General features: G+C 63.7%; 40 protein-coding genes. 19 read left to right on the top strand and 21 right to left on the bottom strand.

The window, feature by feature from the left end:
- Positions 1-274 precede the first annotated feature (274 nt).
- Positions 275-1051 (bottom strand): type I methionyl aminopeptidase, encoded by a 777-nt coding sequence (map, locus tag ACGLHT_RS25815; RefSeq protein ID WP_137163198.1) that lies wholly within the window; start codon positions 1049-1051, stop codon positions 275-277.
- A 337-nt stretch (positions 1052-1388) separates the two neighbouring features.
- Between map and ACGLHT_RS25810 the strand changes: the two genes are divergently transcribed.
- From ACGLHT_RS25810 to ACGLHT_RS25770, 9 genes are all read left to right on the top strand, one after another.
- Positions 1389-5414: a bifunctional nitrate reductase/sulfite reductase flavoprotein subunit alpha gene (locus tag ACGLHT_RS25810; RefSeq protein ID WP_274120158.1), complete on the top strand. Its 4026-nt coding sequence runs from the start codon at positions 1389-1391 to the stop codon at positions 5412-5414.
- Between the two features lie 304 nt (positions 5415-5718).
- The gene (nirB, locus tag ACGLHT_RS25805) at positions 5719-8271 is read left to right on the top strand and encodes a nitrite reductase large subunit NirB (protein WP_025338051.1); all 2553 of its coding nucleotides are present in this window, start codon (positions 5719-5721) and stop codon (positions 8269-8271) included.
- Positions 8271-8633, top strand: coding sequence for a nitrite reductase small subunit NirD (nirD, locus tag ACGLHT_RS25800; protein WP_137163201.1), 363 nt, complete (start codon positions 8271-8273; stop codon positions 8631-8633). The genes nirB and nirD overlap by 1 nt, the downstream gene beginning before the upstream one ends.
- 287 nt (positions 8634-8920) lie before the next feature.
- Positions 8921-9862, top strand: a complete 942-nt coding sequence (locus ACGLHT_RS25795) for an RHS repeat-associated core domain-containing protein (protein ID WP_212734916.1) — start codon at positions 8921-8923, stop codon at positions 9860-9862.
- Positions 9863-9910: 48 nt separating this feature from the next.
- Positions 9911-10843 (top strand): pca operon transcription factor PcaQ, encoded by a 933-nt coding sequence (gene pcaQ / locus ACGLHT_RS25790; protein WP_274120159.1) that lies wholly within the window; start codon positions 9911-9913, stop codon positions 10841-10843.
- Between the two features lie 549 nt (positions 10844-11392).
- Entirely contained in the window at positions 11393-12157 is a 765-nt protein-coding gene (locus ACGLHT_RS25785; RefSeq protein WP_003257347.1) for an FKBP-type peptidyl-prolyl cis-trans isomerase, read from the top strand.
- A 293-nt stretch (positions 12158-12450) separates the two neighbouring features.
- Positions 12451-12891, top strand: coding sequence for a YkvA family protein (locus ACGLHT_RS25780; RefSeq protein ID WP_015269270.1), 441 nt, complete (start codon positions 12451-12453; stop codon positions 12889-12891).
- Between the two features lie 111 nt (positions 12892-13002).
- The gene (locus ACGLHT_RS25775; protein WP_039614580.1) at positions 13003-13341 is read left to right on the top strand and encodes a helix-turn-helix transcriptional regulator; all 339 of its coding nucleotides are present in this window, start codon (positions 13003-13005) and stop codon (positions 13339-13341) included.
- Positions 13338-13706, top strand: a complete 369-nt coding sequence (locus ACGLHT_RS25770) for a hypothetical protein (protein WP_013971408.1) — start codon at positions 13338-13340, stop codon at positions 13704-13706. The genes ACGLHT_RS25775 and ACGLHT_RS25770 overlap by 4 nt, the downstream gene beginning before the upstream one ends.
- Before the next feature lie 150 nt (positions 13707-13856).
- Here ACGLHT_RS25770 and ACGLHT_RS25765 read toward each other — a convergent pair whose 3' ends face one another.
- Entirely contained in the window at positions 13857-14825 is a 969-nt protein-coding gene (locus ACGLHT_RS25765; protein WP_274120160.1) for an EAL domain-containing protein, read from the bottom strand.
- Positions 14826-14943: 118 nt separating this feature from the next.
- Positions 14944-17025, bottom strand: a complete 2082-nt coding sequence (locus ACGLHT_RS25760; RefSeq protein WP_170978816.1) for a carboxy terminal-processing peptidase — start codon at positions 17023-17025, stop codon at positions 14944-14946.
- A 143-nt stretch (positions 17026-17168) separates the two neighbouring features.
- Between ACGLHT_RS25760 and ACGLHT_RS25755 the strand changes: the two genes are divergently transcribed.
- A complete protein-coding gene (locus ACGLHT_RS25755; RefSeq protein ID WP_274120161.1) occupies positions 17169-18131 on the top strand; it encodes an NAD(P)H-quinone oxidoreductase in 963 nt (320 codons plus the stop codon).
- A gap of 117 nt (positions 18132-18248) precedes the next feature.
- On the opposite strand, the gene ACGLHT_RS25750 is transcribed toward ACGLHT_RS25755, so the two are convergent.
- The 6 genes from ACGLHT_RS25750 to ACGLHT_RS25725 form a co-directional block, all read right to left on the bottom strand.
- The gene (locus ACGLHT_RS25750; RefSeq protein ID WP_274120162.1) at positions 18249-18902 is read right to left on the bottom strand and encodes an HAD family phosphatase; all 654 of its coding nucleotides are present in this window, start codon (positions 18900-18902) and stop codon (positions 18249-18251) included.
- Positions 18903-18916: 14 nt separating this feature from the next.
- Entirely contained in the window at positions 18917-19906 is a 990-nt protein-coding gene (locus ACGLHT_RS25745) for an ABC transporter ATP-binding protein (RefSeq protein ID WP_025338060.1), read from the bottom strand.
- Position 19907: 1 nt separating this feature from the next.
- Entirely contained in the window at positions 19908-20702 is a 795-nt protein-coding gene (locus ACGLHT_RS25740; protein ID WP_013971414.1) for an ABC transporter permease, read from the bottom strand.
- On the bottom strand, positions 20692-21543 hold the full coding sequence (locus ACGLHT_RS25735; RefSeq protein ID WP_046616725.1) for an ABC transporter permease subunit: 852 nt from the start codon (positions 21541-21543) through the stop codon (positions 20692-20694). Before ACGLHT_RS25735 ends, ACGLHT_RS25740 begins: the two co-directional genes overlap by 11 nt.
- Positions 21540-22346, bottom strand: a complete 807-nt coding sequence (locus ACGLHT_RS25730; RefSeq protein ID WP_075044040.1) for an alkaline phosphatase family protein — start codon at positions 22344-22346, stop codon at positions 21540-21542. The genes ACGLHT_RS25735 and ACGLHT_RS25730 overlap by 4 nt, the downstream gene beginning before the upstream one ends.
- Before the next feature lie 157 nt (positions 22347-22503).
- Positions 22504-23568, bottom strand: coding sequence for an ABC transporter substrate-binding protein (locus ACGLHT_RS25725; protein WP_085617658.1), 1065 nt, complete (start codon positions 23566-23568; stop codon positions 22504-22506).
- A gap of 316 nt (positions 23569-23884) precedes the next feature.
- On the opposite strand from ACGLHT_RS25725, the gene phnR reads away from it, so the two are divergent.
- The gene (gene phnR / locus ACGLHT_RS25720; protein ID WP_025338064.1) at positions 23885-24598 is read left to right on the top strand and encodes a phosphonate utilization transcriptional regulator PhnR; all 714 of its coding nucleotides are present in this window, start codon (positions 23885-23887) and stop codon (positions 24596-24598) included.
- A 111-nt stretch (positions 24599-24709) separates the two neighbouring features.
- On the opposite strand, the gene ACGLHT_RS25715 is transcribed toward phnR, so the two are convergent.
- The 7 genes from ACGLHT_RS25715 to minC all read right to left on the bottom strand — a co-directional run bounded on the left by ACGLHT_RS25715 (position 24710) and on the right by minC (position 31475).
- Entirely contained in the window at positions 24710-26866 is a 2157-nt protein-coding gene (locus ACGLHT_RS25715; protein WP_274120163.1) for a mechanosensitive ion channel family protein, read from the bottom strand.
- A gap of 44 nt (positions 26867-26910) precedes the next feature.
- Entirely contained in the window at positions 26911-27078 is a 168-nt protein-coding gene (locus tag ACGLHT_RS25710) for a hypothetical protein (protein WP_170929313.1), read from the bottom strand.
- Positions 27079-27295: 217 nt separating this feature from the next.
- Entirely contained in the window at positions 27296-28585 is a 1290-nt protein-coding gene (locus tag ACGLHT_RS25705) for a M18 family aminopeptidase (protein ID WP_137163210.1), read from the bottom strand.
- A 169-nt stretch (positions 28586-28754) separates the two neighbouring features.
- On the bottom strand, positions 28755-29390 hold the full coding sequence (locus ACGLHT_RS25700) for an RluA family pseudouridine synthase (protein ID WP_025338067.1): 636 nt from the start codon (positions 29388-29390) through the stop codon (positions 28755-28757).
- A 154-nt stretch (positions 29391-29544) separates the two neighbouring features.
- Entirely contained in the window at positions 29545-29799 is a 255-nt protein-coding gene (gene minE, locus ACGLHT_RS25695; RefSeq protein WP_025338068.1) for a cell division topological specificity factor MinE, read from the bottom strand.
- Between the two features lie 3 nt (positions 29800-29802).
- A complete protein-coding gene (minD, locus tag ACGLHT_RS25690; protein ID WP_013971423.1) occupies positions 29803-30615 on the bottom strand; it encodes a septum site-determining protein MinD in 813 nt (270 codons plus the stop codon).
- A 101-nt stretch (positions 30616-30716) separates the two neighbouring features.
- Positions 30717-31475 carry a septum site-determining protein MinC gene (gene minC / locus ACGLHT_RS25685; RefSeq protein WP_025338069.1) on the bottom strand — a complete coding sequence of 253 codons (759 nt, stop codon included), beginning with the start codon at positions 31473-31475 and terminating at the stop codon, positions 30717-30719.
- 111 nt (positions 31476-31586) lie between these two features.
- On the opposite strand from minC, the gene ACGLHT_RS25680 reads away from it, so the two are divergent.
- Together ACGLHT_RS25680 and ACGLHT_RS25675 are read left to right on the top strand one after the other, a co-directional pair.
- Complete coding sequence (locus ACGLHT_RS25680) at positions 31587-32522, top strand: lipid A biosynthesis lauroyl acyltransferase (protein WP_274120164.1); 936 nt, start codon at positions 31587-31589, stop codon at positions 32520-32522.
- 149 nt (positions 32523-32671) lie between these two features.
- Entirely contained in the window at positions 32672-33820 is a 1149-nt protein-coding gene (locus ACGLHT_RS25675; protein WP_013971426.1) for a patatin-like phospholipase family protein, read from the top strand.
- A gap of 99 nt (positions 33821-33919) precedes the next feature.
- Here ACGLHT_RS25675 and ACGLHT_RS25670 read toward each other — a convergent pair whose 3' ends face one another.
- Together ACGLHT_RS25670 and ACGLHT_RS25665 are read right to left on the bottom strand one after the other, a co-directional pair.
- Complete coding sequence (locus ACGLHT_RS25670) at positions 33920-34744, bottom strand: VacJ family lipoprotein (RefSeq protein WP_274120165.1); 825 nt, start codon at positions 34742-34744, stop codon at positions 33920-33922.
- Positions 34737-36035 carry a serine/threonine protein kinase gene (locus tag ACGLHT_RS25665; RefSeq protein WP_025338072.1) on the bottom strand — a complete coding sequence of 433 codons (1299 nt, stop codon included), beginning with the start codon at positions 36033-36035 and terminating at the stop codon, positions 34737-34739. The genes ACGLHT_RS25670 and ACGLHT_RS25665 overlap by 8 nt, the downstream gene beginning before the upstream one ends.
- 190 nt (positions 36036-36225) lie before the next feature.
- Between ACGLHT_RS25665 and ACGLHT_RS25660 the strand changes: the two genes are divergently transcribed.
- Entirely contained in the window at positions 36226-36603 is a 378-nt protein-coding gene (locus ACGLHT_RS25660; protein WP_025338073.1) for a hypothetical protein, read from the top strand.
- Positions 36604-36724: 121 nt separating this feature from the next.
- Here the strand turns inward: ACGLHT_RS25660 and ACGLHT_RS25655 are convergent, their stop codons facing one another.
- Positions 36725-38293 (bottom strand): beta (1-6) glucans synthase, encoded by a 1569-nt coding sequence (locus tag ACGLHT_RS25655; protein ID WP_274120166.1) that lies wholly within the window; start codon positions 38291-38293, stop codon positions 36725-36727.
- A 197-nt stretch (positions 38294-38490) separates the two neighbouring features.
- Here ACGLHT_RS25655 and ACGLHT_RS25650 point away from each other — a divergent pair, with 197 nt between their 5' ends.
- The 3 genes from ACGLHT_RS25650 to ACGLHT_RS25640 all read left to right on the top strand — a co-directional run bounded on the left by ACGLHT_RS25650 (position 38491) and on the right by ACGLHT_RS25640 (position 41574).
- Entirely contained in the window at positions 38491-39351 is an 861-nt protein-coding gene (locus ACGLHT_RS25650; RefSeq protein ID WP_025338075.1) for a glycine betaine ABC transporter substrate-binding protein, read from the top strand.
- Between the two features lie 250 nt (positions 39352-39601).
- Positions 39602-39913 carry a DUF485 domain-containing protein gene (locus ACGLHT_RS25645; RefSeq protein WP_003260090.1) on the top strand — a complete coding sequence of 104 codons (312 nt, stop codon included), beginning with the start codon at positions 39602-39604 and terminating at the stop codon, positions 39911-39913.
- Entirely contained in the window at positions 39910-41574 is a 1665-nt protein-coding gene (locus tag ACGLHT_RS25640; RefSeq protein ID WP_013971432.1) for a cation acetate symporter, read from the top strand. The genes ACGLHT_RS25645 and ACGLHT_RS25640 overlap by 4 nt, the downstream gene beginning before the upstream one ends.
- A gap of 54 nt (positions 41575-41628) precedes the next feature.
- Here the strand turns inward: ACGLHT_RS25640 and ACGLHT_RS25635 are convergent, their stop codons facing one another.
- Entirely contained in the window at positions 41629-41781 is a 153-nt protein-coding gene (locus ACGLHT_RS25635; protein WP_013971433.1) for a DUF3309 family protein, read from the bottom strand.
- 299 nt (positions 41782-42080) lie between these two features.
- On the opposite strand from ACGLHT_RS25635, the gene ACGLHT_RS25630 reads away from it, so the two are divergent.
- Positions 42081-42890 carry an SDR family oxidoreductase gene (locus ACGLHT_RS25630; RefSeq protein WP_075044048.1) on the top strand — a complete coding sequence of 270 codons (810 nt, stop codon included), beginning with the start codon at positions 42081-42083 and terminating at the stop codon, positions 42888-42890.
- A 120-nt stretch (positions 42891-43010) separates the two neighbouring features.
- On the top strand, positions 43011-43199 hold the full coding sequence (csrA, locus tag ACGLHT_RS25625) for a carbon storage regulator CsrA (RefSeq protein WP_137163216.1): 189 nt from the start codon (positions 43011-43013) through the stop codon (positions 43197-43199).
- A 114-nt stretch (positions 43200-43313) separates the two neighbouring features.
- Here csrA and ACGLHT_RS25620 read toward each other — a convergent pair whose 3' ends face one another.
- Complete coding sequence (locus tag ACGLHT_RS25620; protein ID WP_137163217.1) at positions 43314-43541, bottom strand: YheU family protein; 228 nt, start codon at positions 43539-43541, stop codon at positions 43314-43316.
- Between the last annotated feature and the right edge of the window lie 165 nt (positions 43542-43706).

The following is a 43706-nucleotide window of genomic DNA, read 5'->3' as shown; positions in this document are numbered from 1 at the left end:
CCGGGGGTCGCGGGTTCGAGTCCCGTCCGCTGCGCCATATTCCACTTCCAGGGCCTACTGAACACCCGGAAGTAACAAAAAAAGCGACCTTAGGGTCGCTTTTTTTGTTTCTGCATCCTGAGCGATTTCATCGTTCATGAAATCCTGGGGCCGCTTTGCGGCCCATCGCGACACAAGGCCGCTCCTACAGGGGTATGCGCAGTCAGCGAGTGACGCGATCTCCTGTAGGAGCGGCCTTGTGTCGCGAAAGGGGCGCAAAGCGCCCCCGGCAATTTCAGCTAGGACGCTCTTCTTCCCGCAAAGTCAGCACTTCAAACCCATCCTCGGTCACCGCCACGGTATGCTCCCACTGCGCCGACAAGCTGTGGTCGCGGGTAATCACCGTCCAGCCATCCTTCAGCGTGCGCGTCCCGCGTCCGCCCTGGTTGATCATCGGTTCGATGGTAAACACCATCCCCGGCTTCAACTTCAGGCCCATCCCGCGCTGGCCAATGTGCAGCACCTCGGGCCCTTCATGCATCTGTTGGCCAATGCCATGCCCGCAATACTCACGTACGACGCTGTAGCCCGCCGCTTCGGCATGGGTCTGGATGGCATGGCCGATATCACCCAGCGTAGCCCCGGGGCGTACCTGTTCGATGCCTTTCCATAGCGCGTCATAGGTGGTGTCGACCAGGCGCTGCGCCTCATCGCTGATCGGCCCGATGCTGTACATCTTTGACGAGTCGGCGATATAGCCGCCTTGTTCCAGAGTGATGTCGACGTTGATGATCGAGCCTTCCTTCAGCACTTCATCGACCTTGGGCATGCCATGGCACACCACATGGTCCACCGAGGTGTTGAGCGAATAGGGGAATCCATACTGGCCCTTGCTCGCCGGGCGGGCCTTGAGCGTGCCGACGATGAACGCCTCGGCGCGGTCGTTGATCTGCATGGTGGTCACGCCGGGGCGGATGAAGCTGTCGAGGTCGGCGAACACCTGGGCAAGCAGTTGGCCGGCGCGGCGCATCAGGTCGAGTTGGGCGGGGGTCTTGATAATCACCTGGGACATGGAGGAGTGCAGTGGCTCGTGCTGGAATGTGCCCCAGCATAGCGCCATGGGGTGTGGGGGTGCCATCGCATGGTGCATAGCCTGTACCGGCCTCTTCGCGGGCACGCCCGCTCCCACAGGTACAGCACCGCCCTCAGGCCTTGTGATATCCCTGTGGGAGCGGGCATGCCCGCGAAAGGGTCGGCACAGCTGGCCCATAAATTGCTGTTTCACCTCCATCCAGGGCTATCAACGTCGACAGCCCACAAAACTTCACGACAAAGGCGCCGTGTTGCCCCGCTTGCCCAGCAAGCAGGGGCAGCCGGCGCCTTTTTGCGTTCCCTACAGGAGCCCGCCCATGGCCAACAGCGAAGTGCGCAGCGTCTGCCCCTACTGCGGCGTCGGTTGCGGCATCGTCATGAGCGTCGCCGATGGCAAGGTCGGCAAGGTCAGCGGCGACAAGCAGCACCCCAGCAACTTCGGCCGCCTGTGCACCAAAGGCCTCACCGCACACCTGCCGCTGACCGCCGCCGGGCGCATGGAGGATGCCTATGTGCGCCAGCAGCGCAGCCAGCAGCCAGCGCGTACCGGCATCGACCAGGCCATCGCCGCCGCCGCTGCGCGCCTGCGTGGCATCATCGACCAGCACGGCCCCGACGCCGTGGCGCTGTACGTGTCCGGGCAGATGTCGCTGGAGGCCCAGTACCTGGCCAACAAGCTGGCCAAGGGCTTTATCCGCACCCGCCACATCGAGTCCAACTCGCGCCTGTGCATGGCCAGTGCCGGCAGCGGCTACAAGCTGTCGCTCGGTGCCGATGGCCCGCCCGGCAGCTATCAGGACTTCGAGCACGCCGACGTATTCCTGGTGATCGGCGCCAACATGGCCGACTGTCACCCGATCCTGTTCCTGCGCCTGCTCGACCGGGTCAAGGCGGGGGCCAAGCTGATCGTCGTCGACCCGCGGCGCAGCGCCACCGCCGACAAGGCCGACCTGTTCCTGCAGGTGCGCCCCGGCAGCGACATGGCCTTGCTCAATGGCCTGCTGCACCTGCTGCTGCGTAACGGCCACACCGACCCCGGCTTCATCGCCCGCCACACCGAAGGCTGGGACGAACTGCCGTCCTTTCTCGATGACTACACCCCTGACCGGGTGGCCGCCATCACCGGGCTGGCCGAGGCCGACATCATCAAGGCCGCCGAATGGATCGGCGGCGCCAGCAACTGGATGAGCTGCTGGACCATGGGCCTGAACCAGAGCATCCACGGCACCTGGCACACCAATGCGATCTGCAACCTGCACCTGGCCACGGGCGCCATCTGCCGCCCCGGCAGTGGGCCGTTCTCGCTGACCGGCCAACCCAATGCCATGGGCGGCCGTGAGATGGGCTACATGGGCCCCGGCCTGCCAGGCCAGCGCTCGGCGCTGGTAGCGCAAGACCGCGCCTTCGTCGAGCAGCAGTGGCAACTGGCCCCGGGCAGCCTGCGCAGCGAAGGCGGCGAGGGCACGGTGGCGCTGTTCGAGCAGATGAAAAGCGGCGTGGTAAAAGCCTGCTGGATCATCTGCAGCAACCCGGTGGCCAGTGTCGCCAACCGCCAGCAGGTGATCGACGGCCTGCGCCAGGCCGAACTGGTGATTACCCAGGATGCCTTCCTCGACACCGAGACCAACCGCTACGCCGACATCCTGCTACCGGCTGCGCTGTGGGCCGAAGGCGAGGGCGTGATGATCAACAGCGAGCGCAACCTCACCCTCATGCCACGTGCCGTCGAACCGCCCGGGCAGAGCCTGCCAGACTGGCAGATCATCGCCCGGGTCGCCTGCGCCATGGGCTATGCCGACGCCTTCGACTACCCCGATGCCGAGGCGGTGTACGAGGAGATCCGCCGCTTTCACAACCCAACCACCGGCTACGACCTGCGGGGCATCGGCTATGCCGAACTACGCGAACAGCCGCACCAGTGGCCCTGCGCCCCAGGCCGCAACAACCCGCGCAGCCCGCTGCGCTACCACAACGACGGCAGCAGCCAGACGCTGTTGCACGATGCCCAGGGCGAGTGCCCGGTGTTGGCCTTCCCGACCGCCAGCGGCAAGGCCCGCTTCTTCGCCCGGCCCTGGTTGCCGGCGGCGGAGCTGCCGGATGCCGATTACCCCATGGTGCTGAATACCGGCCGCGTGCAGCACCAGTGGCACACCCTGACCAAGACCGGCAAGGTACCGGCGCTGAACAAGCTGGAGCCCGGCCCCTTCGTGGAAATCCACCGCGACGATGCTGCCCGGCTGGGCATTGCCGAAAAGGATCAGGTGGCCATTCGCTCGCGCCGCGGGCAGGCCGTGCTGCCCGCGCGAATCAGCGACCGGGTCATGCCTGGCAACTGCTTTGCCCCGTTCCACTGGAATGACCTGATCGGCGAACAACTGGCGATCAACGCCGTGACCTGCGATGCGGTCGACCCGCTGTCGCTGCAGCCGGCGTTCAAGCATTGTGCCGTGACCCTGGAGCGGGTTGCAGGTGAGCGCATCGAAGCCCTTGATCTGAACACTGCCAATCCGGAGCCTGCCCGCATGCCGACCGCCACCCTGTCCCGTCTGCTTGGCCTGGACACCCTGCCAGCTCCGGTGCTGGCCGAGGAAGAGCGTCATTACCTGCAAGGCTTCCTGCTGGGCCTGGACCAGGCCCGCGCCGAGGGCGTGCCCTGCCTGCCGGCCAGTGCGCCGCTGGCCGCCACACGCCGGCTGTTCGTCGATGGCTTGCTGGCCGGGCTGTTCGCCCAGCCGGCGGTGCTGCCCGATGCGGCGTTGATAGCACCACGGCATCAGGTGCTGTGGGCTTCGCAAACCGGCAACGGCGAGCTGTTGGCCGAACGCTGTGCCGAGCGCCTGCGCGGTGCCGGCCTCGACGTGCAGCTCAGTTGCATGGAAGCGGTCAGCCCGCGCCAGCTGCAGGGCGCCGCCAGCGTGGTGCTGATCGCCAGCACCTTTGGCGATGGTGACGCACCCGACAGTGCAGCGGCATTCTGGCAAGCCTTGCAAGGCGAGGAGGGCGCCCACTGCGCCGAACTGCCTTTTGCCGTGCTGGCCCTGGGCGACTCCAGTTACGACCAGTTCTGCGGCTTTGGCCGCAAGCTCGACCAACGCCTGGCCGAGCTGGGTGGGCGGCGCCTGCTGCAGCGGGTGGACTGCGAGCCGGACTTCGACGACGCCTTCGCCGCCTGGCTGGATGCGCTGCTGCCCACGCTTGGCAGCGCTGCTGCACCGCAACCGGTCACCGAGCCTGCGCCCGTGGCGGCCTATGGCAAGCAGCAACCCTGGGCTGCCACCTTGCTGGAAAACCGCCTGCTCAACGGCCCGGGTGCCAGCAAGGAAACCCGTCAACTGGTGTTCGACCTGAGCGGCAGCGGTTTCACCTATGCCGCCGGTGATGCCTTGGGCGTGTGGCCGCGCAACTGTCCGGCCCTGGTCGACGAGCTGCTGGTGCTGATGCAGCTCGATGGCCAGACCATGGTTCAGCTGAAAGGCCAGCCCGCCATGCCGCTGACCGAAGCCCTGCAAGCGCACCTGGAGATCGCCAAGGTCACCACGCAGCAGCTGCAGGCCTTCGCCGGCAATGCCCCGGACCTGCAGCGCCTGCTGCAGCCCGAGTGCAAGGCCGAGCTGCAGGACTGGTTGTGGGGGCGGCAACTGGTCGATGTGCTGCGCACCTTCCCCCAGCAGCTGCCGCTGGCCAGCTGGCTGGAGCTGCTCAAACCGTTGCAGCCGCGCCTGTATTCGATCAGCTCCAGCCCGCTGGCGCACCCGCAGCAAGTGCACCTGACCGTTTCCACGGTGCGCTATGGCGCGCGCAAAGGGGTGTGTTCAAGCTTCCTTGCCGACCGTGCGCAGGCGCTGAAGGTAGCCATCTTCCCGCAAGTGTCGAAGCACTTTCGCCTGCCCGAGGACGACAGCGTGCCGGTGATCATGGTCGGCCCCGGCACCGGCATTGCGCCGTTCAGGGCCTTCCTCGAAGAGCGAGAGGCACGTGGGGCGAAAGGGGCCAACTGGCTGTTCTTCGGCGAGCAGTACGCGGCCACCGATTTCTATTACCAGGAGCAGCTGCAGGCCTGGCAGGCTGCAGGGCACTTGCGCCTGGACACAGCGTTCTCGCGCGACCAGGCCGAGAAGGTTTACGTGCAGCAGCGCATGCTCGAACAGGGCGCGCAGTTGTGGCAGTGGCTGGAGGCGGGGGCGTACTTCTATGTGTGTGGCGATGCGCAGCGCATGGCCAAGGATGTGGATGCGGCGTTGCGGGCGATCGTCGCCGAGCATGGCGGCATGGATGCAGCGGCGGCTGCGGCTTATGTCGAAGCGCTGGGCAGGGCCAAGCGGTATCGGCGGGATGTGTATTGATGTGCACCGGGATGGGGTGTTGTGCACTGTGAATGTGCATGACCTGTGCCGGCCTCTTCGCGGGTAAACCCGCTCCCACAGGTACTGCACAGGTCTGAAAATTGTGGAGATCCCTGTGGGAGCGGGTTTACCCGCGAAGAGGCCGGCACAGGCAACCCAGTTGGCACACTCCCTGCTTTACCCTGGTTACAACAAAGCCCACTGATCAACGGCGATCAACCCGGGCCCCCTACCGTGATGAATACAGGCAAAGGCGCCTGGAGCTTCGGCTCCAGGCGCTTTTTTTTTGATCGAGGATCGGCTTATGAAGGCAACAGCGAGCAGCGGGCAACGAGAGCGACTGGTCATCGTCGGCAACGGCATGGTCGGCCACCATTGCGTCGAACAACTGGTCAGCCGCGGCGCCCTGCAGCGCTTCGAAGTGCATGTGTTCGGCGAAGAGCGCCAACGCGCCTACGACCGCGTTCACCTGTCCGAGTACTTCGGCGGCAGCTGTGCCGAAACCCTGGCCCTGTGCGAGCAGGACTTCTACGGTACCAACGGTGTGCACCTGCACCTCGGCGAAGCGGTGTTGGAAATCGACCGTGAGCGCGGCGAAGTGGTCACCGCCGAGGGCCGCTATGGCTACGACCAGCTGGTGCTGGCCACAGGTTCCTACCCGTTCGTGCCGCCGATCGAAGGTTCCAGCGGCAATGCCCGCCTGGTCTACCGCACCCTTGACGACCTCGACGGCATCCGCGCTGCCGCAGCCAGTGCCCGCCGTGGCGTGGTAGTGGGCGGTGGCCTGCTTGGCCTGGAAGCAGCCAACGCCCTCAAGTCGCTGGGCCTGGAAGCCCACGTGGTGGAATTCGCCCCACGGCTGATGCCGGTGCAGCTGGACGGCGAGGGCGGTGCCGCGCTCAAGGCACAGATCGAAGCGCTGGGCGTTGGCGTGCATCTGTCGCGCGCCACCCAGTCGATCAGTGCGGGTGAAGACTACCGCTACCGCATGAACTTCGATGGCGGCGAGCACCTGGAAACCGACCTGATCGTGTTCTCTGCGGGTATCCGCCCGCAGGATGCCCTGGGCCGTGCCTGTGGCCTGGACATCGCCGCGCGTGGCGGCGTGGTCATCGACAACCATTGCCGCAGCAGCGACCCACGCATCTTTGCCATCGGCGAGTGCGCCTCGTGGAACGGCAGCGTGTTCGGCCTGGTCGCCCCGGGCTACAGCATGGCGCGCAACCTGGCGGCATTGCTGATGGGTGAAGCCGCTGGCGAATTCACCGGTGCCGACATGTCGACCAAGCTCAAGTTGCTGGGCGTGGATGTCGGTTCCATCGGCGATGCCCATGGCGCCACCCCGGGCGCACGCAGCTACCGCTTCATCGACGAAGCCAACAGCGCCTACCGCCGGCTGGTGGTGGATGCCAGCGGCAAGCACGTGCTCGGTGCGGTGCTGGTGGGCGACAACAGCTACTACGACACCCTGCTGCAGTACGCCCAGAACGGCATCGCCCTGCCAGCCGACCCCGCGGCATTGATCCTGCCGCAAGGCGGCGGCGCACCGGCCCTGGGCGCCGATGCACTGCCCGATAGCGCGACCATCTGCTCCTGCCACAACGTCAGCAAGGGCGCGGTCTGCGCCGCCATCGACAGCGGCTGCGGCGACCTTGCCGCAGTCAAGGGCTGCACCAAGGCCGCCACCGGTTGTGGTGGTTGCGCGGCACTGCTCAAGCAGGTGTTCGAGCATGAGCTGACCGCCCGCGGCGTGGCGGTGGACAAGAGCCTGTGCGAGCACTTCGCCTACACCCGTCAGGAGCTGTACGGGCTGGTGCGGGTAGAGGGTATCCGCACCTTCAACGAACTGCTCGAACGCCACGGCAAGGGCCACGTTGGCTGCGACATCTGCAAGCCGGCGGTGGGCAGTATCCTCGCCTCGTGCTGGAACCAGCCGATCATGGACCCGGCGCTGGTGCCGCTGCAGGACACCAACGACACCTTCATGGCCAACATGCAGAAGAACGGCACCTACTCGGTGGTGCCGCGCATCCCCGGTGGTGAGATCACCCCCGACAAGCTCATCGTGATCGGCCAGGTGGCGAAAAAGTACGACCTGTACACCAAGATCACCGGCGGCCAGCGCATCGACCTGTTCGGCGCCCAGTTGCACGAGCTGCCGCTGATCTGGGGCGAGCTGATCGAGGCCGGCTTCGAAACCGGCCATGCCTACGGCAAGTCGACCCGCACGGTGAAATCGTGCGTTGGCAGCACCTGGTGCCGTTACGGCGTGCAGGACAGCGTCGGCATGGCCCTGCGTCTGGAAGACCGCTACAAAGGCCTGCGCAGCCCGCACAAGCTCAAGTTCGCGGTGTCCGGTTGCACTCGCGAATGCGCCGAGGCACAGAGCAAGGACATCGGCGTGATCGCCACCGACAAGGGCTGGAACCTGTATGTGTGCGGCAATGGCGGCATGCGCCCGCGGCATGCCGAACTGTTTGCCACCGACCTCGACGACGAAACCCTGGTGCGCCTGATCGACCGCGTGCTGATGTTCTACATCCGCACCGCCGACAAACTGCAGCGCACCTCGGTGTGGCGCGAGAACCTGGAAGGTGGGCTGGACTACCTGAAGCAGGTGATCATCGACGACAGCCTGGGCCTGGCCAGCGAGCTGGAGGCGCAGATGCAGCATGTGGTCGACCAGTATGAATGCGAGTGGGCCAACGCCCTCAACGACCCCGAGAAGCTCAAGCGCTTCCGTACTTTCGTCAACGACCGCCGCGCCGACCCGGACGTGCACTTCGTGCGCGAACGCGAACAGCGCCGGCCTGCTGCGCCACTGCACCTGATCCCAACCGTCGAGGAGGCTGTCTGATGAACCTGTCCAATGCTGCTGTGAAAACCCACGAGAACTGGCAGGCGGTGTGCCAGGCGGATGACCTGGTGGCCGATTCCGGGGTGGTGGTCTGGCTCGACGGGGCCCAGGTGGCGCTGTTCTACCTGCCGGGGCAGGCGCAGCCGCTGTACGCGGTGGACAACCGCGACCCGCGGTCCGGCGCCAACATCATCGGCCGCGGGCTGGTTGGCAGTGTGCAGGGCGAGCTGGTGGTGGCCGCGCCGTTGTACAAGCAGCACTTCAGCCTGCAAAGCGGGGAGTGCCTGGAAGATGCCGGGCAGCGTTTGCGGGTGTGGCCGGTGCGCTTGAATGGTGAGGCGGTGGAGTTGGCAGTGGTCTGATCCCCCATCCGCTGCCTTCGCCAACAAACCCGCTCTCAAGACGTGCACAGGACCTGTGGGAGAAGCCTTGTGTAGCGAAAGGTCTGCACAGCAGCCCCGGCAACTGTTGCCATGATGCTGATATCCCAGGGCCGCTTCGCGGCCCATCGCAGGCAAGTCAGCTCCTGCAGGTTGCAGGCCTTATCGCAACTGGTATATCTGCCAGTACATTTGTCTTGATGGTGCGTTCATGATAGCCGGTAGCGCAGGGGATAGAGGTAACTGGCACTATGTCCATAATGAGGTCCATGATCCGAAAGTATTTCTATGGGCGCAATGGTGTTTCAACGCTTGTCGGCGGGGATGAGTTTCTCTCCTGCATGCGCTTTGATGTGGGGCTATCAGCCATTCGCTCATCAGTTGGTTTAACTAGAATTATCGGCAGCGATTCACAAGGTTCGGTGCTATCTGAAATTGAAAGTGCGACGTGCGCTCATCGATGTTTCGCTGTTCATGGTGTCGCTGCACATCGGCCGGTAAAGGATATCGGCTTCAAAGGTGAACGCTGCGATATGCTGACGCAGTGCTACCCTCTGGGAAATGGCTACCGTACCTACAGCCCAGTGTTGATGCGCTTTCAAAGCGCCGATAACCAATCACCGTTTGGCAAGGGTGGGTTGAATGCATATGCCTTTGTAAAAGGGGACCCTGTCAACTTGAGCGACCCCAGCGGTCATTCACCAATAAATGCCGAGGTTTTTTACTACAGGGGCCCCATCAAAGTGATTGATGGGATGCGGGTTTTCTACTCGCAGAATGTTTCTGGAGTGCAGGTTCTGAATATCGGGGCTCATGGTGTGGCCGGCAGAATTGGAACTCAGCGGGTCAACCATCCCGCACGTGCAGTTGTGCAGACTTTGCAAAAACATGGTTACTCTATGAACGGGCAAGAGACGCATATCCTGGCATGCAATTCCGCTAACGGCCAATCCTCATTTATCCAGGACATGGCGAACATTACTCAGGCGCCTTCGACAGGCTATCAGGGCAGTTTGTGGACGGATGATAATCGGCCGGCCATGATCAATGGCAGCATGGACAATTACTGGGTCAAGCTGATCAAAACGATGGCTTCCGACGACCCCGATTTTGCGCGGTTCGCCTATGCACCTGTCACGGTAAAGCCGGCAATTGCACCACGTGAAGTATCGAACGAACCGAAAGACTTGGCTCTCAAGTTGAGGCAATGACCACCTGAAGGCGTAAAGTGGTAGCTCGTTTTTACAGATCGCCCCGCCATGAACCTCGACACCCGCATCAAGTACCGCCACCTGCTGTGCTTCCTGGAGATTGCCCGGCAGGGCAGCCTGGCCAGGGCTGCCGACATCCTGGCAATCAGCCAGCCAGCCATCTCCAAGACCCTCAAGGAACTCGAAGACCTGCTGGAAACGCGCCTGTTCGTGCGCAGCCGCCAGGGCGTCGAGCTGACCCCGGCCGGTACGCGTTTCATGCGCTATGCCGGGCCCAGCGTGCAGGCCCTGCGCGATGGCGTCAGCAGCCTGCGTGGCGAGGCGCGGGCACCGTCGCAAGTGCGCATCGGCGTGTTGTCCACGGTCGAAGGCCTGCTCATGCCCGAAGTGCTGTGCCGCCTGCATCAGCGGCATGAGGCGCTGGTGATCAGTGTGGTCACCGGGGTCAGCGCGCAGCTGCTCGGCCAGTTGCGCCTGGGCGAACTGGAACTGGTGGTCGGGCGCATGACCGACAGCCCGCAGATCCAGGGCCTGTCGTTCGAGCACCTGTACAGCGAGTCGATGAGCCTGGTGGTGCGGCCCGGCCACCCGTTGCTGGCCGGCACGCCGGTGGAGCGGGCGCAGGTGGGCCGTTACCCGTTGGTATTGCCGCCCGCAGGCACCACCATCCGCCAGCATGCCGACAGCCTGTTCGTGCAATGTGGCATCCAGATGCCCGCCCAGCGCCTGGAAACCCTGTCGCTGGCGCTGAGCCGGCGCTACCTGCTGGGCAGCGATGCCGTGTGGGTGGCGCCGCGCGATGCGGTGCTGCTCGACCTGCGCCGGGGCGAGCTGGTCGAGCTCGACCTGGGTGTGCGCGAGCCAGGCGGCTCGGTCGGCATCTGTCGCAATGCCGCCTTGCCGCAGAGCCTGCCTGGGCAGTGGGTATGCGAGGTGTTGCGCGAGGTGGCGGAGCAGTATCGCGAGGGGCGGTATCCTTGAGGGGGTGGTGGGGCTGGTAGTGTTCGCCGGTAGATGGTCGGCGCCTGTGAGATCGAGCGCCGCCCGCGCGGCGCTTCGCAGCACAAGGCTGCTCCTACATCTGTTTCGGGCCAGTAACGCCTGTACCAATGCGCGCGACCGCCTTGTTGGTCCGTCACGATATCGAGGTGAACACCAAGGGACGCGCGCCTCTGCTTCAGGAATAACTGGCCCGAAACAGATGTAGGAGCAGCCTTGTGCTGCGAAGCGCCGCGCGGGCGGCGCTCGATCTCACAGGCGCTGCAAACCTCCCGACATACACCCGCGGCATTCACCTCCCTCCCAACCAATCTCGGACTTCGCACAAATAAATCCCCCGCAAAACCGGGCAAAGGCGCCGCAACCGGTCAATACTGGCCAGTGGCTGCACATCCTTTGATGAATAAGCGTTTAACTACTGAACTTCCTTACCAAAACCCGCTCCTATGCCGGTAGCCATTGGTCATGGCCGCCTGCTAAGCTCGCGGCTTTACCCTGATTGCCCTTTTGGCGCATGAACAAGGAAATAGCATGAAACAGCATCGTTTGGCGGCTGCGGTTGCCCTGGTAGGCCTGGTACTGGCTGGCTGTGATCAACAGACCAGCAGCCCCGAGCTGAAGACTCCGGCACAGAAAGCCTCCTACGGTATCGGCCTGAACATGGGCAAGAGCCTGGCTCAGGAAGGCATGGAAGACCTTGATTCGAAAGCAGTCGCCCTCGGCATCGAAGACGCCGTTGGCAAGAAGGAACAGCGCATCAAGGACGAAGAGCTGGTAGAGGCCTTCACCGCGCTGCAGAAGCGTGCCGAAGAGCGCCTGGCCAAGGCCAGCGAAGAAGCCGCCTCCGCCGGCAAGAAGTTCCTCGAGGAAAACGCCAAGAAACCAGGCGTGGTCACCACTGCCTCGGGCCTGCAGTACGAAGTGGTTAAGAAGGCCGACGGCCCGCAGCCCAAGGCGACTGACGTGGTCACCGTCCACTACGAAGGCAAGCTGATCGATGGCAAGGTGTTCGACAGCTCCGTCGAGCGCGGCAGCCCGATCGACCTGCCGGTCAGCGGCGTGATCCCGGGTTGGGTCGAAGGCTTGCAGCTGATGCACGTCGGCGAGAAGTACAAGCTGTTCATCCCGGCTGAACTGGCCTACGGTGCGCAGAGCCCAAGCCCGCTGATCCCGGCCAACTCGGTACTGGTATTCGACCTGGAACTGATCGCCATCAAGGATCCGGCCCAACTGCAAGGCGCCGAGCCGGAAGCGGAAGCTCCTGCCGAGGCCCCGGCCGAAGCGCCTGCCAAGTAACACTGGCTGGCCCACGCAAAACGCCCCGTCCTGACGGGGCGTTTTCGTTTGTGTCGGGTAGTTGGACGAACCTGCAACTGCTGATACTGTCCGAGGAAATGCAGCGTGAAGAAGCAGAATGCTTCTGACGCAAACCGTTTGCGGCGTACGCACCCAAGGTGTGAAACGACTGTGTAAAAAACGCCCGATCTGACCGGGGCCCTTGCCCGGCAGGCACCTGGGGTCGGAAACGTCGCCCTGTTCACAAGGTTATCCACAATAAATGTGGATAACCTTTTCCTCTTGGAGGCTCCATGAGCGCACCCTGGAATTTCGCCCGTTTCCTGCCCTTGGCCGAGCGCCTGCTCAGCCGTGGCCGGTTGCCGGCCTTGCTGTTTGCGGTAGCCCGCAAAGGCCCGCGCATCGGCCAGTTGCGTGAAGATGTGAAGCTGCTGCAGTCGCTGTGCCTGGCCTGGTGGCGCGGCGAGTACCGCGCCATCAGCCCCAAGGCGCTGGTCACCATCGTCGCCGGGCTGCTGTATTTCGTCAGCCCCATCGACGCCATCCCCGACTGGCTGCTGGGCGTGGGTTTCCTCGACGACATCGCGGTACTGGGTTGGGTGCTTAAGACCGTGGCTGACGAACTGGCGCGCTTCAAGGCCTGGCGCGACAGCCAGGCGCCCGAGCGGCTGCGCGTGGTCGAGCGCCTGCCGGCCACCCCCGAAGCGCTGCGGTTGGAACGCAACACGCAGTGAAACTGGCCGCAACCGCAGCGCAACTGCACAGACCCCAGAGTTGGTAATATAATTGGCATAAGGGTTATGCCTACGGATTACATGCTGTAATCCTTTTTAAAGGGGTTTGTAATGGGTATTCAGGTCATCAGCCGGGACGGTCAACCCGAGTACGCCGTCGTTCCCTGGGAACAGTACCAGGCACTACTCAAGGCCGCAGGGCAGGCACCTGCCGAGGTGGTTGCCAGTGAAGCGCAGGGCGATGCAGCCAGTGCGCCATTGCCGGCCTTCAGCGAAGTGGCACAGATTCGCCAGGCCAAGGGCATTGCCCCTGAGCAACTGGCGCGCAATGTCGGGGTAAGCCCGGCTTACCTGGCCATGATCGAATCGGGCGAACGCCAGCCGGATGCTGCCATCCGCCGAGCCCTGGCCTGGCATCTGGGGGTGGCTGGCTGGAGCGAGCCATCATGAGCCAGGTCAGGATCAGCCGTCAGCACTGGGATAACCTGCTGGGCGAGCTTGACCTGGCCCGTCGTCAACGTCACTTGCTGACGTATCGAGCGCTCATCGAGCGCTTGCAGTTGCCCAGCCCGGCCATGCAGACGCTGACAGCCGCGCTGGAGTACCTGGCGGTGCTGGATGCCCGCGCCGAGCAGCCATTGCGCAGCTCGCTGGTGATCAGCCAGGGTGCCAGCCGTTTGCCGCGTACCGGTTTTTTTGAGTGCGTGGAGCGCCTGGGGCGTTTCTCCGGGCCGGTGGATGGCATGGAGGCGGCGTCGTGGCATGCCTCCGAGGTAGTTCGGGTGTTCGAGTACAGCTACCCCGAAACAGCCTGATTCGTTGCCTGTTCCGGCCTCTTCGCGGGTAAACCCGCTCCCACAGGGATAGCGCCGACCTGTAGGAGCAGCCTTGTGCTGCGAAAGGGCCGGTATGTGTAATGCCCTCTTCGCAGCACAAGGCTGCTCCTACAAGGTAATGCACAAGGTTCAAGATGTGTGGTGAACCTGTGGGAGCGGGTTTACCCGCGAAGAGGCCGGAACAGGCAAAGCATCTCTGTGGATCAGCCCACAAGCCCTGCCATCGGCATCCACCACCTCCAATACCTCCAGGTGCCGGTGCCGGCCAAACAACTCCAGCAACTGCCCAATCGTCGCATTGAGCCGCACCGTCGGCTGTTCGGCCAGCGGAACGTTCATCAGCGCCGGTAGCGGCCGGCTTTCGCGCACCCCCAGCTCTTGCGGCCGCCCCAGCAGGTAGCCCTGCACCAGGTCCACGCCCATCTCCACCAGCACCGCCAGCTCTTCCGCCAGCTCGATGCCTTCGGCAATTACCTGCGCCTTCGACGCCCGGGCAATCTGCAGTATCGAACCGACGAACTCACGCTTGAGCGGGTCGCGGTGGATGCCGTCGATGAAATGGCGGTCAATCTTCACGTATTCGGGGCGCAGCTCCGACCACAGGCGCAGGCTCGAGTAACCCGCCCCCAGATCGTCGATGGCAATCGAGAAGCCCATGTCCCGGTAGTGGTGCAGGGCATTGGACAGCAGCTGGAAGTCGTCGGTCGGGGTGTGTTCGGTCAGTTCGATCACCACCCGGCTGGGTGGCAGGCCGACCTGTTCGAGCAGTTTCAGGGTCTGGCCGGACGGGTAGTGCGGCTCCAGCAGCGATTCCGGCGAGATGTTGAGAAACAGCTTGCCCTGCAACTGCTGTTCGCTGAAACGCCGGCAGGCGCTTTCCCGGCAGGCAGCCTCCAGCTCGGTCAGGCGGCCGGCCTGGCGTGCGATGGTAAACAGGTTCAGCGGTGCGTGCAGCGGGCTGTTGGACGGCCCTCGACTCAATGCTTCATGGCCGAAAACCCGTTGCTCGCTCAGGCACATGATCGGCTGGAACAGACTGTGAATGCTGCGTTGAGCCAGGATGGCACTCAAGGCACTGAGCTGTTCGGCGACGGTCATGACGTATTCCTGAAAATGAAAGGGCCGGGCGTTTCCACGCCCGGCCCCTCTATTTCACGACAGCGCGATGACTGTTTGATGACAAGTGAAGCTAATTTGCCATCATTGCCGCAGTGCCTTACTTCTTGGCCACCTTGGTGCTCGCACTCAGGTAGTCGATCAGGATGCGACCGGTTTCCGACAGGTAGGCATCGTCTTCCGGCTTGGTGTTTTCATCCTCGGTCGGCAGCGCGTCCTCGTCCTCTTTCTTCAGCTCCTTCAGCGGCTCTTCACCCTTGGCCTTGCGGCGGATGTTCTCCAGCGCCAGCTGCTTGGCCTCGATTTCGTCGTGGCGTGCACGGCGGTCCTGCTCGTTGAGGCTGACGGTCTTCTCGTTCATCAGCTTCTGGGTCAGGGCCAGGCGGTCGCGGATGTAGGTGAACTCCGCGTCCTTGTCGCTGCGCGCTTCATGCTGCGCCTTGAGCTGGGCCAGGAACGGCTTGAACGGGTCGGCCGCCGGCTTGACCACCGGGCGAATGGTGTCCCATGGCATGGCCTCGGGCAGGGCGCTCTCGCCGATTTCCTTGGTGTCGATGATCGACGGGTAGTCGATGTCCGGCAGCACGCCCTGGTGTTGGGTGCTCTGCCCGGAAACCCGGTAGAACTTGGCCAGGGTTAGCTTCAGCTCGCCATGGTTGAGTGGCTGGATGGTCTGCACGGTGCCTTTGCCGAAGGTCTGGCCACCGATGATCAGCGCACGGTGGTAGTCCTGCATGGCACCGGCGAAGATCTCCGAAGCCGAGGCCGACAGGCGGTTGACCAGCAGCGCCAGCGGGCCCTTGTAGAAGGCACCGGGGTTTTCGTCTTCCAGCACGTCAACACGGCCGTCGCTGTTGCGCACCAGCACGGTCGGGCCTTTCTCGATGAACAGGCTGGTCAGCTCGGTGGCTTCCTGCAGCGAGCCGCCGCCGTTGTTGCGCAGGTCGATGACCACGCCGTCGACTTTTTCTTTCTGCAGTTCGGTGAGCAGCTTCTTCACGTCCCGCGTGGTGCTCTTGTACTCCGGGTCACCGGCGCGGTAGGCCTTGAAGTCGAGGTAGAAGGCCGGGATCTCGATGATGCCCAGCTTGTAGTCACGCCCGTCCTGCTTGAGCTTGAGCACCGACTTCTTCGCTGCCTGCTCTTCGAGCTTCACCGCCTCGCGGGTGATCGACACGATCTTGCTGGTCTGGTCGCTAGGCGCGTTGCTGGCCGGGATGATCTCCAGGCGCACCACCGAGCCTTTCGGGCCGCGGATCAGCTTGACCACTTCGTCCAGGCGCCAGCCGACCACGTCGACCATTTCCTTGTTGCCCTGGGCCACGCCGATGATCTTGTCGGCCGGTGCCACCTGCTTGGTCTTGGCCGCCGGGCCAGCCGGCACCAGGCGCACGATCTTGACCTGGTCGTTGTCGCTTTGCAGCACTGCGCCGATGCCTTCCAGCGACAGGCTCATGTTGATGTCGAAGTTTTCCGCGTTGTCCGGCGACAGGTAGTTGGTGTGCGGGTCGTAGGACTGGGCGAAGGTGTTGATGTAGGCCTGGAAGATGTCCTCGGCACGGGTCTGGTCCAGGCGCGACAGCTGGTTCTTGTAGCGCTTGGTCAGGGTTTCCTGGATTTGCTTGGGTTCCTTGCCGGCGATCTTCTGGCGCAGCACTTCGTCCTTGACGCGTTTGCGCCACAAATCGTCGAGCTCGGCCTGGTCCTTCATCCATGGGGCGTCCTTGCGGTCGATCAGCAAGGTTTCCTTGGCGTTGAAGTCGATCTTGTCCACGCCCTTGTTCAGCTCGGCCAGGGCGAAGTCCAGGCGTTGCTTGACGCGGTCCAGGTAGCGTTTGTAGATGGTGAAGCCCGGGTCCAGGTTACCGCTCTTGAGGAAATCGTCGAATTGCGTTTTCCATTTGTCGAATTCGGCGATGTCGGCAGCGGTGAAGTAGCTGCGCGCCGGGTCCAGCAGCTTGATGTAGCTGTCATAGATGATGACCGAACGGGCGTCGTCCAGCGGCGGCTTGCTGTAGTGGTGGCGCTTGAGCAATTCCACCACGTTGAGGCTGGCGACGATCTCGTCGCGGTCCGGCTGCAGGCTGTCCCATTTGTTGGCGGCCGCCGCATTGCCGCCGAGCGTGAGGCCGCCCAGGCCGATCATCAGCGCCAGGGCGGTGCTTGGGAGGAAATGCTTCATGCTGATTCGACGTGGAGACAATTGATCACGCATAGTAGGCCGTCTTATCCGTTCGCCGGTTCCATGGGAGCCGGGCGCATACTGCAAAAAGCCTGGGACATGCTCACCCAGGCTCGGTCATATGATTCAACTATGGAGGCACTGTGAAGGCATTGCAAGGCGTTGACGGACATGTGGCTTGGGTCGAGGCGCAGCGCCCGACCTGTGACGCTGGCCAGGTGCGTATTCGCGTGGCCGCAGCGGGGCTGAACCGCGCCGATCTGCTGCAGATGAAAGGTTTGTATCCACCACCGCCAGGCGCCAGCCCTTACATGGGCCTGGAGTGCGCCGGGGTGATCGAGGAAGTGGGTGCCGGTGCCGACTGGCGGGTGGGTGACCGGGTGTGCGCGCTGCTGGCCAGCGGCGCCATGGCCGAGGAAGTGGTGGTGGATGCCCGCCACGTGCTGCCTGTGCCCGAAGGCCTGAGCCTGCACGAGGCGGCGGCGTTGCCGGAGGTGTATGCCACTGCCTGGCTGAACATCTTCCAGCTGGGTGGCGTTAAAGCTGGCGAGAAAGTGCTGGTGCACGCTGGCGCCAGCGGCGTTGGCTCGGCCGCCATCCAGCTGTGCAAGGCATTCGGCAGCCCGGTGTGGGTCAGCGTCGGTTCGCAGGACCGCCTGGCCTACTGCGAGGCGCTGGGCGCCGCCGGCGGTGTGGTACGCAACGAGAACCTGGAGGCGCTGGAAGGTTTCGGCCCGTTCGATGTGATTCTCGACCCGGTGGGCGCCAGCTACGGCGAGCTCAACCTCAAGCTGCTGGCGCGTGACGGGCGCTGGGTGATCATCGGCCTGATGGGCGGGCGCAAGTTCGAGCTGGACCTGGCACAGGTACTGGGCAAGCGCCTGGAGATTACCGGCTCCACGCTGCGCAACCGCGATGACGGCTTCAAGGCCGAGTTGCTGCGCGATTTGCAGCAGCAGGTTTGGCCGCTGTTTGCCGAAGGGCGCCTGTCGCCGCAGCTGGTGGATACCTACCCGGTGGAGTTTGCCCAGGCGGCGTATGCCGAGCTTGAGACCAATCAGGTGTCGGGCAAGCTGGTGATGGTGATCGACCCAGGCCTGGCTTGAGATTGCCGGGGCTGCTTTGCAGCCCATCGCGACACAAGGCCGCTCCTACAAGGGAATGCAATCTCCTGTAGGAGCGGCCTTGTGTCGCGAAAGGGGCGCAAAGCGCCCCCATGGCCCTCAAGTCCAGCTTAGAACCGGCCAGCCATTGATCTCGGCATGCTCCCGCAACACCGCATCCGGGTTCACCACATGCGGATGATCTACCCTCAGCAACAACGGCAAATCGTTCCGCGAGTCGGAATAGAAACTCGCCCCCTCCAGGTTCTCCTGCTCCTGGTCCAGCCACTCCAGCAACCGCGTGATCTTCCCTTCGCGATAGGTCAGCACCCCATGGGTCTTGCCGGTATAAACCCCGTTCACCGCCTCCAGTTCGATCGCCAGGTATTCGTCCACCCCAAGCCGCGCCGCAATCGGCCCGACCAGGTGCGTACCCGACGCCGAAATGATCAGGATGCGATCCCCACGCTTGCGGTGCTCGGCAATGCAGCGGCAGGCGTCGCCGTAGATGATCGGCTCGATCACCTCTTCGACCCACGGCGCCACCAGGTGCTCGACCTCTTCCAGGGTGCGCCCGGCAATCGGCTCCAGGCTGAAGGCCATGTACTCCTCCATCCGCAGGTGGCCCCTGCCGTAGGCTTCCATCAACTCATGGTCGCGGCGCAGGAAGTCCTTGCCGTCGACCCAGCCCAGCCGGGCCATCTGCTCGCTCCACAGCGACGCGCAGTCGCCGTGGATCAGGGTTTCGTCCAGATCGAAAATTGCCAGTGCCATGGTGTTGATTCTCCTTAGGCCACTTCTCGTAGCGCCGTGGGGTCGATCGACAAGCTTACCCGTTGCCCGTCCGCGTGCAGGTCGGACGGTGAGCGGTTGAGCACGTCGACCACCAGTTCCACCTCGCGTACCCGCACCCGGTAGCGGATCACGTTGCCCAGCAGGCTGTGGCTGCGCACTTCGGCGTCCAGTTCGCCGTTGATGCCCAGGGTGATCGACTCGGGGCGGATCGCCAGGCGGCTGGCCACCGGGCGCTGCAGCAGGCGGCTGGCGCTGTCGGCGTCGAGCAGGTTGTAGTTGCCGATGAAGCCGGCGGCAAACAGGTCCACCGGCGCGGTGTAGAGGGTTTCGGCATCGCCGCTCTGGACGATGCGCCCCTGGTTCATCAGGAAGATGCGGTCGGACATGGTCAGCGCCTCTTCCTGGTCGTGGGTGACGAAAATGGTGGTCAGCCCCAGCTCGCGCTGGATGGCGCGGATCTGCTCGCGCAGGTGCTTGCGGATGCGCGCATCCAGCGCCGACAGCGGCTCGTCGAGCAGCAGCAGGCGCGGGCGGGTGACCAGCGAACGGGCCAGGGCCACGCGCTGGCACTGGCCGCCGGACAACTGGTGCGGGTAGCGCCCGGCGAAGTTGCCCAGCTCCACCAGCTCCAGCGCCTCGCGTACCCGGGCCTGGCTTTCTTCGGCCTTGACCTTCTGCATGCGCAGGCCGAAGGCGACGTTCTGCTCCACGGTCATGTTGGGGAACAGCGCATAGCTCTGGAACACCATGCCGATACCGCGCTTTTGCGGGCTCAGCGGCACGATGTCATGGCCGTCGAGCAGGATCTGCCCGCTGTCCACCGGGGTGAGCCCGGCGATGCAGCGCAGCAGCGTGGACTTGCCGCAACCGGACGGGCCAAGCAGGGTAACGAACTCGCCGCGTTCGATACGGCAGTCGATGTTCTCGAACACCGGGCTGCCGGCGTAGCTTTTTTGCAGTTTCTGTACGCTGACGAAGCTCATGTCAGGTCTTGTCCTTGTTCAGGCGGTTGGCGACCCAGGTCAGTACCAGCACGAAGGCGAAGTACGAGATCACCAGCGCGCTGTTGAAGTGGCCGCTGCTGTTGCGCATGTTGTTCAGGTACACCTGCAGGGTCTCGTAGCGGGTGCCGACCAGCAGGTTGGCGAACACGAACTCACCGAACAGGAACGAGAACGACAGCAGCAGTGCCACCATCAGGCCCTTGCGCAGGTTCGGCAGCACCACCAGCAGCGCCGCCTGCCAGGTGCTGGCGCCCAGCAGCTGGGCGGCATCCATCAGGTCGCGCAGGTTGATCGCCTGCAGGTTGTTGGTAATGGCGCGGTACATGAACGGCAGGGCAATGGTGAAGTAGCAGCCGATCAGGATCCACGGCGTGCCGACCATGGCCATGGGCCCGCTGCCATACAGCTGCAGCAGCCCCACCGACGACACCACCGGCGGCACCGCGAACGGCAGCAGGATGAGGATGTTCATCAGTGCGTCGAGCCTGGGGAAGTGGTAGTGCACCACGAACAGCAGCGGCAGGATCAGCACCACCGACAGCAGCAGCGCGCCCACGCACACCAGCAGCGACTGGCCGAAGGCAGCCAGGAAGCGCGGCTCGCTCCACAGCGCGATGTACCACTTGAAGGTCAGGCCGCTGGGCAGCAGGCTGGCCGACCAGCTGGTGGCCAGCGAGTAGAGCAGGGTGCCGGCCAGCGGCAGCAGCAGGATGAGGAACAGCAGGTAGACCACGGCGCGGTGGTACCAGCCGCCGGAACGGGCGTCAGCGCGCATGGTAGCTCCTTTTCAGCAGCCATTGATGCACCACCGTGACCAGCGTCATCAGCCCCACCAGGACCATCGCCAGGGCGCTGGCCAGGTTGGGATCGAGGCTGATGTCACCGGCCACCAGGCCGGCGATGCGGATCGGCAGTACGTTGAAGTTGCCGGTGGTCAGCGCGTACACGGTGGCATAGGCACCGAGCGCGTTGGCCAACAGGATGACGAAGGTGCCCAGCAGTGCCGGGGTCAGCACCGGCAGGCCGATGTGCCGCCAGAATTGCCAGTGGTTGGCGCCCAGCAGCGCGGCCGACTCGCGCCAGTCTTCACGCAGGGCGTCGAACGCGGGGTACAGCAGCAACACGCCAAGCGGGATCTGGAAGTAGGTGTACACCAGGATCAGCCCGCTCTTGGAATAGATGCTGAAGTCCTCCAGCAGGCCGACCTGCTTCAGCAGCAGGGTCAGCGCGCCGTTGAAACCGAGCAGGATGATGAAGGCGAAGGCCAGCGGCACCCCGGCGAAGTTGCTGGTCATGTTGGCGAAGGCGCTGACGAAGTCGCGCAGCTTCGAGTCCACCTGGCGCAGCGAATAGGCGCCGAGGGTGGCGATGACGATGCCGAAAAGGCTTGACCAGAAGCTGATCTCCAGGCTGCGTTGCAGGGCCTGCAGGTAGAACTTCGAGGCGAATACCTTGCTGAAGTTGTCCACGCCCCAACCTGCTTCCGATTGCAGGCTGTTGATCGCCACCCAGGCCAGCGGGGCGATCTGGAAGATGACGAAGAACACGGCGAACGGTAGCAGGCAGAGCAGGGCCAGGTAGCGGCCACGGGCGCTGCTGCTCTTGGGTGTGGTCACTTCAGCAGCTCCCGGCAGACGCTCTTATCATGCGGTGCGCCGAGCAGCTCGCAGATGGTCCCGCACAGCTCGGTCTGCAGCGGTTTGGCCGCTGGGTCGAGGCTGAAGGCATCGCCGAATACGAACAGTGGCACTTCGCGCTCCTCGGTCAGCAGGCCATTGTGCGAGCGGTCGTTGTTCATGCCGTGGTCGGCGGTGACCAGTACCTGGTAGCCCTCTTCGAGCCAGCCTGGCAGGTAGTCGGCCAGCAGGATGTCGGCGCTGCGCGCGGCGTTGCGGTACTGGCTGCTGTCCAGGCCGTGGTGGTGGCCGACATCGTCGATGCTCATCGGGTGCACCAGCAGGAAGTTGGGGGCGTGGCGGCGGCGCAGGTATTCGCCATCGGCCAGCAGGTGCGAATCGGGGTAACGGTCGTCCCAGTAGAACAGCCCGTGCTGGATCGGCAGTTTCGGTGCGTGGGTATGGCGGTCGCGCTGCGGGTCGAAGGGCGAGCGGTTGTACAGCTCGCTCATCCAGTGATAGGCCGCCGCCGCAGTGCCCAGGTTGGCCTCGCGGGCGTAGTGGAACACGCTGCGCTGGTTGGACAGGCGGTTGACGTTGTTGTGCACGATGCCGCTGTCGATCGGCGGCACACCGGTGAGGATGCACTCGTACAGCGGCCGCGACAGCGACGGCAGTTCGCATTCCACGCGGTACAGCGCGGCACGGTCGGCCTCGACGTAGGCGTGCAGGTGGCCCATGGCGTGATGGGCGACCTGGTAGTTGAGGCCGTCGAGCAGGACCAGGATGACGTTGTGGCTCATTCAATACTCCGCAAAGGAACCGGGGAGGGCTTCGCCCTCCTTTCGCGACACAAGGCCGCTCCCACAGGGACAGCGAAAACCTCTGGGGCGACGCAGGCCCTGTGGGAGCGGCCTTGCGTCGCGATGGGCTGCGCAGCAGCCCCAGGATGGTCCTGCCTTACTCCATCTCGATGATCACTTGCTCCTGCCACATCTGCGGCAGTTTCTTCGAGCTCGCTTCCCAGGCCTCGGCATTCTTGATCGGCTGCGCGGCCTTGTACTGTTCGTTGGGCAGCAGCTTGGCCTGTACATCGTCCGGCAGCTTCAGGTGCTCGGCACGGATCGGCCGCGCATGTCCCTTGGCCAGGTTGATCTGCCCGGCGTCGCTGAAGATGTATTCACGCGTCAGTTTGGCCGCGTTCGGGTGCTTGGCGTACTTGTTGATGACGGTGGTATAGCCGGAGATCACCGAGCCATCCGACGGGATCAGCACTTCGAAACGCTTGGGGTCGATCTGTTCACGGTAGCTTAGGCCGTTGAAGTCCCACACCACGCCCACTTCCACCTCGCCCTTCTCCAGGGTCTGGATGGTCGGGTTGGCCAGCGACAGGCGCTTCTGCTGGGCCAGCTTGGTGAACAGCTGCAGCCCCGGTGCCAGGTTGGTCTCGTCACCCTTGTAGGCGATCGCCGCAGCCAGCACGCCGTTGGCGGCCTGGGCAGCGGTGCCGACGTCACCGATGGCGACCTTGTACTTGCCTTTTTCCAGGTCGTGCCAGGAGGTTGGCCGCTCGCCTTCCTTGACCAGGTCCTTGTTGATGATGAAGGCGATGGTGCCGGTATAGGCCAGCGCCCAGTGGCCGTCCTTGTCCTTGGCCCAGGTCGGCACCTGGTCCCAGGTGCTCGGCTTGTACGCCTGGCTCACGCCCTTGCTCACGGCGATCGGGCCGAAGGCGGCACCCACGTCGCCGATGTCGGCGCTGGCGTTGTCCTTCTCGGCTTCGAACTTGGCGATTTCCTGGGCCGAGCTCATGTCGGTGTCGCTGTGCTTGAGGCCGTACTTGCTGGCCAGGTCTTCCCAGGTGCCTTTCCAGTTGGCCCAGGCATCGGGCATGCCCACGCTGTTGACGTTGCCTTCCTTGCGGGCGGCGTCTTCCAGGGCCTTGAGGTCGGTATCGGCGGCCATGGCCGTGGTACACAGGGCGATGGCCGAACCGAGCAGTGACGCCATGAACAACTTTTTCATCCGAAGCTCCTTGGGTGGGTGCCTTTAGCGATGGTTGTTATGAGTGAAGCCGTTGTCTGGTGACCGTTGGTCTAGGTCAGCAAACCTTGAGCCAAGGTAGGCTGCTTGCGTGACAGTTTGATGTAGGGAAGGGCCGGTGAAGGCCCTGAAGCTACAGCGTAGACCACGGAACCGCCCCGGTTCTGCTGGGTTGGCGCGTTTCTGGCAGTGCCTGGCCAAAGCCTTGTCACAGGATGTTCATCAGCCCTGCCTAGGCTTGCACTATTCTCCAAGTGCCCTGTTCTGGGGCTGGACTAGTCCAGATAGGTAACCTTTGATGCAGTCGATGCCACCGCGTGCGGTAACAGCCATCTGTCACGCCCTGCAGGAGCAGATCGAGCACGGCCTGCTGGCGCCGGGCGGCAAGCTGCCGGCCGAGCGCAAGCTCAGCGAGGTGTTCGATACCACGCGCATTACCCTGCGTGAGGCGCTGGTGCAGCTGGAAGCCCAGGGGCTGATCTACCGCGAAGAGCGCCGCGGCTGGTTCGTCGCGCCCGAGCGGCTGACCTACGACCTGATCGAGCGCAGCCACTTCCATGCCATGGTCCGCGACCAGGGGCGGGTGCCCAGTACCGAACTCTTGTCGGCGCGGCTGCAGCCGGCCTCGGCGGCCATCTGTGCGCGCTTGCAGCTGCCGGCGTTGTCCAGCGTGGTACGTATCTGCCGGTTACGGCGGATCGATGGGCGGGCGGTGCTGTATGCCGAGCACTACCTCAACCCCCGGTACTTCCCGGAGATTCTCGAACAGGACCTGGCCCAGTCGCTGACCGAGATTTATGGGCGGGTGTATGGCATCCAGTATGGGCAGGTGTGCTTCGAGATCTTGCCGACGGCGTTACCGGTGGAGGCGGCCAGTGCCTTGAAGGTGTCGGCGGGAAGCCCTGGGCTGCATATCACCCGGGTCAACAGTGACCAGCATGGGCACCTGATCGACTGTGACCTGGAGTATTGGCGGCATGATGCCATCCGCATCCGCGCCCAGGCGGGTTGACCATGGTTTTTGGGGCTGCTTTGCAGCCCATCGCGACACAAGGCCGCTCCTACAGGGGAGCGCGTACTCCTGTAGGAGCGGCCTTGTGTCGCGATGGGGCGCGAAGCGGCCCTAGTTCGATACGGCGTTGCCATCTGCCATCGTGCCACCAGCCGCCGTCACCACCTGCACCGACAACCGCGGCGTAGCCAAATCCAGCCCGGCCTCATCCAGCTGCCGCTTCAACGCCAGGTTGAACGCCCGCGACACTTCCCACTGCTTGATAGGCGCAGTCTTGAACCGCGCCCGCAAGATCGCCGACCCTGACTCGAAGCTCTCCACCCCCTGCAACTCCAGCGGCGACCAGATGTTGCGGCGCATCAGCGGGTCGTTGCGCAGCTTCTGCCCCACTTCGCGAATCAGCGTGATCGCCTGGTCGATGTTCATGCTGTGCGGGATCGCCACGCGGAAGATCGCGTAACCGAACTCGCGGGAGTAGTTCTTGATGCTCTTGATCTCGCTGAACGGGATGGTATGCACGATGCCGTCGATGTCACGCAGGCGCACGGTACGGATGGTCAGCCCCTCCACCGTGCCCAGGTGCCCACCCACATCGACGTAGTCGTCGATGGCCAGCGAGTCCTCGATGATGATGAACAGCCCGGTGATCAGGTCGGCCACCAGTGACTGCGCACCAAAGCCGATGGCCAGGCCGATCACACCGGCACCGGCCAGCAGCGGGGTGACGTTCATGCCCATGTTGGCCAGGGCGACGATCACCGCGATGATGAAGATGACCACGAACATCACGTTGCGGATCAACGGCATCATGGTTTGCGCGCGGGCGTTGGCCAGGCCTCGGCGCGAACGCACCAGGGCGTGGTGCACGGCGGTGTCGGCAAGGATCCACACCAGCCAGGCGACGATCAGCGTGCCGGCCAGGCCCAGCAGGCGCACGCTTATGTCGTGGCCCTCGCCCTCGGCGAAGCTGATCATCGACAGGCCCCACACGCGCAGCCCCAGCTCGATGAACACCAGCCAGATGAACAGGTGCACCAGCAGGTAACCGAAGTTGCGCAGGCGCTCGGCATACACCGCCTGGCGTTTGTTGGCGCGCTTGGGGTTGGCGGCGTGGCGGCGCACCAGGCCGTTGAGCACCATGCACACCACCACCAGCACCGTGCACATCAGCGATTGGCGCAGGGCGGTGCTGGTGTCGCCGGCCGAGATGAAGGTAGCGAACAGCGAAATCGCCACCAGGATCAGTGCCGGCACGAACCAGAAGCTGCCGAGGATCTCGATGGTGTCGCTGAGGGTGCGCCGGGTCAGGCGCCGTGACAGTGGCTGGTTGCGGATCAGGTGGGCGATCGGGCGGCGGAAGCGCAGGATGAACAGCCCGGTGCACAGCGCCGCAATCACGTTGGCCAGGGTGGCCAGGGCGTGGGCCAGGTGGGTACCGAGGGCGACCATCAGGCGCGGGTCGCTCATCGCTTCGCCAAACGCGGCGAAGCTGCCGATCAGCCACAGCGGGCGGAACGCCTGGTGGCGCAGGATGTGCAGGGCGCGGTGGCGGTGGGGGCCGTCGAGCAGCGAGAAGGCGATCACGCAGATGGCCGAGAAGCAGGTGCCGACCACCAGTGCGTATGCCAGCACCATGGCCAGCGACTTGCCCAGCGACGGCGGCAGCACGAAGCTCAGGTACACGGTGAACAATAGCGCAACCAGCCACGGGCCCAGCTTGCGCAGGGCGAAGCGCACCAGGTCCCAGGTGCGCGGGTGCTGTGGCAGTTCCTCGCTCAGGCCAAAACGCAGGCGTACCCGATGCCCGACCCAGTTGAAGGCGTAGGCCAGCACGCTCCAGACGGCAATGACGGCGGCAAAGCCGAACAGGATGGCCGGCCACTGGTGCACCGGCACCATCAACTCGGTCAGTTCGGCCTGGGCCTGTTCGATTTCCGCGGCCCAGCGATGGAATGGGCTGGCATCGCCGCTGAACTGCTTTTCGAAGTCATGCAGGGCGCCGCCGATCAGGCCGAGCACGCCCTGTTCGACGGTGGGTTGCGATTGCCTGGTTGCGTCGCGCAGCTTTTTCAGGTCGGCCAGCAACTTGGCCCGCTGCTGGTCGTTTTCCAGGTTCTTGATCACCTCGTCCAGCGACTTGCCCAGCGGTTCGCTGGCCTCTGGCTGTGCGGGCGCGCTGCCACCCAGCAGGCCTGGCAGGCCCGCAGCCTGTAGCGGGGTGACAAACAGGAACAGCAGCAGGAACAGGCAACGCAGGAGGGCAGGCACTGGCAAAACTACCTCAGGTCAAACGATTGGCCGAGTGTAGAGGTTTATGACGGCAGTTTCTCGAGGATCTTCCAGCAGGTGAGGCCGAAGATGCCCAAGGTACCGATCCACATCATCAGTACGCCGATGTTGCGCTCGCGCAGACTGAAACCGATGGTCAGCAACATCAGGAACAGAAACACCGGCACGAACAGGGACAGAAACGGGGACATGGACAGCAATCCTTTTGCAGTGGGGCCATGTAACAAGCATAGCGGGTGGCAGACGAAGCGGGATTGACCTTGAGCACTGAACCAGGCAACGACGCTCTCTGTAGGAGCAGCCTTGCGCTGCGAAGAGGCCAGTACACCCCAAGCATCTCTGCTGGTTGTACCGGCCTCTTCGCAGCGCAAGGCTGCTCCTACAAAGGGCGGGGTGGTCTTCAGGATCTCAAGGCAACTCGCGGCAACGGTAGAAGGCGCTCAGCACCTTCACCAGGTGCGCCAGGTCATGGCTGCCGCACAGCTCGCGAATCGAATGCATGGCAAAGGTCGGCAAGCCGATATCCACCGTACGCACGCCCAGGTGGCTGGCTGCAATCGGCCCGATGGTCGAGCCACAGCCCATGTCGCTGCGTACCACGAAGCTCTGCACCGGCACTTCCTCGGCCATGCACAGGTGGCGGAAGAACCCGGCGGTCTCGCTGTTGGTTGCGTAGCGCTGGTTGTTGTTCACCTTGATTACCGGCCCGGCGTTGAGCTTGGGCCCGTGGTTGCCGTCGTGCTTGTCGGCGTAGTTGGGGTGCACGCCGTGGGCGTTGTCGGCCGACACCATCAGCGAGCGCTGGATGGTGCGCACGTAGGCGTCGCCATCCGGCAGCAGGCGTTGCAGGGTCTGCTCCAGCATCGGCCCGTCGGCGCCACAGGCCGAGCAGCTGCCGACTTCTTCGTGGTCGTTGCACACCAGTACGCAGGTTTCGTCGCTGTCGGCGGCCAGCAGGGCCTGCAGGCCGGCGTAGCACGACAACAGGTTGTCCAGGCGCGCACCGGCGATGAAGTCGCCGTTCAGGCCGACCAGCGCGGCGTCCTGGGTGTCGTAGAAGCTCAGCTCGTAATCCAGCACCACATCGGCGATCAGTTCGTGCTCGCGGGCCAGTTGCTCGGTGAGCAGGGCGCGGAAGTCGATGCGTTCGTCACCCGCTACCTGGGCCAGGATCGGCGGCAGCTCGTTCTGCGGGTTGATCGTCCAGCCTTCGTTGGCGGTGCGGTTGAGATGGATCGCCAGGTTGGGGATGACCGCGATTGGCAGCTTGAAGTCGATCAACTGGCTTTCGACCTTGCCGTCACGGCGGTAGGTGACCCGGCCGGCCAGCGACAGGTCGCGGTCGAACCATGGCGCCAGCAGGGCGCCGCCATACACTTCGACGCCCAGTTGCAGGAAGCCCTGGCGCTGCAGCTCGGGCTGCGGCTTGACCCGCAGGCACGGGCTGTCGGTGTGGGCGCCGACCATGCGGATACCGTTCAGCAACGGTGCCTGCTTGCCCAGCTTGATGGCGATGATCGACGAGTCGTTGCGGGTGACGTAGTAGCGGCCGCCAGGCACTGTGGCCCAGCTGTCGCGCTCGTCCAGGCGCTGGTAGCCGGCAGCTTCCAGGCGCTGGGCCAGGCTGGCGGTGGCGTGGAAGGGCGTGGGGGAGGCCTTGAGGAAGTCGATAAGGCCAGAATTCAGTACGTCGCGCATAGCTCACTCCAGACAGCAGTGGCGCGAGTTTAGCGTATTAGGTCGACAAATTGTGTCTGCCTCTTCGCGGCTGAAGCCGCTCCCACAGGTACTGCACAACCGTCGAAAGCGGTGCGATCCCTGTGGGAGCGGCTTTAGCCGCGAAGAGGCCAGTACAGGCTGTACACAATCAGAAGGGCGCAGGGCACTCGAACTTCAACCGCACCCCGGACACCGGGTGGGTAAAGCTCAGCATCGAGGCATGCAGGCACAGCCGTTCATGGGCAGCCAGTGCCTCGGGGTTGGCATACAGCCGGTCGCCCAGCAACGGGTGCCCGATCGACAGCATGTGCACGCGCAACTGGTGCGAACGCCCGGTAATCGGTGTCAGCTCTACCCGGCAGTAATCACCGCAGCGTTCGACGATGCGCCAGAAGGTCAGCGCATGCTTGCCCTGTTCGTGGTCCACCACATGCCGTGGCTTGGTCGGCGGGTCGTAGCGCAGCGGCAGGTCGATGCTGCCGCTGTCCAGCGCCGGCTGGCCCCAGCACAGCGCGGTGTAGGCCTTTTCGGTTTCGCGGTCGTGGAACTGGCGCGACAGCTCACGGTGGCTGTCGGCATCCCGGGCCAGCAGGATGATGCCGGAAGTTTCCCAGTCCAGGCGGTGCACGATCAGCGCGTCGGGGTAGCCGTTTTCCTGCAGGCGAGTGATCAGGCAGTCCTTGTTGTCCTCGGCGCGGCCGGGTACCGACAGCAGCAGGGTCGGTTTGTTGATCACCAGGATGGCGGCGTCTTCGTGCAGGATCTGGATGTTGGACAGCGGCATTGCAGTATCTCTGTGATATCGGGGAAACCATCGGGGCCGCCTTGCGGCCCATTCGCGGCACAAGGCCGCTCCTACAAGGAAATGCGTATCCCTGTAGGAGCGGCCTTGTGCCGCGAATGGGCTGCAAGGCAGCCCCGATGGCCAATTGCGCGGATCAGCGATCCGGCAATGTGATGTTCAGTTCCAGAATCGAGCAGCTACCCTGGTTTTCCAGCTCGATATGCACATCATCGTTGCCGATGTTCACATATTTGCGGATCACTTCCAGCAGTTCTTTCTGCAGCGCTGGCAGGTAGTCCGGTTCGCTGCGTTGGCCGCGCTCGTGCGCCACGATGATCTGTAGACGCTCTTTCGCTACCGACGCGCTGGTAGTTTTCTGTCTGCCACGAAAGAAGTCAAAAAGGTTCATGGTTTACTTGCCTCCAAACAGGCGCGCGAAGAATCCTTGCTTCGGCACTTCGATGAACCGCAGGGGCTTTTCTTTGCCCAGCAGACGGTCGACGGTATCGCTATAGGCCTGGCCGGCATCGCTCTGGTCGTCGAGGATGACCGGGATACCCTGGTTGGAAGCCTTGAGCACTGCCTGGCTCTCGGGGATCACACCCTTGAGCTTGATCGCCAGGATCTCTTCGACGTCGGCGATGCTCAGCATTTCGCCCTTTTCCACGCGCTCCGGGTGGTAGCGGGTGATCAGCAGGTGTTCCTTGATCGGCTCTTCGCCGTTCTCGGAGCGGCGCGACTTGCTCGACAGGATGCCCAGCATGCGGTCGGAGTCACGTACCGAGGACACCTCGGGGTTGGTGACCACGACGGCTTCGTCGGCAAAGTACATGGCCAGGTGTGCGCCTTTCTCGATACCGGCCGGCGAGTCGCAGATGACGAAGTCGAAGTCTTTCTTCAGCTCCATCAGGACCTTTTCCACGCCTTCCTGGGTCAGCGCGTCCTTGTCACGGGTCTGGCTGGCGGCCAGCACGTACAGGTTCTCGAGGCGCTTGTCCTTGATCAGGGCCTGTTGCAGGTTGGCTTCGCCGTTGACCACGTTGACGAAGTCGTACACCACGCGGCGTTCGCAGCCCATGATCAGGTCGAGGTTACGCAGGCCCACGTCGAAGTCGACGATGACGGTCTTGTGGCCACGCAGTGCGAGGCCGGTACCAATGGCGGCGCTGGTGGTGGTCTTGCCCACACCCCCCTTGCCGGAAGTAACCACGATAATCTTGGCCAAGGTGTTTCACCCCTAAAATAATCGGGACACAAGTCCCTGCAAAAATACAAATAAACGGCAACGGTAAGAAAAGTTGCACTAAAAATGCTGGCAAGTATCCGTTAAAGACGGGTGATGTTCAACACGTCGCCAGACAGGCTGACTTGCACGCCAGTGCCCCACAGCGGGTCGCGGCGCAGGTCTTCGCATACCTTGTACTGGCCGGCGATGGAAACCATTTCGGCGGTCATCTGCTGGCAGAAGATACGTGCCTTGGTATTGCCTTTGATGCCGGCCAGGGCGCGGCCGCGCATGGCGCCGTACACATGGATGTTGCCATCGGCCAGAAGTTCCGCCCCCGGGCTGACCGAACCGGTCACCACCAGGTCGCCGCCCTGGGCGTAGATCTGCTGGCCGCCACGTACTGGCGAAGTGATGATGCGGGTCGGGCGCACCTCGGGTTCGAGGATTGGCGGCGGGACAGGGGCCGGCTCTGGCTTCTTCACCTCGGGTTCGGGCTCCAGCGGCCGTTCGCGGGCGCCGGATGGCGGCAGCACCGGCAGGTCGATGGCAATGGCGGCGGCGATGTCCTCGATGCGGTTGGCGCGGATGGCCAGGGTACGCAGGCCGTGGTGGCGGCAGATCCGCATCAAGCCGGGCAGGTCGATTGCCCCCTCGTCGGCCGGCAGCTTGTCCAGCGCCAGCACCAGCGGCGTGTTGCTGAAGAAGTTCGGTGCCTGGGCGACTTTGGCCGCCAGTTGGCGGTCGAGGGCTTCAAGGTCATTGCGCGCCAGTTCCAGCACTGTAATGGCGAGCATGCTGCCCTTGAGCTGGAACACGGAGGCGGTGTCGGGTGTGTGGTTTGGGCTCATGGTCTGCATAGACGGCTTGTTGCGAAAAAAGTGCCCTGACTTATAACGATAAGACCGGTTGCCCGCAACATGCGCTGATCCGTTGTAGAATGCGCGGCCTTTGTCTTTCCGGAAGCTTCAATGGAACGCCCGCGTTTTCGTCCCTATTTCCTTCACCCACGTTTCTGGGGCCTGTGGCTGGGCCTGGGCCTGCTGTGGCTGGTGGTCCAGTTGCCGTACCGGGTCCTGTTGAAAGTCGGTGCCGCGCTGGGAGCGGTGATGTACCGCTTTGCCGGTGAGCGGCGGCGCATTGCCGCGCGCAACCTGGAGCTGTGCTTTCCGGAGCTGTCGGTCGACGAACGGCAGCGCCTGCTCAAGGCCAACTTCGCCTCCACCGGTATCGCCTTCTTCGAAATGGCCATAAGCTGGTGGTGGCCCAAGGCCCGGCTGGCGCGCCTGGCCCATGTCGAGGGGCTGGAGCACCTGCAGGCCGCCCAGCAGGCGGGGCAGGGGGCCATCCTGATGGCGGTGCACTTCACCACCCTGGAAATCGGCGCCGCGCTACTGGGCCAGCAGCACACCATCGACGGCATGTACCGCGAGCACGGCAACCCGCTGTTCGACTTCATCCAGCGCAGCGGCCGCGAGCGGCATAACCTCGACTCGCTGGCGGTGGAGCGTGAGGACGTGCGCGGCATGCTCAAGCTGCTGCGTTCGGGCCGGGCGATCTGGTACGCACCGGATCAGGACTACGGCGCCAAGCAGAGCCTGTTCGTGCCACTGTTCGGCATCCCGGCGGCGACGGTGACTGCCACCACCAAGTTTGCCCGGTTGGGCAAGGCACAGGTGATTCCGTTCACCCAGAAGCGCCTGGAGGATGGCAGCGGCTATCGCCTGGTGATCCACCCGCCGCTGGCGGACTTCCCCGGGGAGAGCGAAGAGGCTGACTGCCTGCGCATCAACCAGTGGGTGGAAAGCGTGTTGCGCGAATGCCCCGAGCAGTACCTGTGGGCGCACCGCCGGTTCAAGTCGCGGCCCGAAGGGGAGCCGCGGCTGTATGACAAGAAGAAGCGCTGAATTTTCTTTTGCCTGTGCCGGCCTATTCGCGGGTGAACCCGCTCCCACAGGTTCTCCACAGGCCTTGAAGGCTGTGCAATACCTGTGGGAGCGGGTTTACCTGCGAAAGGGCCGGCACTGACAGCACACCAACCCCAGGAAGGACTCCTATGGCCCCACCCCCGGTAACCGGTCTTATCCTTTCTGGCGGCGGCGCCCGCGCTGCCTACCAGGTCGGCGTGCTGGCCGGCATCGCCGAACTGCTGCCCGCTGGCGCGCACAACCCGTTCCCGGTCATCGTCGGCACCTCCGCCGGCGCCATCAACGCCGTCACCCTGGCCAGCGGCGCCACCCATTTCAGCGACGCCGTACAACGGCTCACCGCCTTCTGGCAGAACTTCCGCAGCCACCTGGTCATCCGCAGCGACTGGCCCGGTGTGGTCCGCCAGGCCAGCCGCTTCGTCGCCCACAACCTGCTGGGCGTGGGCGGCCCGGCGCCAGTGGCGCTACTGGACAGCAGCCCATTGCGCGGCTTGCTGCAGGCGCACCTGAACCTGGACGGTATCGCCCACTCCCTGGCCGCCGAGCAACTGCGCGCCGTCGCGGTGACCGCCTTTGGCTACGAGTCCGGCCAGGCGGTGACCTTCTACCAGGGGCGCGGCACCATCGAAGCCTGGTTGCGCCACCGCCGCATCGGCATGCCCACGCCGTTGACCATCGACCACCTGCTGGCCAGCGCGGCCATCCCGCTACTGTTCGCCCCGGTGCGGCTGGGCGACGAATATTTCGGTGATGGCGCGGTACGCCAGTCGGCACCGATCAGCCCGGCCCTGCACCTGGGCGCCAGCCGGGTACTGGTAGTCGGGGTCAGTGGCAACCCGCAGCGGCCGGCGCCACCATTGCCGACCCAGCGGGTGTTCAGCGGCCAGCAGCCGAGCCTGGCGCAGATCGGCGGGCACATGCTCAACAGCACGTTCATTGACAGCCTGGAAGACGACATCGAGCTGCTGCAGCGCCTCAACCACCTGAGCCACCTGTTGCCGGCGCACCTGGACGCCCGGCGCCTGGGCCTGGCGCCAATCGACGTGCTGGTGGTGGCGCCCAGCCAGCCGCTGGACGAAATTGCCGCGCGGCATCGGCGCGAGTTGCCGGCGGCCTTGCGCATGTTCCTGCGCGGGCCGGGGGCGACACGTACCAGCGGGGCGGGGGTGTTGAGCTATTTGCTGTTCGAGGCCAGTTACTGCAGCGAGCTGATAGAGCTGGGGCGAAAGGATGCCTTGGCCAAGAAGCGGGAGCTTTGCCAGTTCCTGGGGATTTGATGTTGCTTGTGCCGGCCTTTTCGCAGCACAAGGCTGCTCCTACAGGGTAGCGCGTCGCCTTGTAGGAGCAGCCTTGTGCTGCGAAGAGGCCTGGCCTGCCTACTCGGCTATCTGCAACTTGCGCGCCTGGGTATACACATACCGCACCTTCTCGTACTCGAACGGCGAGTTGAGCTGGCCATAGCGGAATTTGGTGCTGTAGCGCTTGTCCACCACGCGCAGCACGGAGATTTCCGGGTGGTCGCTGCTGGCTTCGGCCACGTTCAGGTAGTTGATCGCCTGTTCGCCTGCATAGTCCACCACCAGCCCAGTGGTATCGCGCAGGTTCGACGGCCCCAGCACCGGCAGCATCAGGTACGGCCCGTCCGGTACGCCATAGAAGCCCAAGGTCTGGCCAAAGTCTTCACTTTGCCGCGGCAGGCCCATCTTGGTCGCCGGGTCCCACAGCCCACCCACGCCGATGATGGTGTTTAACATCAGCCGCGCGGTGATCTCCGCCGAGCGCTTGGCCTTCAACTGCAACACGCTGTTGAACAGGTTCGGCACGTCGCCCAGGTTGTTGAAGAAGTTGGTCACCCCGGTGCGCACGAAGCGTGGGGTGACGTACTGGTAGCCGCTTACCATCGGCAGCAGCACCCATTGGTCCAGGCGGTAGTTGAAGTGATAGACGCGCCGGTTGATCGACTCCAGCGGGTCGTACACGTTCAGCGCTTGCAGGGTGGAGCGCTCGAACTCGCGCTGGTCCAGCCCCGGGTTGAATTTCAGCTCGCGCAGCGGGTCGACGAAACCATCGGCCTCGGGCGCCAGTGGTGCTTCGGTGACTTGCGGGTCGGCCTCGATCACGCTGGCCCGAGGGGCGGTTTCGGCGGCCAGGGCCTGGCCGGCGGCGAACAGTGCAGTGGCGAAGAGGAGTTTGTTAACCACGGAAGAACTCCAGCATGGCGTCACTGTTGACGCGGTAATTGAGGTTGCCGCAATGGCCGCCATGGGGGTAAAGGGTCAGGCGCTCACCGAACACCTTGCGCAGGAAGCCGATGTCGCCAGGGCCGAGGATGACGTCGTCGGCGTTGTGCATCACGGCGATCTTGTCGCTGCTGCTCAGGTAGTCTTCCAGCGCATACAGGCTGACCTGGTTGACCAGTTGCAGGATGCTGTTGCCGTCGGTGCGGGCGCGCCACATGGGGATGACCTGCTCGGTCATGTAGCAGTCGAAGTCGCACTGCAGGGCACGCTTGAAGAACGGCGTGAGGCTGCTGCCCTCGGTGATCGGGAATTTCGGCGGAATGATCAGGCCGCGGCGGTTGATCAGGTCGGAGGTGAAGGCAATGTCGGCCGCCGAGAAGCGGAACGAGGTGCCGATCAGCATGGCCATCTGCTCGTTGGACAGGTGCTGGCGCGACTGCTGGAAGTCGTACAGCAAGGCTTCATTGAGGTCGATGTAGCCCTTTTCCTGGAAGTAGCGGGTCAGCTTGGCCAGCATCAGCTCGTAGAAGGTGGTGCTGCGGTCGATGCCCTTGACCTGGGTCTGCACCAGCTTGTCCAGGTTGTTGATCGAGGTGTACAGGTTGACCGGCGGGTTCAGCAGCAGCACGCGCTTGAAGTTGAAGCTGCGGCGGGTTTCGTCCAGGTGGCTGACAAAGGCAGCGTCGAGTGCGCCCAGGCTGTAGCCGGTGAGGTAGAACTCGCTGATTGGCAGGCGCGGGTGCTGGGCGCGCACGGCCTGCATCACCCGGTACATGTCTTCGGCATCATCCTGGCTGACGCCTGGGGTGGCGAAGCGCGAGGCTGCGCTCATGAAGTCGTAGCTGGTGGGCGAGGACAGCTGCACCACGTGGAAGCCGGCCTGGTAGAACAGCTTTTTCAGGTATTCGTTGATGCTGCTGGTGTAGGGTGCACCGGTGCCGGCGATGATGAAGATCAGCGGCGCCTCGTGGTCCTGGCGGGCCAGGCGGTACTTGAGCTTCTTCACTGCCCAGAAGTTGTCGGGCAGGGTGAACTCACGGTCCGGGCGCAGGTTGAGGCTGTAATCGGACTGGCTGATTTCGTCGTCGCCGGGCAGGGTGGGGCGCTGGTCCGGCGGCGTGGTGGCGATGGTTGCCTCGAACGGGTTGGTCAAGGGGTAGCCATAGCTTGCGGCGTCGATATCCCGCGCCGAAGCGGCCACAGCCATGAGCAGGCCGCCGAGCAAGGCAGCGAGGCGCAAAGATCGAAGCATGTAATCCCCCAAAAGAACGCAAGGTCGAGCAGTGTGCAGGCTAGGACCACAACGGGGCGGGCAAAGTTGCCAGGCGCGGTGGTCTTTGGTGTGCTTGTTATCTGCAACATAGCTGCAGGGAAGTGATTTTGCCTTACAACTGGGCATAAGCGATCATGGATGCTTTCGATTTCCGCTATTGGAGAACTGGATGTCTCGTTCGCTGCCGGCTGCGCTGCTTGTGCTGTTTCTGGGGCTTTGGCTTGCTGCCAGTTATGGCGTGCGCTACGGGCTGATGGAGGACGGGCAGTGGGTGGGGCTGTGCACGGCGCCGGCGGCGTACTGGCAGTGTGAGGTACGGTCGTTGCTGGGGCTGGGCATTCATCATCAGGTGATGGCCTGGGGCGGGCTGGGGCTGGCGCTGCTGGCGCAGTTGGTTGCCGGGCGTGGCGGCTGGTGGCTGGCAGTGGTGGCGTTGGTGTTCGCGGTGCCGGCACTGGTGCTGTATACCGCCAGCATTGCCGTGTTCGCGCTGGTGCTGGCGGGGTTGCGGCTGGTGCGGGACGCTGGTGCTACGCGGACTTTGTAGGAGCGGCCTTGTGTCGCGATGGGCCGCAGAGCGGCCCCGGCAATCTATGCCATTGCGCTAATCCTGGGGCCGCTTTGCGGCCCATCGCGACACAAGGCCGCTCCTACAGGGATGTGTATTTTCAGGCCGTGCGAGCAAGGCGCAAGCTCCGCCACAAGGCTGCGGTCATCAGCACACTCACCCCGGCCCACCCCCAGGCCTGTTGGTTCTCCAACCCTTCCACAAACAACTGCGGCGCCACCCCGGCACCGACGATGAACGCCAGCAACGCCACCTCCGCCCGCCGCGCCGGCACCGGCCACAGTGCAAATACCAGCGCCGGCAACGCCAACGCTGCGCTGGGGAAGCTGCGATAGCGTGGGTCGAACACCATCGCCAGCATGCTCACCGCCGCGGCAAAACCCGCTGCCAGCAACAGCCAGCCGGCCCGCGCCTGCAGCCAGGCGTACAGGCGCTCGCGCCAGCCCGTGCGCCGCGCCAGGGCCAGCACGGCATGGGCCAGCACCAGCAGGTTCAGCCCCGCCAGCAGCACCGCCCACAGCCACTCCCCGGCAAAGCGCGCATGGGTGCGCATCAGCTCGCCCCAAAGCCCCAGGCAGCCTGCCCCAAACGCCGCCAGCAACGGCAGCAGCATGGCCGCCACCGGAGTGGCCGGGCGCCCGGTAAGCATCAGCATCAGCACCATCAGCAGGGCACTGGCCAGCAACCACTGCGGCCAGTAAGGCAGGTTGCTCACTGGCCCTTCGAGTACGCCCTTGTCCTGCCGGTCGGCATCGTAAAGCCCCCAGTAACCGCCGACCGCCCCTTCATTGGCGCGCTTCCATGGCTGGTCGAACGCCTCGATCAGGTTGTAGTGCCAGCCGTTGCTTTCGGCCATGGCCACGAACCCGCGAATGAAACGCGCCTCGTTGACCCTGCTGGGCTCCGCGGTTTCGCGCTGGCGGCCTTCGCTGGGCCAGCCGGTTTCGCCGATCAGGACGTCCTTCGGCGCGAAGCGCGTGCCGAACACCCGGCGTACATCGGCGACATGGGCCAGGGCTTCGTCGATGCCACGTGGGTCGTCTTCCCAGTAAGGCAGCAGGTGGATAGTCAGGAAGTCCACCGCAGGCGCCACCTGCGGGTGCTGCAACCAGAACTCCCACACATCGGCGTAGGTCACCGGCACCTTGACCTGGCTTTTCACCCGGGCGATCAGCGTGGCCAGGTGCGCGCCGGTCACTTCCTTGCGCAGCAGCGTCTCGTTGCCGACGATCACCGCGCTGACCACGTCGGGGTTGGCATTGGCGGCGGCGATCAGCAGCTCGATTTCTTTCTCGGTGTCGGCCGGGTGGGCGTTGACCCAGGCACCCAGCATCACCTTCAGGCCATGCTTGCGTGCCAGCGCCGGGATTGCCTCAAGACCGGTCTGGGAATAGGTGCGGATGCACTGAAAACGCTCGGCCAGCAACGCCAGGTCGGCATCCATGCGCGCCGGGCGCAGGCGAAACGGCTGGTCGTAGGGCGACTGGTCCTTGTCGAACGGGGTGTACGAGGCGCATTGCAGCTTGTGCGTCGGGCTGGCCGCGTCGGGCAGTTGCACCGGCTTGCCAAGCCCGTACCAGAGCCCTCCGAGCCCGAGCAGGGCGAGCAGGCAGGCAAGCAGGTACAACGGCAGCAGCAGGCGGGTAGAACTGGGCATCGGGCGGTCCATCGTCAGGCGCAAAAGGGTAGATAGTAGCCCGGCGCCAAACCTTTGGCATGCAAGGATCGCGCAGGTCGGCGCAGGCCGATGGCGCTAATGGCATAGTGCTGTCGCATATGGGGCGGCTACAGGTCGTAGCTGGAGCAGGTCGACTATTGTTGCAGGACGATGATGCAAATTCCGAGACCTGACGAGGGGATGCTTTGATGGCTGCTATTACAAGAATGCGACGTTTCCTGGGTGTGGGCACCGCCATGGTACTGGCCATGAGTGCGGCACAGGCAATGGCCAAAGAAGTCAGCATTGGTTACGTGGATGGTTGGGCTGACAGCGTGGCGACCACCAACGTGGCCGCCGAAGTGATCAAGCAGAAGCTCGGCTACGACGTGAAGTTGCAGGCCGTGGCCACCGGGATCATGTGGCAGGGCGTGGCAACCGGCAAGCTCGATGCCATGTTGTCGGCCTGGTTGCCGGTGACCCATGGCGAGTACTGGGCCAAGAACAAGGACAACGTGGTCGACTACGGCCCGAACTTCAAGGACGCCAAGATCGGCCTGATCGTCCCTGAGTACGTCAAGGCGGTGAGCATTGCCGACCTCAAGACCGACGACACCTTCAAGCAGAAGATCGTCGGCATCGACGCCGGCTCTGGCGTAATGCTCAAGACCGACCAGGCCATCAAGGACTACGACCTGACCGGTTACAAGCTGCAGGCCAGCTCTGGCGCGGCGATGACTGCGGAACTGGGCCGTGCCTATGCCAAGCAGCAGTCGATTGCGGTGACCGGCTGGGTACCGCACTGGATGTTCGCCAAGTGGAAACTGAAGTTCCTCGAAGACCCGAAAGGCGTGTATGGCGCCGCGGAAACCGTGAACAGCATCGGCAGCAAGGAACTGGCCACCAAGGCCCCGGAAGTGGCGGAGTTCCTGAAGAAGTTCAACTGGCAGTCGAAGGACGAGATTGGCGAAGTGATGCTGGCTATCCAGGAAGGCGCCAAGCCTGAAGCGGCGGCCAAGGACTGGGTGGCCAAGCACCCTGAGCGTGTGAAGGAGTGGACTGGCAAGTAACAACCCGTTCCGTTGTAGGAGCAGCCTTGTGCTGCGAAGAGGCTGGTGCAAGCTGCGAAGATTCGGGCAGCCTGTACCGGCGTCTTCGCAGCACAAGGCTGCTCCTACAGGGATATGTGCAAGCTGTTTTGTTGCGTGATCTGTAAAACACCGTTGCATCTAAGACTAAGGTCGTCTGGTTGGCGTCCGATAGCCGCATAAAGTAAGGGTCGTGGGTTCCACCCCTATCTGTGCTGCTAGGACAAAAACAATGAACGACAGCATTTACCTCTCGATACAAAACAGCCCCCGCTTCAAGGAGCTGGTCACCAAACGCGAACGGTTCGCCTGGATTCTCTCGGCGATCATGCTCGGCCTGTACTGCGCCTTCATCCTCCTGATCGCCTACGGTCCTCAGATTCTGGGCACCAAGCTCAGCCCTGAGTCGTCGATTACCTGGGGTATTCCCCTGGGCGTCGGCCTGATCGTCTCGGCATTCGTCCTGACCGCCATCTACGTACGCCGCGCCAACGGCGAATTCGATGAGCTGAACAAGGCCATCCTGAAGGAGGCGCAACAATGATTCGCCACGCCAAAGCCCTGGCCGTACTGGCCTGCGGAGCCTTCGCACCCGCCGTGTGGGCCGCCGATGCCCTGACCGGCGAGGTGCAGAAGCAACCGCTGAACGTCTCCGCGATCGCCATGTTCGTGGCCTTCGTCGCCTTCACCCTCGGCATCACCTACTGGGCCTCCAAGCGCAACAAGTCGGCGTCGGACTACTACGCCGCCGGTGGCAAGATCACCGGCTTCCAGAACGGCCTGGCGATTGCCGGTGACTACATGTCGGCCGCCTCGTTCCTGGGTATTTCCGCACTCGTGTTCACCTCTGGCTACGACGGCCTGATCTACTCGATCGGCTTCCTGGTCGGCTGGCCGATCATCCTCTTCCTGATCGCCGAACGCCTGCGCAACCTGGGCAAGTACACCTTCGCCGACGTGGCCTCGTACCGCCTCGGGCAGAAGGAGATCCGCACCCTGTCGGCCTCCGGTTCGCTGGTGGTGGTGGCGTTCTACCTGATCGCGCAGATGGTCGGTGCCGGCAAGCTGATCGAGCTGCTGTTCGGCCTGGACTACCACGTGGCGGTGATCCTGGTGGGTATCCTGATGTGCCTGTACGTACTGTTCGGCGGCATGCTGGCCACCACCTGGGTACAGATCATCAAGGCTGTGCTGCTGCTGTCCGGTGCCAGCTTCATGGCGCTGATGGTGATGAAGCACGTGGGCTTCGACTTCAACACCCTGTTCTCCGAAGCGATCAAGGTGCACGCCAAGGGCGAGGCGATCATGAGCCCGGGCGGCCTGGTCAAGGACCCGATCTCGGCGTTCTCGCTGGGCCTGGCGTTGATGTTCGGTACCGCCGGCCTGCCGCACATCCTGATGCGCTTCTTCACCGTCAGTGACGCCAAGGAAGCGCGCAAGAGCGTGCTGTACGCCACCGGCTTCATCGGCTACTTCTACATCCTCACCTTCATCATCGGCTTTGGCGCCATCCTGCTGGTCAGCACCAACCCGGACTTCAAGGACGCCGCTGGCGCCCTGCTGGGTGGCAACAACATGGCGGCGGTGCACCTGGCAAACGCCGTGGGTGGCAGCGTGTTCCTCGGCTTCATCTCGGCTGTTGCCTTCGCCACCATCCTGGCAGTGGTTGCCGGCCTGACCCTGGCCGGTGCCTCGGCGGTGTCCCACGACCTGTACGCCAGTGTATGGCGCAAGGGCAAGGCCAACGACAAGGACGAGATCCGCGTGTCGAAGATCACCACCGTCGCCCTGGGCGTACTGGCGATCGGCCTGGGCATCCTGTTCGAGAAGCAGAACATCGCCTTCATGGTCGGCCTGGCGTTCTCCATCGCGGCCAGCTGCAACTTCCCGGTACTGCTGCTCTCGATGTACTGGAAGAAGCTGACCACCCGCGGTGCCATGATCGGCGGCTGGCTGGGCCTGGTGAGTGCGGTGACGCTGATGATCCTCGGCCCGACCATCTGGGTGCAGATCCTCGGCCACGAGAAGCCGATCTACCCGTACGAGTACCCGGCACTGTTCTCGATGCTGATCGCCTTCGTCGGTATCTGGTTCTTCTCGGTCACCGACAAGTCCAAGGCTGCCGAAGACGAACGTGCGCTGTTCTTCCCGCAGTTCGTGCGTTCGCAGACTGGCCTGGGCGCTTCGGGTGCTGTTTCGCACTGATCCTTCCGGCAATGAAAAAACCGCGCTTCGGCGCGGTTTTTTGTGTTTTCGTTGCTAGATCATGCCTAGTAGCAACAAAACCAGCAGAACTACCAGCACCACGCCGATGATGCCGGACGGGCCATAGCCCCAGCTGCGCGAGTGCGGGAAGACCGGTAAGCCACCAATCAGCAGAAGGATCAGGATGATGATGAGAATCGTGGTCATGACGGAGTCCTTGCGTGGTTGAGGGTCAAGGGCCTCGGACTGCTGGCCTCTTGTAAGTAAGGACTGGTGGTAAGTGTCAAAGATTCCATTTGTGTGGTGCCTGTACCGGCCTCTTCGCAGCACAAGGCTGCTCCTACAGCTGTGTGCGGTCCCTGTAGGAGCAGCCTTGTGCTGCGAAGAGGCCGGTGCAGGCTGACCACACAGTCATGCCCCTCCATTCACTACCTTGATGAACCCTGCCTGCCCCCCAGGCCTTGATTAGACTGGTTGCACAACCCATCAGAACAAGGCCAGCCACCATGCAAAACCGCATCATGATCACCGGCGCCGGATCCGGCCTCGGTCGCGAGATCGCCCTGCGCTGGGCGCGTGAGGGCTGGCGCCTGGCGCTGGCCGATGTCAACGAAGCCGGCCTGCGCGAAACCCTGGAGCTGGCCCGCGCAGCTGGCGGCGAAGGCTTTGTCCAGCGTTGCGATGTGCGCGACTACAGCCAGCTCACCGCCCTGGCCCAGGCTTGCTCCGAACAGTTCGGTGGTATCGACGTGATCGTCAACAATGCCGGCGTCGCTTCGGGCGGGTTCTTCGCCGAACTGTCGCTGGAGGATTGGGACTGGCAGATCGCGGTCAACCTGATGGGCGTGGTCAAGGGCTGCAAGGCCTTCCTGCCGCTGCTGGAGCGCAGCAAGGGGCGGATCATCAACATCGCCTCGATGGCCGCGCTGATGCAGGGCCCGGGCATGAGCAACTACAACGTGGCCAAGGCCGGCGTGCTGGCCCTGTCGGAAAGCCTGCTGGTCGAGCTACGCCAACTGGAGGTAGCGGTGCACGTGGTGTGCCCGTCGTTCTTCCAGACCAACCTGCTGGACTCGTTCCGCGGGCCGAACCCGGCGATGAAAGCCCAGGTTGGCAAGCTGCTGGAAGGCTCGCCGATCAATGCGGCGGACATCGCCGAGTACATCCACCGGCAGGTTGCCGCTGGCGAGTTCCTGATCCTGCCCCATGAGGCCGGGCGCCAGGCCTGGCAACTGAAGCGCCAGGCCCCTGAGCGGCTGTACGACGAGATGGCCGAAATGGCGGTGAAAATGCGGGCCAAGGCTCAGTCGCGATGATTCGTCTGTAAGGAAAATTACCCGGAAATGTAGGGCGCTTCTGAATCACGGCAGAACTATTGAGTAGCTCTATGCCGTCAAGGCAGGCTCCGGTTTTCCCTTTCGCTGGAGGATCGGAGCATGCTGGTAATAGGGCGCGAAGTGGGAGAGATCATCGTGATTGGTGATGACATTCGGATCATGGTCGTGGAAACGCGGGACGGTATGGTCCGCTTGGGTGTGGATGCACCGCGGCAGGTGCCGGTGCATCGGTCCGAGGTGTACAAGCGCATCAAGGAAGGGCAGAAAGATAAAGCCCGTGGAATCTGATGTTGCCTGTGCCGGCCTCTTCGCGGGCTCGCCCGCTCCCACAGGTACTGCACCGCTCTCAAGACTTGTGAAATTCCTGTGGGAGCGGGCGAGCCCGCGAAGAGGCCTGACCTGCTAGTCGAGCAGCTCGCTGGGCACATCATGCTTGGCTAGCAACTGGCACTGCTGGCTTTCCAGGTCGAACAGGATGAACGCCTGGCCCTTGGCCAATGCCTGGCGCACCCGCAGCACGCGGGTTTCCAGCGGGGTGTCGTCGCCGTTGTCGGTACCGTCACGGGTGACGAAGTCCTCAATCAGGCGGGTCAGGGTTTCGGCTTGCAGTTGGTCGTAGGGGATCAGCATGGTGGGCGTTGCCTAGGTGTTGGTGGGGGCATGCTACGCGAAACATTCGGGATTTTGGGGCCGCGTTGCGGCCCATCGCGACACAAGGTGTTCTGGTCAAGTATTTCCGGACACCGGTTACGGTGATCAAGCCGCCTGCTGCTCCATAGCTATTGGTGACAGGTA

It is taken from the genome of Pseudomonas sp. PsB (assembly GCF_043658375.1).
Classification (GTDB): domain Bacteria; phylum Pseudomonadota; class Gammaproteobacteria; order Pseudomonadales; family Pseudomonadaceae; genus Aquipseudomonas; species Aquipseudomonas putida_Z.
This window is presented reverse-complemented; position numbering and strand designations above follow the sequence as displayed.

Coding starts and splice junctions, on each gene's coding strand:
- map (WP_137163198.1), bottom strand. CDS start 1,051: ATGTCCCAGGTGATTATCAAGACCCCCGCCCAACTCGACCTGATGCGC.
- ACGLHT_RS25810 (WP_274120158.1), top strand. CDS start 1,389: ATGGCCAACAGCGAAGTGCGCAGCGTCTGCCCCTACTGCGGCGTCGGT.
- nirB (WP_025338051.1), top strand. CDS start 5,719: ATGAAGGCAACAGCGAGCAGCGGGCAACGAGAGCGACTGGTCATCGTC.
- nirD (WP_137163201.1), top strand. CDS start 8,271: ATGAACCTGTCCAATGCTGCTGTGAAAACCCACGAGAACTGGCAGGCG.
- ACGLHT_RS25795 (WP_212734916.1), top strand. CDS start 8,921: ATGATCCGAAAGTATTTCTATGGGCGCAATGGTGTTTCAACGCTTGTC.
- pcaQ (WP_274120159.1), top strand. CDS start 9,911: ATGAACCTCGACACCCGCATCAAGTACCGCCACCTGCTGTGCTTCCTG.
- ACGLHT_RS25785 (WP_003257347.1), top strand. CDS start 11,393: ATGAAACAGCATCGTTTGGCGGCTGCGGTTGCCCTGGTAGGCCTGGTA.
- ACGLHT_RS25780 (WP_015269270.1), top strand. CDS start 12,451: ATGAGCGCACCCTGGAATTTCGCCCGTTTCCTGCCCTTGGCCGAGCGC.
- ACGLHT_RS25775 (WP_039614580.1), top strand. CDS start 13,003: ATGGGTATTCAGGTCATCAGCCGGGACGGTCAACCCGAGTACGCCGTC.
- ACGLHT_RS25770 (WP_013971408.1), top strand. CDS start 13,338: ATGAGCCAGGTCAGGATCAGCCGTCAGCACTGGGATAACCTGCTGGGC.
- ACGLHT_RS25765 (WP_274120160.1), bottom strand. CDS start 14,825: ATGACCGTCGCCGAACAGCTCAGTGCCTTGAGTGCCATCCTGGCTCAA.
- ACGLHT_RS25760 (WP_170978816.1), bottom strand. CDS start 17,025: ATGAAGCATTTCCTCCCAAGCACCGCCCTGGCGCTGATGATCGGCCTG.
- ACGLHT_RS25750 (WP_274120162.1), bottom strand. CDS start 18,902: ATGGCACTGGCAATTTTCGATCTGGACGAAACCCTGATCCACGGCGAC.
- ACGLHT_RS25745 (WP_025338060.1), bottom strand. CDS start 19,906: ATGAGCTTCGTCAGCGTACAGAAACTGCAAAAAAGCTACGCCGGCAGC.
- ACGLHT_RS25740 (WP_013971414.1), bottom strand. CDS start 20,702: ATGCGCGCTGACGCCCGTTCCGGCGGCTGGTACCACCGCGCCGTGGTC.
- ACGLHT_RS25730 (WP_075044040.1), bottom strand. CDS start 22,346: ATGAGCCACAACGTCATCCTGGTCCTGCTCGACGGCCTCAACTACCAG.
- ACGLHT_RS25725 (WP_085617658.1), bottom strand. CDS start 23,568: ATGAAAAAGTTGTTCATGGCGTCACTGCTCGGTTCGGCCATCGCCCTG.
- phnR (WP_025338064.1), top strand. CDS start 23,885: ATGCAGTCGATGCCACCGCGTGCGGTAACAGCCATCTGTCACGCCCTG.
- ACGLHT_RS25710 (WP_170929313.1), bottom strand. CDS start 27,078: ATGTCCCCGTTTCTGTCCCTGTTCGTGCCGGTGTTTCTGTTCCTGATG.
- ACGLHT_RS25705 (WP_137163210.1), bottom strand. CDS start 28,585: ATGCGCGACGTACTGAATTCTGGCCTTATCGACTTCCTCAAGGCCTCC.
- ACGLHT_RS25700 (WP_025338067.1), bottom strand. CDS start 29,390: ATGCCGCTGTCCAACATCCAGATCCTGCACGAAGACGCCGCCATCCTG.
- minE (WP_025338068.1), bottom strand. CDS start 29,799: ATGAACCTTTTTGACTTCTTTCGTGGCAGACAGAAAACTACCAGCGCG.
- minC (WP_025338069.1), bottom strand. CDS start 31,475: ATGCAGACCATGAGCCCAAACCACACACCCGACACCGCCTCCGTGTTC.
- ACGLHT_RS25680 (WP_274120164.1), top strand. CDS start 31,587: ATGGAACGCCCGCGTTTTCGTCCCTATTTCCTTCACCCACGTTTCTGG.
- ACGLHT_RS25675 (WP_013971426.1), top strand. CDS start 32,672: ATGGCCCCACCCCCGGTAACCGGTCTTATCCTTTCTGGCGGCGGCGCC.
- ACGLHT_RS25665 (WP_025338072.1), bottom strand. CDS start 36,035: ATGCTTCGATCTTTGCGCCTCGCTGCCTTGCTCGGCGGCCTGCTCATG.
- ACGLHT_RS25660 (WP_025338073.1), top strand. CDS start 36,226: ATGTCTCGTTCGCTGCCGGCTGCGCTGCTTGTGCTGTTTCTGGGGCTT.
- ACGLHT_RS25655 (WP_274120166.1), bottom strand. CDS start 38,293: ATGGACCGCCCGATGCCCAGTTCTACCCGCCTGCTGCTGCCGTTGTAC.
- ACGLHT_RS25650 (WP_025338075.1), top strand. CDS start 38,491: ATGGCTGCTATTACAAGAATGCGACGTTTCCTGGGTGTGGGCACCGCC.
- ACGLHT_RS25645 (WP_003260090.1), top strand. CDS start 39,602: ATGAACGACAGCATTTACCTCTCGATACAAAACAGCCCCCGCTTCAAG.
- ACGLHT_RS25640 (WP_013971432.1), top strand. CDS start 39,910: ATGATTCGCCACGCCAAAGCCCTGGCCGTACTGGCCTGCGGAGCCTTC.
- ACGLHT_RS25635 (WP_013971433.1), bottom strand. CDS start 41,781: ATGACCACGATTCTCATCATCATCCTGATCCTTCTGCTGATTGGTGGC.
- ACGLHT_RS25630 (WP_075044048.1), top strand. CDS start 42,081: ATGCAAAACCGCATCATGATCACCGGCGCCGGATCCGGCCTCGGTCGC.
- csrA (WP_137163216.1), top strand. CDS start 43,011: ATGCTGGTAATAGGGCGCGAAGTGGGAGAGATCATCGTGATTGGTGAT.
- ACGLHT_RS25620 (WP_137163217.1), bottom strand. CDS start 43,541: ATGCTGATCCCCTACGACCAACTGCAAGCCGAAACCCTGACCCGCCTG.